Source organism: Bacillus sp. FJAT-29814 (assembly GCF_001510715.1).
Lineage (GTDB): Bacteria > Bacillota > Bacilli > Bacillales > Cytobacillaceae > Neobacillus.
Map to the genome: position 1 here is coordinate 457,930 of NZ_LMTJ01000002.1, position 56,783 is coordinate 514,712.

At 42.3% G+C, this 56,783-nt stretch carries 61 protein-coding genes and 2 other annotated features (2 of these 63 only partly in view); of the genes, 20 read left to right on the forward strand and 41 right to left on the reverse strand.

What is annotated here, in order from left to right; genetic code table 11:
- From AR334_RS06265 to fabG, 9 genes are all read right to left on the reverse strand, one after another.
- A protein-coding gene (locus AR334_RS06265; protein WP_172799165.1) for an APC family permease crosses the window boundary here: on the reverse strand, positions 1 to 623 show its 5' portion. It extends 979 nt beyond the left edge of the window; 623 of the gene's 1,602 nt are visible here — the first part of the coding sequence; its start codon is at positions 621 to 623; its stop codon lies off the left edge, out of view.
- A 4-nt stretch (positions 624 to 627) separates the two neighbouring features.
- Positions 628 to 975, reverse strand: coding sequence for a BMC domain-containing protein (locus tag AR334_RS06270; protein WP_066306947.1), 348 nt, complete (start codon positions 973 to 975; stop codon positions 628 to 630).
- A gap of 123 nt (positions 976 to 1,098) precedes the next feature.
- Positions 1,099 to 1,383 (reverse strand): BMC domain-containing protein, encoded by a 285-nt coding sequence (locus tag AR334_RS06275; protein WP_066306949.1) that lies wholly within the window; start codon positions 1,381 to 1,383, stop codon positions 1,099 to 1,101.
- A 40-nt stretch (positions 1,384 to 1,423) separates the two neighbouring features.
- The gene (locus AR334_RS06280; RefSeq protein WP_066306953.1) at positions 1,424 to 2,947 is read right to left on the reverse strand and encodes an aldehyde dehydrogenase family protein; all 1,524 of its coding nucleotides are present in this window, start codon (positions 2,945 to 2,947) and stop codon (positions 1,424 to 1,426) included.
- Positions 2,948 to 2,976: 29 nt separating this feature from the next.
- The gene (locus AR334_RS06285; protein ID WP_066306956.1) at positions 2,977 to 3,345 is read right to left on the reverse strand and encodes a hypothetical protein; all 369 of its coding nucleotides are present in this window, start codon (positions 3,343 to 3,345) and stop codon (positions 2,977 to 2,979) included.
- Positions 3,346 to 3,370: 25 nt separating this feature from the next.
- The gene (locus AR334_RS06290; protein ID WP_066306961.1) at positions 3,371 to 4,384 is read right to left on the reverse strand and encodes a phosphotransferase enzyme family protein; all 1,014 of its coding nucleotides are present in this window, start codon (positions 4,382 to 4,384) and stop codon (positions 3,371 to 3,373) included.
- Positions 4,385 to 4,403: 19 nt separating this feature from the next.
- Positions 4,404 to 5,669, reverse strand: coding sequence for an aspartate aminotransferase family protein (locus AR334_RS06295; RefSeq protein WP_066306965.1), 1,266 nt, complete (start codon positions 5,667 to 5,669; stop codon positions 4,404 to 4,406).
- A gap of 61 nt (positions 5,670 to 5,730) precedes the next feature.
- Positions 5,731 to 6,507: a DeoR/GlpR family DNA-binding transcription regulator gene (locus AR334_RS06300; RefSeq protein WP_066306967.1), complete on the reverse strand. Its 777-nt coding sequence runs from the start codon at positions 6,505 to 6,507 to the stop codon at positions 5,731 to 5,733.
- Between the two features lie 60 nt (positions 6,508 to 6,567).
- A complete protein-coding gene (fabG, locus tag AR334_RS06305; RefSeq protein WP_066306969.1) occupies positions 6,568 to 7,329 on the reverse strand; it encodes a 3-oxoacyl-ACP reductase FabG in 762 nt (253 codons plus the stop codon).
- Between the two features lie 857 nt (positions 7,330 to 8,186).
- On the opposite strand from fabG, the gene AR334_RS06310 reads away from it, so the two are divergent.
- Positions 8,187 to 8,390, forward strand: coding sequence for a helix-turn-helix transcriptional regulator (locus tag AR334_RS06310; protein WP_066306973.1), 204 nt, complete (start codon positions 8,187 to 8,189; stop codon positions 8,388 to 8,390).
- A gap of 2 nt (positions 8,391 to 8,392) precedes the next feature.
- Positions 8,393 to 8,695 carry a hypothetical protein gene (locus AR334_RS06315; RefSeq protein WP_066306974.1) on the forward strand — a complete coding sequence of 101 codons (303 nt, stop codon included), beginning with the start codon at positions 8,393 to 8,395 and terminating at the stop codon, positions 8,693 to 8,695.
- 64 nt (positions 8,696 to 8,759) lie between these two features.
- Here AR334_RS06315 and AR334_RS06320 read toward each other — a convergent pair whose 3' ends face one another.
- The gene (locus AR334_RS06320; RefSeq protein ID WP_066306975.1) at positions 8,760 to 9,716 is read right to left on the reverse strand and encodes a hypothetical protein; all 957 of its coding nucleotides are present in this window, start codon (positions 9,714 to 9,716) and stop codon (positions 8,760 to 8,762) included.
- A gap of 354 nt (positions 9,717 to 10,070) precedes the next feature.
- Between AR334_RS06320 and AR334_RS06325 the strand changes: the two genes are divergently transcribed.
- Together AR334_RS06325 and AR334_RS06330 are read left to right on the forward strand one after the other, a co-directional pair.
- Complete coding sequence (locus tag AR334_RS06325) at positions 10,071 to 10,277, forward strand: hypothetical protein (RefSeq protein WP_156431192.1); 207 nt, start codon at positions 10,071 to 10,073, stop codon at positions 10,275 to 10,277.
- Between the two features lie 106 nt (positions 10,278 to 10,383).
- The gene (locus AR334_RS06330) at positions 10,384 to 11,871 is read left to right on the forward strand and encodes a carboxylesterase/lipase family protein (RefSeq protein WP_066306980.1); all 1,488 of its coding nucleotides are present in this window, start codon (positions 10,384 to 10,386) and stop codon (positions 11,869 to 11,871) included.
- Positions 11,872 to 12,242: 371 nt separating this feature from the next.
- Here AR334_RS06330 and AR334_RS06335 read toward each other — a convergent pair whose 3' ends face one another.
- On the reverse strand, positions 12,243 to 12,650 hold the full coding sequence (locus tag AR334_RS06335) for a DUF2809 domain-containing protein (protein ID WP_066306983.1): 408 nt from the start codon (positions 12,648 to 12,650) through the stop codon (positions 12,243 to 12,245).
- 78 nt (positions 12,651 to 12,728) lie between these two features.
- On the opposite strand from AR334_RS06335, the gene AR334_RS06340 reads away from it, so the two are divergent.
- The 3 genes from AR334_RS06340 to AR334_RS06350 all read left to right on the forward strand — a co-directional run bounded on the left by AR334_RS06340 (position 12,729) and on the right by AR334_RS06350 (position 15,364).
- Entirely contained in the window at positions 12,729 to 13,310 is a 582-nt protein-coding gene (locus AR334_RS06340) for an HAD-IA family hydrolase (protein WP_253701194.1), read from the forward strand.
- A gap of 763 nt (positions 13,311 to 14,073) precedes the next feature.
- Positions 14,074 to 14,400 (forward strand): metalloregulator ArsR/SmtB family transcription factor, encoded by a 327-nt coding sequence (locus AR334_RS06345; protein ID WP_066306986.1) that lies wholly within the window; start codon positions 14,074 to 14,076, stop codon positions 14,398 to 14,400.
- 97 nt (positions 14,401 to 14,497) lie between these two features.
- On the forward strand, positions 14,498 to 15,364 hold the full coding sequence (locus AR334_RS06350; protein WP_066306988.1) for a permease: 867 nt from the start codon (positions 14,498 to 14,500) through the stop codon (positions 15,362 to 15,364).
- Here the strand turns inward: AR334_RS06350 and AR334_RS06355 are convergent.
- On the reverse strand, positions 15,361 to 15,621 hold the full coding sequence (locus AR334_RS06355) for a hypothetical protein (protein WP_172799166.1): 261 nt from the start codon (positions 15,619 to 15,621) through the stop codon (positions 15,361 to 15,363). The two genes, AR334_RS06350 and AR334_RS06355, sit on opposite strands and share 4 nt — an antisense overlap.
- Before the next feature lie 430 nt (positions 15,622 to 16,051).
- Between AR334_RS06355 and ggt the strand changes: the two genes are divergently transcribed.
- A complete protein-coding gene (gene ggt / locus AR334_RS06360) occupies positions 16,052 to 17,815 on the forward strand; it encodes a gamma-glutamyltransferase (protein WP_066306991.1) in 1,764 nt (587 codons plus the stop codon).
- A gap of 290 nt (positions 17,816 to 18,105) precedes the next feature.
- Here ggt and AR334_RS29415 read toward each other — a convergent pair whose 3' ends face one another.
- The 12 genes from AR334_RS29415 to AR334_RS06415 all read right to left on the reverse strand — a co-directional run bounded on the left by AR334_RS29415 (position 18,106) and on the right by AR334_RS06415 (position 27,343).
- Positions 18,106 to 18,276: a hypothetical protein gene (locus AR334_RS29415; RefSeq protein ID WP_156431193.1), complete on the reverse strand. Its 171-nt coding sequence runs from the start codon at positions 18,274 to 18,276 to the stop codon at positions 18,106 to 18,108.
- 164 nt (positions 18,277 to 18,440) lie between these two features.
- Positions 18,441 to 20,237, reverse strand: a complete 1,797-nt coding sequence (gene arsA, locus AR334_RS06365; RefSeq protein WP_066306993.1) for an arsenical pump-driving ATPase — start codon at positions 20,235 to 20,237, stop codon at positions 18,441 to 18,443.
- Between the two features lie 15 nt (positions 20,238 to 20,252).
- Positions 20,253 to 20,609: an arsenite efflux transporter metallochaperone ArsD gene (gene arsD / locus AR334_RS06370; RefSeq protein WP_066306995.1), complete on the reverse strand. Its 357-nt coding sequence runs from the start codon at positions 20,607 to 20,609 to the stop codon at positions 20,253 to 20,255.
- A 61-nt stretch (positions 20,610 to 20,670) separates the two neighbouring features.
- Complete coding sequence (arsC, locus tag AR334_RS06375) at positions 20,671 to 21,093, reverse strand: arsenate reductase (thioredoxin) (RefSeq protein ID WP_066306997.1); 423 nt, start codon at positions 21,091 to 21,093, stop codon at positions 20,671 to 20,673.
- A 14-nt stretch (positions 21,094 to 21,107) separates the two neighbouring features.
- Entirely contained in the window at positions 21,108 to 22,163 is a 1,056-nt protein-coding gene (arsB, locus tag AR334_RS06380) for an ACR3 family arsenite efflux transporter (protein ID WP_066306999.1), read from the reverse strand.
- A gap of 24 nt (positions 22,164 to 22,187) precedes the next feature.
- Entirely contained in the window at positions 22,188 to 22,535 is a 348-nt protein-coding gene (locus AR334_RS06385; protein ID WP_066307001.1) for a helix-turn-helix transcriptional regulator, read from the reverse strand.
- Between the two features lie 680 nt (positions 22,536 to 23,215).
- Complete coding sequence (locus tag AR334_RS06390; RefSeq protein WP_066307003.1) at positions 23,216 to 23,707, reverse strand: arsinothricin resistance N-acetyltransferase ArsN1 family A; 492 nt, start codon at positions 23,705 to 23,707, stop codon at positions 23,216 to 23,218.
- A 20-nt stretch (positions 23,708 to 23,727) separates the two neighbouring features.
- Positions 23,728 to 24,582 carry a phosphotransferase family protein gene (locus AR334_RS06395; protein ID WP_066307005.1) on the reverse strand — a complete coding sequence of 285 codons (855 nt, stop codon included), beginning with the start codon at positions 24,580 to 24,582 and terminating at the stop codon, positions 23,728 to 23,730.
- A gap of 12 nt (positions 24,583 to 24,594) precedes the next feature.
- Positions 24,595 to 25,158, reverse strand: a complete 564-nt coding sequence (locus AR334_RS06400; protein ID WP_066307007.1) for a histidine phosphatase family protein — start codon at positions 25,156 to 25,158, stop codon at positions 24,595 to 24,597.
- Positions 25,159 to 25,166: 8 nt separating this feature from the next.
- Entirely contained in the window at positions 25,167 to 25,559 is a 393-nt protein-coding gene (locus AR334_RS06405) for a hypothetical protein (protein ID WP_156431207.1), read from the reverse strand.
- Between the two features lie 106 nt (positions 25,560 to 25,665).
- Positions 25,666 to 26,775 (reverse strand): DUF4030 domain-containing protein, encoded by a 1,110-nt coding sequence (locus tag AR334_RS06410; RefSeq protein WP_066307011.1) that lies wholly within the window; start codon positions 26,773 to 26,775, stop codon positions 25,666 to 25,668.
- Complete coding sequence (locus tag AR334_RS06415; protein WP_066307013.1) at positions 26,765 to 27,343, reverse strand: RNA polymerase sigma factor; 579 nt, start codon at positions 27,341 to 27,343, stop codon at positions 26,765 to 26,767. Before AR334_RS06415 ends, AR334_RS06410 begins: the two co-directional genes overlap by 11 nt.
- 194 nt (positions 27,344 to 27,537) lie before the next feature.
- On the opposite strand from AR334_RS06415, the gene AR334_RS06420 reads away from it, so the two are divergent.
- On the forward strand, positions 27,538 to 28,272 hold the full coding sequence (locus AR334_RS06420; protein WP_066307018.1) for a glucose 1-dehydrogenase: 735 nt from the start codon (positions 27,538 to 27,540) through the stop codon (positions 28,270 to 28,272).
- Between the two features lie 95 nt (positions 28,273 to 28,367).
- Positions 28,368 to 28,597: a binding site (T-box leader), on the forward strand.
- Between the two features lie 37 nt (positions 28,598 to 28,634).
- Positions 28,635 to 28,853: a binding site (T-box leader), on the forward strand.
- 50 nt (positions 28,854 to 28,903) lie between these two features.
- On the forward strand, positions 28,904 to 30,115 hold the full coding sequence (thrS, locus tag AR334_RS06425; RefSeq protein ID WP_066307020.1) for a threonine--tRNA ligase: 1,212 nt from the start codon (positions 28,904 to 28,906) through the stop codon (positions 30,113 to 30,115).
- A gap of 133 nt (positions 30,116 to 30,248) precedes the next feature.
- Here thrS and AR334_RS06430 read toward each other — a convergent pair whose 3' ends face one another.
- Genes AR334_RS06430 through AR334_RS06440 form a run of 3 tightly spaced genes read right to left on the reverse strand, consistent with a single transcriptional unit; the run spans position 30,249 to position 33,562 of the window.
- Positions 30,249 to 31,082 carry a radical SAM protein gene (locus tag AR334_RS06430; RefSeq protein ID WP_172799167.1) on the reverse strand — a complete coding sequence of 278 codons (834 nt, stop codon included), beginning with the start codon at positions 31,080 to 31,082 and terminating at the stop codon, positions 30,249 to 30,251.
- Between the two features lie 15 nt (positions 31,083 to 31,097).
- Positions 31,098 to 32,615 (reverse strand): ABC transporter permease/substrate-binding protein, encoded by a 1,518-nt coding sequence (locus AR334_RS06435; RefSeq protein ID WP_066307026.1) that lies wholly within the window; start codon positions 32,613 to 32,615, stop codon positions 31,098 to 31,100.
- The gene (locus tag AR334_RS06440) at positions 32,612 to 33,562 is read right to left on the reverse strand and encodes an ABC transporter ATP-binding protein (protein WP_066307029.1); all 951 of its coding nucleotides are present in this window, start codon (positions 33,560 to 33,562) and stop codon (positions 32,612 to 32,614) included. Before AR334_RS06440 ends, AR334_RS06435 begins: the two co-directional genes overlap by 4 nt.
- A 412-nt stretch (positions 33,563 to 33,974) precedes the next feature.
- On the opposite strand from AR334_RS06440, the gene AR334_RS06445 reads away from it, so the two are divergent.
- A complete protein-coding gene (locus AR334_RS06445; RefSeq protein WP_066307033.1) occupies positions 33,975 to 34,355 on the forward strand; it encodes a YkvA family protein in 381 nt (126 codons plus the stop codon).
- Positions 34,356 to 34,401: 46 nt separating this feature from the next.
- Here the strand turns inward: AR334_RS06445 and AR334_RS06450 are convergent, their stop codons facing one another.
- The 7 genes from AR334_RS06450 to AR334_RS06480 all read right to left on the reverse strand — a co-directional run bounded on the left by AR334_RS06450 (position 34,402) and on the right by AR334_RS06480 (position 42,671).
- Positions 34,402 to 35,343 carry a GGDEF domain-containing protein gene (locus AR334_RS06450; protein ID WP_066307038.1) on the reverse strand — a complete coding sequence of 314 codons (942 nt, stop codon included), beginning with the start codon at positions 35,341 to 35,343 and terminating at the stop codon, positions 34,402 to 34,404.
- A 23-nt stretch (positions 35,344 to 35,366) separates the two neighbouring features.
- Entirely contained in the window at positions 35,367 to 36,140 is a 774-nt protein-coding gene (locus tag AR334_RS06455; protein WP_253701195.1) for an EAL domain-containing protein, read from the reverse strand.
- A gap of 282 nt (positions 36,141 to 36,422) precedes the next feature.
- Positions 36,423 to 37,610, reverse strand: coding sequence for an amidohydrolase (locus AR334_RS06460; protein WP_066307041.1), 1,188 nt, complete (start codon positions 37,608 to 37,610; stop codon positions 36,423 to 36,425).
- 45 nt (positions 37,611 to 37,655) lie between these two features.
- On the reverse strand, positions 37,656 to 39,059 hold the full coding sequence (locus AR334_RS06465) for an MFS transporter (RefSeq protein WP_066307044.1): 1,404 nt from the start codon (positions 39,057 to 39,059) through the stop codon (positions 37,656 to 37,658).
- Positions 39,060 to 39,259: 200 nt separating this feature from the next.
- Complete coding sequence (locus AR334_RS06470; RefSeq protein WP_066307046.1) at positions 39,260 to 41,593, reverse strand: helix-turn-helix domain-containing protein; 2,334 nt, start codon at positions 41,591 to 41,593, stop codon at positions 39,260 to 39,262.
- A 101-nt stretch (positions 41,594 to 41,694) separates the two neighbouring features.
- Entirely contained in the window at positions 41,695 to 42,348 is a 654-nt protein-coding gene (locus AR334_RS06475; protein ID WP_066307048.1) for a permease prefix domain 1-containing protein, read from the reverse strand.
- Positions 42,345 to 42,671 carry a PadR family transcriptional regulator gene (locus AR334_RS06480; RefSeq protein ID WP_066307049.1) on the reverse strand — a complete coding sequence of 109 codons (327 nt, stop codon included), beginning with the start codon at positions 42,669 to 42,671 and terminating at the stop codon, positions 42,345 to 42,347. Before AR334_RS06480 ends, AR334_RS06475 begins: the two co-directional genes overlap by 4 nt.
- A 260-nt stretch (positions 42,672 to 42,931) precedes the next feature.
- On the opposite strand from AR334_RS06480, the gene AR334_RS06485 reads away from it, so the two are divergent.
- Positions 42,932 to 43,537, forward strand: a complete 606-nt coding sequence (locus tag AR334_RS06485) for a TetR/AcrR family transcriptional regulator (RefSeq protein ID WP_066307051.1) — start codon at positions 42,932 to 42,934, stop codon at positions 43,535 to 43,537.
- Entirely contained in the window at positions 43,527 to 44,468 is a 942-nt protein-coding gene (locus AR334_RS06490; RefSeq protein WP_066307055.1) for an SDR family NAD(P)-dependent oxidoreductase, read from the forward strand. Before AR334_RS06485 ends, AR334_RS06490 begins: the two co-directional genes overlap by 11 nt.
- A 54-nt stretch (positions 44,469 to 44,522) precedes the next feature.
- Here the strand turns inward: AR334_RS06490 and AR334_RS06495 are convergent, their stop codons facing one another.
- On the reverse strand, positions 44,523 to 46,763 hold the full coding sequence (locus AR334_RS06495; protein WP_066307057.1) for an excinuclease ABC subunit UvrA: 2,241 nt from the start codon (positions 46,761 to 46,763) through the stop codon (positions 44,523 to 44,525).
- Between the two features lie 77 nt (positions 46,764 to 46,840).
- On the reverse strand, positions 46,841 to 47,077 hold the full coding sequence (locus AR334_RS06500; protein ID WP_066307059.1) for a hypothetical protein: 237 nt from the start codon (positions 47,075 to 47,077) through the stop codon (positions 46,841 to 46,843).
- 707 nt (positions 47,078 to 47,784) lie between these two features.
- On the opposite strand from AR334_RS06500, the gene AR334_RS06505 reads away from it, so the two are divergent.
- A complete protein-coding gene (locus tag AR334_RS06505; protein ID WP_066307062.1) occupies positions 47,785 to 48,294 on the forward strand; it encodes a sigma-70 family RNA polymerase sigma factor in 510 nt (169 codons plus the stop codon).
- Positions 48,291 to 49,322 carry a DUF4179 domain-containing protein gene (locus AR334_RS06510; RefSeq protein WP_066307065.1) on the forward strand — a complete coding sequence of 344 codons (1,032 nt, stop codon included), beginning with the start codon at positions 48,291 to 48,293 and terminating at the stop codon, positions 49,320 to 49,322. The genes AR334_RS06505 and AR334_RS06510 overlap by 4 nt, the downstream gene beginning before the upstream one ends.
- Positions 49,323 to 49,428: 106 nt before the next feature.
- Here AR334_RS06510 and AR334_RS06515 read toward each other — a convergent pair whose 3' ends face one another.
- The gene (locus tag AR334_RS06515) at positions 49,429 to 49,653 is read right to left on the reverse strand and encodes a spore germination protein (RefSeq protein ID WP_066307067.1); all 225 of its coding nucleotides are present in this window, start codon (positions 49,651 to 49,653) and stop codon (positions 49,429 to 49,431) included.
- Between the two features lie 180 nt (positions 49,654 to 49,833).
- Between AR334_RS06515 and AR334_RS06520 the strand changes: the two genes are divergently transcribed.
- Positions 49,834 to 50,799, forward strand: coding sequence for an alpha/beta fold hydrolase (locus AR334_RS06520; RefSeq protein WP_066307069.1), 966 nt, complete (start codon positions 49,834 to 49,836; stop codon positions 50,797 to 50,799).
- A 69-nt stretch (positions 50,800 to 50,868) separates the two neighbouring features.
- On the opposite strand, the gene AR334_RS06525 is transcribed toward AR334_RS06520, so the two are convergent.
- Positions 50,869 to 51,462 (reverse strand): DedA family protein, encoded by a 594-nt coding sequence (locus tag AR334_RS06525; protein ID WP_253701196.1) that lies wholly within the window; start codon positions 51,460 to 51,462, stop codon positions 50,869 to 50,871.
- Positions 51,463 to 51,751: 289 nt separating this feature from the next.
- Here AR334_RS06525 and AR334_RS06530 point away from each other — a divergent pair, with 289 nt between their 5' ends.
- Positions 51,752 to 53,044: a hemolysin family protein gene (locus AR334_RS06530; RefSeq protein WP_066307071.1), complete on the forward strand. Its 1,293-nt coding sequence runs from the start codon at positions 51,752 to 51,754 to the stop codon at positions 53,042 to 53,044.
- A 66-nt stretch (positions 53,045 to 53,110) separates the two neighbouring features.
- On the opposite strand, the gene AR334_RS06535 is transcribed toward AR334_RS06530, so the two are convergent.
- Positions 53,111 to 53,704 (reverse strand): YdeI family protein, encoded by a 594-nt coding sequence (locus tag AR334_RS06535; protein WP_066307073.1) that lies wholly within the window; start codon positions 53,702 to 53,704, stop codon positions 53,111 to 53,113.
- A 19-nt stretch (positions 53,705 to 53,723) separates the two neighbouring features.
- Entirely contained in the window at positions 53,724 to 54,269 is a 546-nt protein-coding gene (locus AR334_RS06540; RefSeq protein WP_066307076.1) for a hypothetical protein, read from the reverse strand.
- 182 nt (positions 54,270 to 54,451) lie between these two features.
- On the opposite strand from AR334_RS06540, the gene AR334_RS06545 reads away from it, so the two are divergent.
- From AR334_RS06545 to AR334_RS06555, 3 genes are all read left to right on the forward strand, one after another.
- Positions 54,452 to 54,886, forward strand: a complete 435-nt coding sequence (locus tag AR334_RS06545) for a CBS domain-containing protein (RefSeq protein ID WP_066307078.1) — start codon at positions 54,452 to 54,454, stop codon at positions 54,884 to 54,886.
- Positions 54,887 to 55,160: 274 nt separating this feature from the next.
- Positions 55,161 to 55,787 carry a metal-dependent hydrolase gene (locus AR334_RS06550; protein ID WP_066307081.1) on the forward strand — a complete coding sequence of 209 codons (627 nt, stop codon included), beginning with the start codon at positions 55,161 to 55,163 and terminating at the stop codon, positions 55,785 to 55,787.
- A gap of 73 nt (positions 55,788 to 55,860) precedes the next feature.
- Complete coding sequence (locus AR334_RS06555; RefSeq protein WP_066307082.1) at positions 55,861 to 56,328, forward strand: DUF3291 domain-containing protein; 468 nt, start codon at positions 55,861 to 55,863, stop codon at positions 56,326 to 56,328.
- A gap of 39 nt (positions 56,329 to 56,367) precedes the next feature.
- On the opposite strand, the gene AR334_RS06560 is transcribed toward AR334_RS06555, so the two are convergent.
- Positions 56,368 to 56,783: the 3' portion of an SRPBCC domain-containing protein gene (locus AR334_RS06560; RefSeq protein WP_066307085.1), read on the reverse strand. It continues 121 nt past the right edge of the window; only the last 416 of its 537 coding nucleotides appear in the window; the start codon falls outside the window, past its right edge; its stop codon occupies positions 56,368 to 56,370.

Consider the following 56,783-nt stretch of genomic DNA (forward strand, 5'->3'; position numbering starts at 1 on the left):
GCGAACGTTCCCTGCCCGGTAATCAGATTGGCGACAATAAAGACAACAGCGCCTACCAAAGTGGCTGTCAGCGTTAAATAAGCCAATCTTACCATCCACTTTGTTCCCTTATAATAGATAAAATAGATGAACGCAAGGAAAGCCGTACCAATAATCGCATGCATGGTATTGCTATTGAAAAACTCAGCCAGCCCAAGCCACGATGGGTCATTTCCATTAATCAGAGCGATAGAATAAAAGAACTCGACGATGGACCATTTAATGATCCAGTTTAATAGAATCCCCGTCCACGAGATGGAAGTAAATGTAATCATGAAACTTGCCATCAGCCCCAACGACGGATGCAGGATCCGGCTTATATAGATATACTCACCGCCCGAGCGAGGCATCGAGACCGATAATAACCAATAAAGTCCGGCAATAATAAACATCTGTGCCACAGTCAAAATCGCCCAAACCATATGGGCTCCCGGATACAGAAACGGTGCCCACATAATATAAACGAGGGCAAACATCAACCCCGGGTTGGCTGCCGAGTAAATCATCGTATCAAGCGGACTAATCTGCCGGGCAATTCCACCGGTTGATTTCTGTTCAAACAATGCGAGACCAGCTTTTGACATTTTTTCACCCTTCCCCTTTATCATTTTCTTGATCTTCCACCTTTGATTCATCAATCGTCTTTTCCTGTTTTCCCTTACCCGGATCATATTGGAATAAGCAGGCAAGCTCGCCATCGGGATGCGGGATGACATTGAAGGCAATCAGGGCCCCTTTGTTTCGGGCTGCCTCTGCACCTGCTTCCACTGCAGCCTTTACCGCACTGACATCCCCCTCCACCAAAACCGTCACAAGGGCGGGATCCACCATCGACTGCTTGACCAGGTGAACATGGGCGGTTTTGACCATGACATCCAATGCTTCGATGGAGGTCGCGAGCCCCCTTGTTTCAATCATTCCTAACGCTTGGGCCACCCATCTCACCTACCCGTTTCTTCATCGTCCTTCGCTTCCAACCGCTTCAGCACTTCCTCGACAATGCGCTCGATATTTTGTTCCATCCTTGTATGACCCTCGCTTTTTCACCCCCGAAGGTTATTATCCTTCCAATTTCGGCAAAACCAATTGCAGTTCATTATGCGGTCTAGGAATCACATGGACAGAAAGCAGCTCCCCAACCCGCTGGGCCGCATCACTGCCCGCTTCTGTCGCGGCTTTCACCGCCCCCACATCACCTGTCACCAATACTGTCACGATTCCGCCGCCGACATGAACCTTCCCGACTAGATTGACGTTTGCCGCTTTTACCATTGCATCGGCAGCCTCCAAGGAAGCTACCAAACCTCTCGTTTCAATCATGCCTAGTGCTCCATTTACCGCCATAAATCATTCCTCCTAAATTTTTTAAAAAAATTGGCCCAGTTTACGTAGTTTGGTATTTTTCGATGACACTTTTGACCAATGCGGTAATCATTTCGGGATCGACATTCATTTCGCTTCCTTCCACTTTCTGTAACACCTGTTCCACGATTTGGTCCATACTTTCGTCAGACTCTTGATGGGATGGTGCAGCATAAGCTGGTTTTGGGATGGCAACGTCCTTGATTCCATACGCAATCCGCTTAATATTAAGCAAATGCCTGGCGGTAATGTTGTCGGCAGTAATGTTCCCGCCGTATGAGCCGCAGCCTAATGTCAGCGAGGGTGTCAAACCGGTGGTCGCACCCGCTGCCCCAATTGATGCCAGCGTATTCACCAGAATACGCGAAACGGGCATTTCCAATCCGAAGGCCTGGGCGACTTCCTCGTCATTGGTATGGAGCGAAAGGGAATGTCCCCTGCCGCCAATGTTTAACAGTTCCTGGCAGAGCCGCCTTGCCTCGTCAAGGTCCCTTGCCGTATACAAAGCAAAAATCGGGGAAAGTTTTTCAATCGAGAACGGAATGTCCTTGCCAATCAAGCTTTCTTCAGCAATCAATAATCTCGTTCCCGCAGGAACCGCAATCCCCGCCATTCCTGCAATTTCCTCAGCCGATTTTCCGACAATCGCCGGATTCAATTTACCCCTGATCGGGGATATGACATTTTCAAGCAATCCCTTTTCGGTTTCATTTAAAAAGTAACTGCCGGTGTTTTTCAATTCCCGAATCGCCATTTCCTTTACGTTTTTATGGACGACGATGGCCTGCTCGGTCGCGCAAATCGTCCCATTATCAAACGTCTTGCTGTCCACAATCATTTTGACCGCTTTTCTTACATCAGCAGATCGGTCGATATAGACAGGGACATTGCCCGGTCCAACTCCGTAGGCAGGTTTCCCGGAACTGTACGCCGCGCGAACAAGCCCGCCGCCGCCAGTGGCCAGGATTAATTGAATGTCCTGATGGTGCATCAGTTCTGTGGTTGCCGCCATCGTCGGCTTGCTGATCCAGCCAATCAACCCTTCCGGCGCGCCTGCTTCAACAGCCGCATCACGGCAAACCCTCAGTGCCTCGATTGTGCATTTCACCGCCGAAGGATGGGGGCTTACCACAATGGCATTTTGAGATTTTAACGATATAAGCGCTTTAAAAAATGCAGTGGAAGTGGGGTTTGTCGTTGGGATAATCCCGGCAATGACCCCAAACGGATAGGCAATTTCAGTGATTTTATTTTTTGGGTCCGCCCTAATAATGCCGACAGTTTTTTCATCCTTGATTGATTCATAGACGCCCATGGAGCCAAGGTCGTTTTTGATCTTTTTATGTTCGACGACACCCATGCCCGTTTCTTCCACTGCCATTCTCGCCAATCTTTCCGAAGCCTGATTGGCGGCCTCCGCCATTTGTTTGACAATGGTGTCGACCTGTTCCTGGCTATACGTCTGAAATACTGCTTGAGCTTCCTTAGCCAGCCGTACGGCCTCCCGCATATCCTGTATTGATTTCAAATCGTCATCCAATTGCAAAATAGGGACCCTCCTTTCTGATTTTTGAATTACCTTTTCGCTGCTGTCTTTCCCGCCAAACTCCCCCAGGTTCGAAGTTCCTCTTCCGTAAGCGGAGGATAGGCCGAGGGCTCCTCATCATCAGGGTGCTCGAGCCTGCCAAATCGAAAGGAAGCGGAAAGTTCCTTCCAAATTTTGATTTCCACCTCTGAGAGCGGTTTCAAATGAGAGGCTGTTTGCTGATTACTTGAGCCTCCGATTGCAAACGATATTTCCCGCCATTTTTTAAAATCTGTTTCCGTAAGCGGAGGGTACTCCGGCCCTTCATGGTCAATAGGCGCGCTGACGACCGGGTCCGAATATTCTTTAAGCTTTAAAATAACTAATCTGGTAATCTCCTCTACCAAATTGGCATCCATACTTTCACCACCTGTAGAAAGCGCTTTAAATTTTTCCGTCCCGCAAGTATTTTTCCACCAATGCATCAGTGTCTTCGGTAAATCCGCCCCCTAGCTCGCGTGTTGTTTCGTTGTCACGGCTGCCAACCCAGGCAACCAGCTGAAGCCGCCGCATCAGAATAAAGGTTGGGATATCCTGTTCCTCTTCCTCGGAGAGCGGGCGGACGCTTCGATACCCTTTTAACCAAGATTCAACAAGCTTTGGGACATAGGGCTTGTGTTCAATAAAGCTTAGCGACGTCGCCAAATCATATAAATACCAGCCAAAACCGCAATCATCAAAATCGATCACCTTGATTTGGCCCTGGTCCACTAAAAGGTTGGCGAGCCGTAAATCCGAGTGAATCAGCCCGTAGCGGTCCGGTGCTTTTCCGAACCGCTCCAGCCGTTGCCTAATTTTCTCCGAAGCTTTCGTAAATAAGGCCTTCCGCTCAGGAGTAATCGCCAGTCCATCCTCCCATCGGCCCCACTTCGGCGATTGCCCCAGAATCGTATCATAATCCCATGTCAGCCGTTTAAATTTCCTTAACTCTTCCCAATTTAAGATACTATGGTTATGCAATTGGGCGGTGATGGCGCCCAGCATTTCAAATTGGCTGATGAGTTCATGTTCGTGATCCTCGTTTGGCGCCTCCCCCTCCAAAAAGCTGAACAGCGTGCAATGATAGGCCATATTTTCATGGTTGACGACTTGAATATAGTCTCCATTTCCGCCCGTGATTGGCAAGGAGACGTGAATGGATGAATGCCGGTTAATCGATTTGATCCATTCCAGTTCGCTTTCCACCGCTGTTTTCGTATGGTATCCTGGGCGGCCTACCCGGAGGATATATTTTTCGCCGGTTTCTGTATTCGTTACAAGATAGGTAGCATTTTCGGAGTAGTTTAATAGTTTGATGGTTGACTGCGATAAAAAAGGATAGGAAGGAATGGCGGCAGATGCAATAGCGTTAAACTTTTCCAATGATTCCTGTAAAGGGTCAATAGAGGAGCTGCTCATTTTCAAAACTCCTTTCGAATCATGAACTATAGCTATAAACCATTTTCGCTGCCTGTTTTATACTAAGCTCGCATTTTTCCAGTAATTCATCACAATAGTCTTTATCACAGAGCAAGCCGGGCTTGAATTGCAGGACGCGATTGTCCAGCATGGAATAGATCGCCCAAACCCCATTTTTATAAAGCTCCTGCATCACATAAATCGCACCTTTTGGGTGATTGAATTCGAGCCCCATGACCACTCCCAACTGACGGATGCCGACGAAAAAGTCAGGATGCTGCTTCCTAATGGTTTCGAGCCCAGTCCTTAGATAGCGGGCGACAAAATCGACGTTTTGCTGCACCTCCTTACGCTGTGAGATTTCGAGCACCTTCATGGCCACAATACAGCCCAATTCCGAACCCCCGAAGGTAGAAATATGGGCAAAACCGTCCTCATTCATCCAATTGCCTGCCTGTTTACTGACAACGGTTGCCGCAATCGGATAAATGCCGCCGCTAAAGCCTTTGGAGGTCACAAGAATATCGGGCTCAACCCCGTAGTGTTCAATGCCCCAAAGCTTGCCGGTCCGCATTAATCCTGTCTGCACCTCATCGGCGATATACAGTGTTCCATATGTCTCACAAAGCCGCTTAACACTCGTAAGGTAGCCCTTTTCAGGAAGCGGGAATCCATAGGTGGCAGGGATTGTTTCAATAATGACGCAGGCAACATCCTCATTTCTTAATGCCCGTTCCATCGCATCCAAATCATTGAACGGCACATGAATAAACTCCGACGGGGCACCTTCACTTAAAAACGGGCGTGAATAACGTTCATTTCCTAATGAAACCGCTAGTCCCGTGTGGCCATGATACCCATTGATAATTGAGACGATTTTTTTCCGTTTCGTGGCATAGCGGGCACATTTCAAGGCAACATCAATGGCTTCACTGCCGCCGGCAGATAAAATGGAATAATGCAGGCTGTCCGGCGAACAGCCAGCAAGTTTTTCCGCTAGTCGGGCCCGGGTCATCGCCGGAAAGTGATGGTTGCCAATATCGAACTCATCGAGGGACTCTTTTAACGTGGCAATAATTTCGGGATTCCGGTGGCCGAGATTGTAGGTCCCCCCATTTAAATGGACATCCATAAGCTTTTTGCCTTCCATATCATAAAAGTAATAACCCTCGCGTTTTCCCATGACCAAATCGATGCCGTCTTTCTGCCATTGACTCGTTTTCCCGGGATTCCACCATTGCATGGAACGGTCAAGGACTTGCTTCTTATTGCCAAATTCGATCATATGATTTCTCCTCATTTCTCTAAAACATATTGACATGAGCGCTTCTTGGTTAGGATCCGCCCTAAATTTCATCGGCGACAATCAGTTTGATTCCCCGTTCGGACAAGGTTGTTTTCCATTCCTCAGGACAGAGATGGTCGGTGATAATTTTCGAAGCCTCGGTAAGCGCGCACATATGGGCAAAGGTCGCCTTGCCGAATTTGGAATGGTCGGCAAGCACAATGACCTCCTCCGCCCTGTCCATCATTTTGCGCGAAATGCTGGAGCCACTGATATCATAATCGGTAATTCCATTCTCAACGGAAATTCCACCGGCGCAAATAAAGACTTTGTCAGCCCGCAGCATTTCCAGCATCCGTTCGGAAAGCGGTCCGCTAGTATACTTTTGATTCCTTTCAATTTCACCGCCGATAAAAATAACTCGGCCCTTAAAAACATCCATCGCCCCCAGCATGACCGGAACAGAATGAGTAATCAGCGTAATATCATATTTATCTGCCAAATAAGGGACCATGTCCAACGGAGTGGTCCCGTTACCAATCATAATAATGTCCCCATCTTTGACAAGTGCGGTAGCCGCTTTGCAAATCGCCTGTTTTTCTTTTTGATTGATCATGGTTTTTTCATCAAAGGGAAGTTCCCAGCTATGAATCTTTGTTTTGACAGCCCCGCCATATACCTTTTTGACGTATCCTTCCTTTTCAAGCCGGTCCAAGTCACGGCGAATCGTTTCATCGGACACTTGCAGCAGGCTGGCCATCATCCGAACCTGGACCTTCTCTTCCTTTTCCAAAGATTCCATAATGACTGCTTTGCGTTCTTCATAGGATAAAGACATATATGGTACCACCTACTAAACTTAAAATCGGAACCCTTTTTGCTGGTTTATTTCAAGGGTTTAGTTTTCAGGCAGGATTTGCCCTCCATCGACGATGATCGTTTGGCCGGTAATAAAGCCTGCTTCCTTTGAAGCCAAAAAGAGGGCAGCATAGCCGATGTCTTCGACTCTGCCAAGCTTTTTCATTGGAATCGCCGAGGCCATTTCCTCAAGATAATCCTCGCCCAAGCCCTCAAGACCTTCTGTCAGGACATTTCCTGGCAACACCGCATTCACGGTAATGCCGTCTCCCGCTAATTCCAATGACGCTGTCCGCATGAACCCTAATTGAGCGGCTTTGCTGGCAGCGTAATGGGACCAGCCCGGATAGCCGGTAACAGGGCCGGTAATCGATGAGGTGATCACAATCCTGCCGTATTCCGCTTGCTTGAGGTATGGTATACATGCTTGCACAGAGTGGAATGTCCCTTTCGCGTTCGTGTTCATGACCGTATCCCAATCCTCATTGGTCATCGTTTCAAGGTTGGCGGATGGAAAAATGCCGGCATTGGCGCAAAGAACATCGATACTTCCGAATTTCTCATGCACTTCCCTTGCCACATCCTTCATCGAATCGCGGTCCTGAACGTCCCCTTTAATCGCAATCACTGTACCGCCGCCATTGCCATTGAGCTCGGCCGCACAAGCTTCGGCAGCTTCCAAATTCCTCGCCACTACCGCAACATTTGCACCATGCTTGGCAAAAACCCGGGCAATTCCTTTTCCAATTCCCATGCTGCCCCCCGTAACGATTGCCGTCTTCCCTTGCAACGAACCAAACATTCAATCCTCTCCCCCTCAGATTATTGGGCTTTTCCAAAAAGCAACAAACCACCAATCTCGATGTTGAACGAAGTTGTGGAATGTACTGTGAGATGTTGTGGATTTCAAAAGATAGTAAAAATGTATGTTGTCTTGGGACAGAATATTCTGTTATTTTTGCCAAAAACCTGGCTTCAGGGGATGGGGGTAGTTCATTGGGATGGGAAACGATTGGCGACTCTGTTCTCCTTGCCCTAGTAGCTCTCAGTAGCCAATAGCTTTTATTGGCAACCTAGTTCACTTCCGGACTACCGGTTCGGTAGCCAATAGCTTTGATTGGCTACCCGGTTCTCTGCGCGACTACTGGTTCGGTGGCCAATAGCCTTGATTGGCTACCCAGTTCTCTTCACGACTACCTGTTCGGTAGCCAATAGCCTTGATTGGCTACCTAGTTCTCTTCGCGACTACTGGTTCGGTAGCCAATAGCCTTGATTGGCTACCCAGTTTCTCTTCACGACTACCTGTTCGGTAGCCAATAGCTTTGATTGGCTACCCAGTTCTCTTCGCGACTACTGGTTCAGTAGCCAATAGCCTTGATTGGCTACCCAGTTCTCTTCGCGACTACTAGTTCGGTAACCAATAGCCCTGATTGGCTACCCAGTTCTCTTCACGACGAAGGGTTCGGTAGCCAATAGCCTTGATTGGCTACTCAGTTCTCTTGGAAACTATGTTTTCGGTAATCAATAGGACTGATAATGTACTATTATTTTGCAAATTGTCCTTACTAGCCATTTTTTGTAAAGTTACCTTGACATTTCCATTAGATGTAAAGTAAACTTTACGTAAAGCTAACTTTACATGCAAGAGGGGGGCGTGAGATGAAACATCGAATAAAAGAGTTAAGAGCATCGTTTGGTTTAACACAAGAGCAGTTGTCCGAACAAATTGGCGTTTCGAGACAAACCATCATTTCTATTGAAAATGGCCGGTATAATCCGTCTTTGGAACTTGCGTTTAAAATTGCAATGGTATTTCGCTGTAAGATTGAAGACGTATTTATTTTTGAAAAAGGAAGTGAATAAATATGGGTTTAGATCAGATGTTTGGCTTGCTTGGTTTATTACTTGGAGGTTTAGGCGGGGCATTCGGATGGTGGTGGGGGCGCAGACAGGCTGCCCGTAAGCGAGGGCTCGACGAACGATATAACATCATCTCAACAAAATCACTTGCAGCCTCCTGGAAAATAACATTAGTGGCTATTTACATTCTATTTATTTTATTAAATTTCGGTATGAAACTGACTGCAGCTCCCGTATTAGGGATTCTATTATTGATTCATATGGCGGGCTGGACATTTTCGATCATCTATTATAATTTAAAAATATAATAAAACAGGGCAGCCAAACATCCCAATTGGCTACCCGTTTTCCAATATAATTGATTGCTTATGTCTATGACGAGCACCCGTTGCCGCAGCTTGAGCATGAAGAGCAGCTGCTGCCGCCATGATCGCCTCCGCCTCCGCCCGAATTCGAATCATCCGATGAGGCAGAACCGCAAAAAACAGCGCTCGAACAGCCGCTTGTATATTTCGCTGCTTCAGCAAAAGCATAAACTTTTGCGTATTGCCAATATTCATCAAAATAATAATACGAGAAGAACACCATCATAAACGACAGGGCCGTCATATCGCCATATCTCCGTTGTTTCAAAAAGGAACCTCTCGGATTGGCCCGGTACATTTTTTCTGAAACGCCTAACTGCTCCTTCATCCGGCAAATCAAGTACTCCAACAATTCCCGATTACCATCAGTCTGCCGGAAATAGGTTTTAATCAATTCTTCATCAGACTTTTCCTTAAAATCTTTTAATACTTCACTCGCAAGCGGATATTTGAAAAAGTCCCCCCAGGTGTTCCAGCTAAACTGGGTCACTTCAAACAGCTGCGAAAACACCCAGTCAAAAAAGGCACGTTCCTGTGGCGCCGGCTCGGGGGTTGTGTTCGGGGTATGATGCAGCATTTTCCCTAAAAATTTTTCAGAAAAGCGCTCATAATTCCTCGTAAACAGAATCATCTCATGCCAAATTTCATCAACTGAATCACTGAACATCGGTGCTTTCTTTAACAGGTTGGCCATGATGAAATATCGCTTTAATTCAAACAAAAGCCATTCAAATTCGTCCTCGCTCCGTTTCGGGTAATCCTCAAGGTAGCGCATTTTAACCATCCGGATATAGTCATCGCTTAACGCTGAGTTTAACTGATCGATTAGAGGCTTTAGCGGGACGTTACTTAGGACACCTAGGTTTGCCGGGATGTTCTCTTTTTTTAGTTTTGGACGATTTTTTGCGATTAAAATAACACCAATGATAATTCCTGCTACGATCAAAATAATAGCCGCTGTCATGTAAAAATCCCCCCTCAAGATGCACCTTTTTGAAAACTTTTCCTTTTTTAAAAAAATTATAATACAACAAAATAATAATTTTAGTACTTTTACGGAAAATTGACCCAAACTTTACAAAATAGGCGGTTATGAAAATAACGACTTCAAAAAATGTTTCCAGTTGTCATAAACATTTAACCGACGATTCACACTTACTTCATTAATCGGTAACAATTAACGGGTATAGTATTAAGCAGAGGGGATAGCATGTGTGGCTATCATGGTACATGGCGAAGGTGGAGCCAGTACTGCAACACCGGAACCACAGAAGAAGTATACTTAAAACCTTTGAGTCCACTTGAATTGGACACTTTGATGGAACTGGGAAAGGCCGCTGAAAAAGTTCAGCGGCCTTTTGAAATTCCTTTTCAAAAAGTCCCTAAACAAAATGAATTTCCTCTTTCTTTAACGCTTCTTGAACCATTTGCAATTCTAATTGCACTTTTTCCACTTCCACAACTATCTGGGACGATTCTTTTTCCTAGGCAATTTCCCCGAATCATTGATATCGGCTCTTTTTAGTTCCAAAATATTTGTAATTAAAAGGAAAATACCTACTTCTTCTCGAATATCAATTAATAGCAACAAATGGGGTTCAAACTGAAAGTATTGGGAGAGGAGAAAATCAATGACCAAAACAATTGTTGAAACTGTTTACGGTAAACTGCAAGGGGAACAGGTTGATGGAGTGTTTGCATGGAAAGGGGTTCCATTTGCAAAGCCTCCAGTTGGATCACTTCGATTTCGCGCCCCAGAACGGCCGGATGCTTGGGAAGACGTCCGTGATGCCACCCAATTTTCACCAGTTGCACCGCAGACACAGCGGGAAATCATGGAGTTTTTCGGGAATGATGTCTCGAATGTTAGTGAGGATTGCCTGTATTTAAATGTATGGTCACCTGGCGCTGATGATAAAAAACGGCCTGTTATGGTTTGGATTCACGGCGGCGCCTTTGTTTCCGGTTCGGGATCCAGCCATTGGTATGACGGCGCTTCGTTTGCCGCCCAGGGTGATGTTGTCGTTGTAACGATTAACTATCGTCTGGGAGTATTGGGCTTTCTTCACCTTGCCGAAATTGGCGGTGAAGAATATGCGACATCCGGGAATTGCGGCATTCTTGACCAAGTGGCAGCATTGCACTGGGTTCAGGACAACATCGCGGCGTTTGGCGGCGACCCAAACAATGTCACCATTTTTGGAGAATCCGCTGGGGCCATGAGTGTTGGAGTATTACTCGGATTCCCATCCGCACAAGGCCTTTTCCAAAAAGCAATTTTACAAAGCGGCGCGGCGGCAAATGCGCATTCTTCCGAGACTGCGACAAAAGTGGCTAGTCATCTATTAGCCGCGTTACAGGTGGAACCTACGAATCTCGCAAAACTGGAGGAAATGCCGGTTGAGCAATTATTGAAAGCCGCTGACCTCCTGCCGGCGATGAGCTTGGGGCCAGTTGTGGATGGTGTTTCATTGCCAAAGCATCCACATGAGGCGATTGCTGGCGGTTCGGCGAAGGATGTCGCGATTTTGATTGGCACAAACAAGGATGAGTTTAATATATTTACAGTGTTTGACCCTGAGTGGAAGGATGCGGATGACGCGAAGGCCAAGGCACTTTTTGAAAAAACATTCGGACCTTTAGTGCCGCTTTTATCCAATCAATTCCGTGGTCCGTTGAATCAGGAACTTTTCAATAAACTATTAACGATTCATATCTTTACCTATCCGGCACAAAAACTCGCGGAGCTGCAGGTAAATCAAGGCGCACCGGTTTGGATGTATCGGTTTGATTGGGAAACGCCTGTATTTGACGGTGCCCTAAAAGCTACCCATGCGTTGGAGATTCCATTTGTTTGGAACACGCTAGATACGCCAAATACGGAAAATTTCACCGGTTCTTCTCCGGAACGGAAATTAGTCTCGGTCCAAATGCATCAGGCATGGATTAACTTCGTGAGCAACGGCAATCCAAACACGGAAGACCTCCCGTTATGGCCAAAGTATGATCTAAACTTCCGCCCAACGATGATTTTTAACCTAGAGAGCGAAGTGGTCAACGACCCGAACCGTGAAGAGCGGTTAAAATGGGAGCAGGCGGCCATGGTGATGAAGGCTTAAAATGTTCGGCATTTGATAAAAGGTCTAGCCTGGCAGGCTAGACCTTTTTCTTAATCTTCTATGCTACGAGATTCTTGATTTTTACTTCTTCTCAGTCGCATATAGGCCTTCTATTCGACCCAACTCTTGCTTCCTGATCCCCCTCGGTCGCATATGCGCCTTCTATTCGACTCAACTCCTGCTTCCCGCTTCTTCTCGGTTGCATATACGCCTCCTATTCGACCCAACTCTTGCTTCCTGATCCCCCTCGGTCGCATATACACCTTCTATTCGACTCAACTCTTACTTCCTGCACCTCCTCCGGTCGCATATGCGCCTTCTATTCGACCGAACTCTTACTTCCTGATCCCCCTCGGTCGCATATGCGCCTTCTATTCGACCCAACTTCTCCTTTCTTTTCCTTCTCGGTCGAATAGAGCCATCTTATCCAAGAAACTCCCTATCAAAATGCCTACAGTGTACCGATACAAGTCCACAACAAGAAATCCTTTTCCCAATACTAATGCGCCAAGCACAGTGCCCCTAATCTGGTTAATCCAGTCGGCTTGATATAACTGGCTGAATTCAATGGCGAAACTAAATACTAGGCTGAGCCCTATGGCAGTGAGTATACTTTTTCGAGCAAGCAAGAAGCGAAATCCAAAATAGACCATCATCGCCCACAATGCGTCCCCGGCGTTTTCTGCGATAAAGTTCGGCAGGAACTGGCCGTATTTTCGGGAGGCAAGCCCTAATAACATGACAATAAAAATTGTAATAAAATATTTTATTCTTTTCATCGGAATCACTCTTTTTCTATCATCTTCCTTTTTAAATTACCATATGTTACGCTGTTTAAATAAAAATTTTAAGAAAGAGTGATTTTTATTAACATCTTATGGGACTTCGATGGAACACTTTATGATACATATCCTGCATTGGTGGAAGGCTTCGTTCAATTATCCCAACAAGATCTTGACCGGGGTGAGGTTTTACAATGGCTGAAAAAAGATTCGAAAACGGCCTTCAAACATTATGGCATTGATGAAAGCCGCAGGGGTGAGTACCAAACATATTTTAATTATCACTCAAAAAAAATCAGCAGGCCGTTCGATCATGTTGAGGATGCTTTGGCAGCTGTCGAGAACAATGTGATCGTGACCCATCGCGACAAGGAATCGACGATTTATCTGCTTGAAAAATATCATTTGAAAAAGTATTTTAAGGAAATTGTTTCGGTTGAAGAACAAGGCTTCACCAGAAAGCCTCATCGTTCTTCTTATGAACATGTTCTTAGACGTCATCACATCGACTTGGTTGTGGGTGACCGGGAATTGGATTTAATTCCTGCAAGGGAACTAAACATCAAAACGGTTGCCTATCAAAATCCGAATCTTGAAGCAGATTTCCACATTGAAAGCTATGCAGACTTTATTCCTAGGGTTCTAAATCGGCTGTAATCAAAAAAAGATGAGTCTAAGGCTCATCTTCAGGCTGTCGGGATAACGCGTCAGAGTGAATATTTCAGTCGAACGCGTCATGGGACTAGCATTCATGACGCGTCAGAGGCAAAAAATCAGTCCAACGCGTTATGGGACTAGCATTCATGACGCGTCAGTGGCAAAAAATCAGTTCAACGCGTCATGGAACTGCCCTCCATGACGCGTCAGTGGCAAAAAATCAGTCCAACGCGTCATGGGACTTCCCTCCATAACGCGTCAGAGGGAAAAATCCAGCCGAACACGTCATGGGACTTCCCTCCATGACGTGTCAAAGGGAAAAATCCAGCCCAACGCGTCATGGGACTTCCCCTCATGACGTGTTAGCGTACCATATGGTGATAACAGACTACTGTTAGCAGCAAGAAGATTGTTGATCGCAGCAAGATTCCTCTAGTGAATTTTCTACCTCCTTAATTTCAACACTACAGCAATCGGAACTCTCTTTACCAAACAACTTTTTAAAAAAATTCATCTTTTCCATCTCCTTCTATTTTTGGATTGATTAAATCAAGTTTTTTTGATTTAATCCATATAAATCAACTTTTCTTGATTTAACACTCTTAGTATATTAGCAATTTTTACTAATTACAACCACTTTATCAAAAAAATTTGTTTAATTAAAATATAATCAAATTTTCTTGATAAAGGAATTGACACATGAAAATATTGGATATAAGATAAACATATCAAGATTATTTGATTTAAAAAGCAGGTGAAACGAATGCAAGAAGAAATTCCATTAACAGACATATCATTGGATTCGACATTCGAAAAGTATGAGTTAAAATTTAAAGCGATTGCTGATAAAAAGAGACTGCAAATCATGAATATTTTAACTCAAAAAGGAGCCATGTGCGTATGCGATCTCGCGCCCTTGGTTGATATGGCGCAATCAAAATTGTCTTACCATTTAAAGATTTTATTGGATGCAAACATCATTACAAAAGAAACACGGGGAACCTGGAGTTATTACGAACTGAATCAGAAAGAGCTCAATCATTTGTTGTCCCCGGAGCTTTGCTGTTTATTCAAGCCGACATGCTGCTAAATTTTTTTGATAATACATCAATTTTTTTTGATTAATACATCAAGATATTTTGATTAACACATCAAGATATTTTGATTTAAAAGGAGAAATATATATCATGTGGTTAGATGCCCTTAAAAGTTTTCTTTATATTGCTCTGGAATTAACGGTCCTTTTCATCGCCATTTCGTTCGTAATTAGCCTTCTCCAAGGCTATATTCCGTATGAGAAGATAGAAAAAAAGCTCACAGGCAGAAATAAATTCATCGCCGCATTTGCAGCCATTGTTTTTGCTTTTATTACTCCCTTTTGTTCCTGTTCAACCATCCCGGTAGTTGTCAACATGCTGAAGAAAAAGATGCCGTTTGGAATTGTCATGATATTTTTGTTTGCCTCTCCTGTTCTTGACCCCACGATTTTAACGATTATGGCCGTTGCTCTTGGCTGGAAGGTGGCTGTACTCTATACCATTTTGACGACCATTTTTTCAATCATTATCGGCTTTACTCTTGAAAAATTAGGCTTTGAGAAGTCCGTAAAAAATGTCGTGATGTCTGGTTACGAGGAACAACATAAGAAATTCAATGTGAAGTTGGCGATAAAAGAAACGTTGCACTTAATGAAAAGCGTTTACCCGTATTTAATTTTCGGTGCAGCAATCGGGGCTGTCATTCACGGCTTGGTTCCAACAGAATGGATTTCCAGCGTGTTTGGCCGCGACCATTGGTGGTTAATACCTGTCGCTGCTATTATTGGAATTCCACTATATATTCGCTTATCCAGTATGATTCCCATCTCGCAAATCCTGATTGCAAAAGGAATGGCGCTGGGGCCTGTCATGGCGATGATGATCAGTTCTGCCGGTGCGAGTTTGCCGGAGATTATCCTTTTGAAATCCATCTTCAAAAAACAACTCGTTGTTACATTCGTTCTATCAGTCGTTACCATGTCGACAGTATCGGGATTTATTTTTTACCTGATTTAATAGAAAATAAAAAAGGAAGTTAGTGTATAAATCACTAAACTCCCGCGAGTGTTGAAAAATAAACTGGTATAAGTGATGGTCTGACCATTCTGAGGATGTTTCGCATTTTCATAGGCAGTTTGAAAATCCGATGCTTCGTTGGCATTGGTAAAATATGTTTCTATCAGATATTCATTTTCTCCTACCCGGCCAAGCAGCTCGTCAACGTCTTGATCGCTTAGCAAGATTCTTGTCGAGGAGGATATGGTAGAATTCATTATCGAATCCAGTATGTATTCTTTAATGACAAACTCCTTGGTCACTCCGTCGGTGATAAAGTGACATGATCACCGACCTCCATCGCATACATGTCTCTGAAAATGACGGGCATGCCGATTTCCCCTTCATGGTTGATTACTTTTTATGAGCAGAATCCAGGAGTAAATCCTTCGTTTTATTTTTTCTTTACCAAACCAATGTCAAGCCGGCTGTTTACTATTATCAAAGGACTGACTCACTTTTATTAAAATTAGACTAGGACTTTGTTCATAATTAAGAACAAATTATCCTTAAAATATGTTACTTTAGTAACGCTTGATATAGGTAGTAATAACCAAAATTAGGAAATCATAGATGTAATCTTCTAATTTTTCTGTAAAGTCAGATAAAATAGAATTGTTAGTATTCTACATAATAGGAGGGAAATGGATGCGGAGGATTTTGAAGGCAGGTACGGCGATTTTATTTAGTGGTCTCCTAATTGCAGGGTCACTGCCCTTTAACGCTCATGCTAAAGGGAAAGATGTTGATTATGGGAAATACAGCCAAGTAGCAACAGGAAAGGATGGAATGGTGGCTACTGCCCATCCGCTGGCATCGGAAATCGGTGCAGAAGTACTCAGAACAGGCGGAAATGCGGTTGATGCAGCAGTGGCCATTCAGTTTGCTCTAAACGTTGTTGAGCCGATGATGTCCGGTATTGGCGGCGGCGGCTTTATGATGTATTACGATGCAAAAACGAAAGAAACAACTATCATCAACAGCCGGGAACGCGCCCCCCAGGGAGCAACACCTGACATGTTCTTGGATGAGAACGGAAAAGCAATTCCATTTGCAGACCGCGTAAGAAGCGGTAAGTCGGTTGGAGTCCCTGGGACATTAAAGGGACTCGAAACCGCTTTGGAAAAATGGGGCACCCGCCCTATGCAGCAATTGATTGGCCCGGCCATTAAGCTGGCTGATCAAGGATTCCCGATTGAGTCGGTACTTGCCGACGCTATTGCTGATAACGAAGAGAAGCTTTCCGCGACAGCAGCAAAAGACGTCTTTCTTCCAAATGGGCAGCCATTAAAAGAAGGCGACCTGCTTGTCCAAAAAGATTTGGCTAAAGCATTTAAGTTAATTCGTGCCAAAGGGGCAGATGCCCTTTTTAATGGTCAAATTGGCGAAGCTATGGCAAATGAGGTCCAGCAGTTTGGCGGTTCGATGACAGTAGCAGATTTGGATAAATATAATGTTACAATTGATAAGCCAATTTGGGGCGATTACCAGGGTTATCAGATTGCTAGCATGCCTCCTCCAAGCTCTGGTGGGGTGTTCTTGCTGCAAATGCTGAAAATCTTGGATGATTACAAGCTTTCCAAATATGATGTAAGGTCATGGGAAAAATATCATCTCCTGGCTGAAACTATGCATCTTGCCTATGCAGACCGCGCTGCCTTTGCAGGGGATCCTGAATTTGTTAACGTTCCGTTAAAAGGGCTGCTTCATCCTGAATATATCAAAGAACGTCAGGCTCTAATCAGCCTTAACAGCATGAATAAGTCTCCAAAAGCTGGAGACCCTTGGAAATACGAAATGGCTTCAGCCAATTACAAAATCACTTCACAGCCTGACGATAAGAAAGAGGGCCAGACAACCCATTTTACGGTCGCTGACAGATGGGGCAATGTCGTTTCCTACACCACGACAATTGAACAAGTTTTTGGCTCTGGAATCATGGTGCCTGGGTACGGGATTATGTTAAACAATGAATTGACAGATTTTGATGCAGTTCCTGGCGGAGCCAATGAAGTGCAGCCAAATAAACGTCCATTGAGCAGCATGACACCGACAATCGTCTTTAGTGATGACAAGCCTATTTTAACAGTGGGATCGCCAGGCGGCACAACAATTATTACTTCTGTTTTACAGACGATTCTACATGCAATCGAGTACGACATGGAGCTAAAGGAAGCGGTCGAGGAGCCAAGAATCTATACGAATAGCACCACTTCTTATAGAATCGAATCCGGAGTTTCCGCCGATGTAATAAGCAAACTGAACAGCATGGGACACCGATTCGGCAGCCCGACAACAATTGGAAACGTACAAAGCATTTTTATTGATCATGAAAACGGCACCTTTAAAGGAGTAGCCGACTCCAGCAGAAATGGCGCTGCAATCGGTATCAATTTTAAAGGGAATCGGTAATCTTCAAAATAAAAAAAAAGGGGCAGTCTCTAGATACCTTTCCTGGGGCTGCACCTTTTTTTATCACATTTTTCTTTTTGAGATCTTTTTTATGGCTCGCTGCTGTTGTAGGAATAGCCCTTCATCTAAAGAAAAAAGGGATAGATGGAGGGCTATTTAACTGCATAATATATTTTTTTAAAAGAAATCTTCAAGAATTGATAAAAGGATTTTAATTTCTAAGACGTAAAGTTAGGTTTCTCAACAATCTGAGGAAGTTAGTGTATAAAACAACTAACTTCCCTTTTTATTTAGCAACAATTACTCTCATTTCCCAATAACACAAGCCCATTGGCCTCTTGATTGAAATCCATTGTTAGGTTTTCCGTATATGGCTCTACATCGGGATCGATTGCGACCATTACTTCATTAATCGTTACGACTATATCCTTTTCATCCGGCTCATCCAGAGCCAGTCCCATTTTTGGCTGTCCTCAGCCAAAGCCCGCAAAATAGATACGAATGTTTTTGGCATCATGTTCTTGAAGCAATTGCTTCAGGACATCACGAGCCTGATCTGTAATATTCATCTCCCCATCACCCCTCAAAAAATTCACTTCATTCATCATACCGTTTTTTAATAAAATTACAACCTATTTGCAGCCAGTGCTCTATGATGTGCAAATTTTTCCAGCTGTTCAAACCCGGTGATTTCTTCACTCATCAGTGGAACGATTGCACATTTTTCAGCAAGGTCAGCTGTCACCTGTTGAATCCAAGCCTCTTCGGCCTGTGCCCTTCCTTTGAGGACAGGATCTTTTGTTTCGGCAGCGTAAAAGCTTTGATTAATAACCCACCATTCCGTGGAAATATCGGCCCGCTTTAAATCGGCTTGCAACCGGCTTGCCTCTAATACCGGAGTGGCTTCCGCCAATGTGACGATGACCACGCCGGTTTCCTTCCGATTCCGTAAGCGCGGCAGCAGCATCTGGACGCTCTCGGGGATTTCTCCGGTGGACCGAGCGAGTTCTTTATGGTAAGACTGGGCGGCATCCAAAAGCAGCAATGTGTGCCCTGTCGGCGCCGTATCAACGACGACGATTTCATCCTGAGCCCTAGCCACAACCTCCGCAAACGCCCGAAAAACGGCAATCTCTTCCGTACATGGCGATTTTAAATCCTCTTCGATATACGCAATCGCATCTTCATCAAGCTCATCGCTTACCTTGGACAATACTTCCTGTCTGTAAGCCTCAACTTCCTCTGCTGGATTGATCCGGCTAATCGTCAATTGCTCATTTAATTTGCTATTTTGAAAAATAAACTCTAAATGGGCGGCCGGGTCGGTAGTGGTTAAATGTACTTTATGGCCTTTTTCCACCAAGCCAACTGCGATCGCAGATGCAATCGTGGTCTTGCCAACTCCACCTTTCCCCATTGTAAAAATTAATCTTGTGTTATTTTTCGAAAAGTCTTCCATTACTTGATTTAAGCCTGGCAGTGAGATTGGCTCGCCTCTGGGTTCTGATTGCTTCGCAGGTAGTGTGTAATGTTTAAATAAATAACGCAGGTTTTGAATGCCTGTTAAAGAATACGACACAAATGGCAGCGAATACGTGACAACCTGTTTTAAATCTTTGGGCATCCCCTTGATTGCCTTGCGTTGTCTTTCATATAACGCCGCGGAAATTTTATCGTCAGGTAAATAAGATTGTAATAATCCATTCATAATCAAAACTTGGTTTGAGATGCCAATATCCTTTAACTCTTTAGATGCACGGCTGGCTTCGAGCAAGGAGGACTCATCCGGCCTAGAAACAAGAATAAGAGTCGTTTTTTCCCGATTAGAAAGTGCATCCATGGCAATAGCATAGATTTGTTTCTTTTCGGACACCCCCGATAAAGGCCCCAAACAAGAGGCGCCATGGGTGTTGTCTTCTAAAAAGCCGCTCCAGGCCGTCGGCAACTGCAACAGGCGAAGCGTATGCCCTGTCGGAGCCGTATCAAAGATAATATGCTCGTATTTTTCATACACCTTTGGGTCGGAAAGCAAATTGGTGAATTGATCAAAAGCGGCGATTTCAACGGTGCAGGCCCCCGATAACTGTTCCTCCATGTTGGCCACAACAGCATCTGGAAGTTTCCCGCGGTAAGGTCCGATGATGTTCTCGCGGTATGCTCTAGCGGCTTCCTCCGGGTCAAGATTACAGGCATAAAGATTGGGCACATTTGCAATCGCCATCGGACTATTTGTCAGCCCAACTTCCAATACGTCCTGCAAATTAGAGGCGGGGTCGGTACTGACCAACAACACCTTTTTGCCCTCTTCCGCTAAAGCCACGGCAGTCGCACAGGCTGTCGAAGTCTTACCAACGCCGCCCTTGCCTGTAAAAAATAAAAATTTGGTCGCCACAATCATCTTCGGATCGAAAGCTTGAAACATGATTTTCACTTCTCTCTATTTTAAATCGATTTTCAGTCCGACCTTTTGCTTTTTCGAAAGCTCGTCCACTTCTACCCCAAACCATGCCGCAAATTCTTCGTTGGTTGGGTAAATGCCAATTTTGCCGATTTTCCCATCAACGATCGTAACCGGCAATGCATCTGGCCCCTGTTCATGAAGAACCTGGTTTACTTCCTTGTTATCAACAAATCTTCCAGGTTCGGTTGCCAGATTATAGCGTGTAATGTCAAAGTCCTTTTTTTCCAATAAAAAGATGGCCGTTGCCACTCTGGTTAATTCAGGGTCGACACTCGGACCGCAAACACCTGTAGGGCAGCATAATGCCGGGTCAAAGATTTGTACTTTGGTCATTAAATTCCCCTCCAAAACATAGGTAGGAAGACCAAGAGTTCAGCCTCTTGGCCTTTCCATTTTACTCCCCCGTATCGGCAAAACGCTTTATGCGGTCGCCGATTTCATCACGGACACGTTGAAAGAATGCCCATTTTTCTTCGTCTGTTCCTTGAGCTTTCGCCGGGTCATCAAATCCCCAGTGAACCCGTTTAACCTTTGATGGCGTGATTGGACACTTATCAGCAGCATCTCCACAAAGAGTGACAACTAAATCAGCATTGTTCAAATACTCAGGATCAATAATATCCGAAGTATGGGTTGAAATATCAATACCTGCTTCTTTCATCGCTTTTACCGCATTTGGGTTTAGCCCGTGCGCTTCAATCCCGGCACTGCGCACTTCCCACTCGTCACCTAAATGCTTTTTGGCCCACCCTTCAGCCATTTGGCTTCGGCAAGAGTTTCCTGTACATAAAAAATAAATCGTCTTTTTGTTCTCCATGTTGAATTCCACCTTTAGGCTGCAGATTCTTTAAAATATTTTCGTTTAAACCATAACGCTACGTTGACCAATGCAATCATGACCGGAACCTCTACAAGTGGCCCAATAACGGCCGCAAAAGCTGCGCCGGAATGAATCCCGAATACGCCGACCGCCACCGCAATCGCTAATTCAAAGTTATTGCTCCCCGCCGTAAACGCAAGGGTTGTCGTGACTGGATAATTCGCGCCAATTTTCTTTCCCATGAAAAAGGATACGAAGAACATTAATATAAAGTAGATTAATAACGGAATGGCAATTCTGATGACGTCTAATGGCAGACTGACGATCGTGTCGCCTTTCAATGAAAACATGATGATAATCGTAAATAAAAGCGCAATTAAGGTAATTGGACTGATTTTCGGGATAAAAACTTTTTCATACCACTGTCTGCCTTTAATTTTTACAAAAATAAAACGTGTCAGCATCCCCGCGATAAATGGGATCCCCAAATAGATGAATACCGATTTGGCCACTTCAAGCATCGTAATATTGACAACTGCCCCTTCGAGCCCGATCCATTCCGGAATAATGGTCACAAACACATACGCATAAACGGAAAAGAACAGCATCTGAAAGATGGAGTTAAATGCGACCAGTCCCGCGGCATACTCTGTATCTCCTTTGGCAAGATCATTCCATACAATCACCATCGCAATACAACGGGCCAAGCCAATCATGATGAGACCAACCATATACTCCGGTTTATCCGGAAGGAAGATGACCGCCAGCAAAAACATTAGGATAGGGCCGATAATCCAGTTTTGAACCAGCGAAAGGACCAACACCTTTACATCTTTAAAGACCCGGCCGATTTCCTCATAGCGCACTTTTGCCAGTGGCGGGTACATCATTAGGATCAACCCAATCGCCAATGGAATGGACGTAGTCCCAACCTGCAGCTCATTCATCCCTTCGACAAATCCCGGAAAAATAAAGCCCAGGCCAATGCCGACTGCCATTGCGATAAAGATCCATAGCGTTAAGTAGCGATCCAAGAAGGATAATCGTTTTTTATCTGTAGTACTCAATTTTTCTCACTTCCACTTTCAAAATTAACAACCGCAACGAAGGGTCGGATTTGCTCTATCAATCAAGTTGATTTGATCTGTCTGTTCCGGTACATGTTCCAATATATCTTCAATAAGTCCATACAGCTCGCTTTGTTGATTCAAGGAATAGTATATCCACTGGCCCCTTCTATCCTCTTTCACCAATCCTGCGTCTTTTAACTTTCTTAAATGCTGGCTGATCGATGGCTGACTCATGTCAAACACTTCAAGAAATTCACAGACACAGCACTCACGCTGCTTTAAAATACCGATGATGGTCAGGCGGGTTTTATCCCCCAACAGTTTTAAAACGGCAGCAGCGCGATCTAATTCAACAATAGTTTTAGACAACAACCATACCTCCTTTTAATCGAAATATAACTATATGCTTATATGTTAATTTAAATCATTATGGAATTCAAGAACGATGCATGTAAAGTTATTGTAAAAAATGGTCTGGACTGGGCTTTCATGACGCGGCAGAGCGAAAATTCCCGACCAACGCGTCATGGCAATGGCTTTCATGACGTGGCAGACCAAAAATTCTCGACCAACGCGTCATGGGGATGGCTTTCATGACGCGACAGAGCAAAAATTCCTGGCCAACGCGTCATCGGACTGACTTCCATGACGTGCTAGAGCGAAAAATCCTGATCAACGCGTTATGGGACTGACTTCCACGACGCGGCAGAGCGAAAATTCCCCGCCAACGCGTCATGGGACAAGCTTTCATGACGCGACAGAGCAAAAATTCCTGGCCAACGCGTCATCGGACTGACTTCCATGACGCGCTAGAGCGAAAAATCCTGATCAACGCGTCATCGGACTGACTTCCATGACGCGTCAAGAGGGAAAATTCAGTAGAACGCGTCATGGGACTGGCTTTCATGACACGTCCAAGCAATAAATCCCGACCAACGTGTCATGGGACTGAATTTCATAACGTTACTGAGATCATTTGGTGATAAAAGAATTGCCGAGAAAATACCCTTTCTCGACAATCTGATTGAGAACCGTAGGCAATCAATCTATTACAATAATTTTTCCATTGCCATGACATCAACAAATTTGCCATCCAATATCCCCTGATTTTGAAAAATCCCTACCTCGCGAAAACCCGTTTTTTTATATAATCCTTGTCCCAGTTGATTGAATGGAAATGTGAACAAAACCATTTTATGAAAGTTGTTTACTCTAGCGATGGATTCAAGTTCAGCGAGCAGTTTGTTCCCTACCCCTTTTCCCCTGAAATCCCTTGAGATATAGACTGAAATATCGGCAACCCCATCATAGGCACAACGATTATTGTACTGATTTAAGGAAGCCCAGCCGATAATTTTCCCATCCTTTTCCGCGACAATAACCTGAAAACGGCCAGAATGCTTTTCAAACCATTCTTTCATGTAAAGGTAATCCTTTTCTTCCGTTTCTAATGTGGCAATTCGATCGTGAATTCCTTGATTGTAGATTTCACGTATTGCCCCAAGGTCGTCCGCTTTTGCTTCCCTAATGAGGACGTTCATAAAAGATCTCTCCTCTGATACTAAAATAGGTCCGTTTCAACGGTCCATCTTAACCGTCTGATCCATTCTTGCTGTACTTCTTTTGGAGCATGTTGAACCTTATACAACACCTTCCAAACCTTATATACACTATAAGCTTTTAACGATTGTGAGGATATATGGATAGAGCTATGCTGTTTGTATTCTTCCATAAACAAGGGATTCAGAACTTCGGCATATTCAGGGTAATGCAGTTTGGTAAACCAACAGACCCAAGCAATATCGGTTAACGGGTTGGCCCATTCTGCCCACTCCCAATCCAAGATTGTCAGAATATTAGAGTCAGTGTATAAAACATTATGAACCCCGTAATCACCGTGGGTGAGGACCCATTCCTCCTGCGAATCGTTTATGCGCAGCAGGATATCCTTAGAGGTACCAATAAGATCTCCGGGGACAAAATCCAAATCAAGGTTCAATTCAGCAAAATCGGAAGCCTTTATCCCCACAGCTTCTTTATATTTCTTGGAATGGATGTTTTTTGAAAGAGATGTTCCCAAGCTTTTATATAATTCTTTTGCTCTCTCCAGTTCCATGCTATCTAAAATCGATTGTCCACTCCGGCCGTTCCGGTACTCCATTACAATGATTTGAAAGCGATCGGTATTTATGACGTCGTAGATTTTGGGCGTTACCCCTGTGTCCCGCATCAATTTCAAGCAATTGATATCATTTTCAATGTCCTTGTTAAGAGAATGGGCCAGCTTAATCACCAATGGGGGATGTGATTCCGATGTTAGTAGGAAAGTTTCATTGGTGTATCCCCCGGTTAATCTCTCAAGCTTAAAATCACCGTACTTTTCCTCTAAATGTTTTTTAATGAATTTTTCGTTCAAAAAATATCCCCCTTAGTATTCAAGCCAAAACGTTGTTGAATCCCAATGCTTAGCACTCATTTTTCTATTTCCTATCCAACCATACTTTTTGAGTTCCCTGGCAATCATTCTATTAAAAAATCCATGGCCGACCAAAACGACCGATTGATGTTCCTCTGCCCTTTCAACCAAGAACTTTGCGGCTGCTTCCGCCCTTCTTTTTGCCTCTTTTACTGACTCGCATCCATTGGAATAACCCATAAACCATAGGCATCGCAAAATCACCGCCCACATACTCGCATGTAACCTTAAGCCCCCAATTTGGGCAAAAGGCATTTCCGTTTCACGAAATAGTGAGTTTGAAATGACGGTTACGTTAGGTTTTAAATACTCCGCAGATTCCAGCGACCGTTTCAGATCACTTGTAATGACAATAGCAGCAGCCTTTATTTTTTCAAGAGTTTCTTGTGGATAGGATGTTTCTTCAGATACTCCCTTTGAATCATATTGTTCAACCCATTTTTTAAACTCGTGGCTAGTCATAGACTTATTCTCAGTCCACAATGATTGACCGTGTCTTATTAACGTAATTTCCATCCTATCTCCTAATTTCGAACCAGCTTTTCAATATAATCATAATCTATGTTTTTATCTGTGGAGGTATAGAAAAATCCTTTGTATCTTATCGTATCTGATGAGTTAATCGTCAATTCCTTAATAGGTTTGCCCTTAAGATCAAAAATGGTTGTACGAAAGCTATATCCCATATACATAAAAGAAGGCTTGCCCTTCTTAAAGGTTACTCCATTCAGGTTATGGATAATGTAATTGATGTCCTTCCTGTCGGTAATCTCCACCTGATATCCTGTGTTCCCATCAAACACCTTAATCTTGGAAACGTCAGATGGGGTGATGTTCACCAGTTTATGAGGTATGAAGGTGAACGAAAACAGCAATAGTAACACGCATGGAATGGTTATGATGAGCATCCAAATCATTTTTTTCAAAAAAACACCCCCATTTTCAATATTACAATAATCAAGATACTAATTGCTCTTTTTAATATAAAGACCCTTCAGCATAAAGTGCAGAAGGGCCAGAAATCTAATTTTTTATTGTCCGCAACGTCTTTTTATCTCTACTTAAAATAACAATCTCATATATGTCGGTTTGAACGGCAGTTTTGGCTTCCTCTGTTTGCAAGAATTCCTTGATGGTCTGTTCGGCCTTTGCCGCCACTTCCTCCTGCTCCGCGTCAGTAGACGAGACTGTGGTCCGGACTTCGATATAGAAGCGCTCTTTATTATTGGAATAACCGGTTCCGCTCACTTTAAATTCGGTTCTGGCAGTCAGCCCTTCTGTCATGGTTAGGTACAAGGGCACTAATCGGCCTTCTCGTTCCTGCAAATTAGGGTCAATCAGGTAAAATTTAATTTTATATTCTTTGATCTGCTCCTGTTGCAATCTTGTTAAAATATCACTCTTAATCTGATCCAATCTTGTCTCGGTTTTGGGAATATATTCAATGTTGATTCTTCTATCACTGCTGACTCCAATCCCGTTCGGCTCGTATCCATACTTTTGCAGAACTTCCCCGACAATCGCCGTCACCTTATTAGCCTCTGCGTCAAACTCTTTATCAGCTTTCTCGTAAATCTCAGCTGCCCTTTTGGCAGCGTCGGGGTCGTGGAATACCCTTACTTTATAGGCATCGTTGTTTCTTTTCTTCAAGATATCCTTAATCAGTTCTTCCGCTGGCGTTTTTACTTCGTTATAATACTCAGCCGTGCCCTCAAACCCAACAGTTACTTCTTTTTCAGGAATGCTTACCCCTAACTGGCCATATTGATATTGCTTTTGATCCAAGGCCTCTTTTACTTCTTCAAAAAGCGGCTTGGACTCAAATAGGCCGCCTAAATAAGGAATAGTGGAGACAATTTGGGCCATGGCTGGTGAGACAAAGGCCGATCCTACGAAGAGGCCGAACGCCGCGGCGACAGAAACCGTAACAGCAGCCACCAGTTTCCACACAGCTTTACGCCCCTTCAGCCCATGACGAAAGGTGTTCCAATCTTTTTCGGTTTGTTCCTTGATTTCCTTATCAATCTCGCCATTGGCGTATCGATCTGGCAGGTCAGCAATAAATTTTTCAAGAGTGTCAGGTACCTGCAAATGTTCCAATGATGAGAGGTTCACTTCTTTTTTAGATCCCATTCGTCTTTACCTCCTGATAAAATTTTTTTGAGTTACCCATTATTTCCGCAAGCTTTTGCCTTCCTCGTTTAATCCGCGTTTTGACGGTGTTGATGTTTTCATTAAGGATAAGCGAAATTTCTTTCAGGGATAAATCTTCATAATAATGAAGATACAATGGCAAACTCTGGTCTCTTTTCAACTTCTGAAGATGGGCCAGCATTTCCTGTTTTGTTTCATTTTGAATCGCTGTTTGCTGTGCCGATTGGTTAACGATTTTGCCCTGTGCTTCCGTGCTGTCATCGAAGTCTATATGAATAACACGATGGTTTTTTCGATAGATGTCGATGGAGCGTGAATAGACGAGACTGTAGAACCACGCCTTAAAATTCATCAGCTCCTTCTGTTTCATTATGCTGATATACGCCCCTTCAAGGGCATTCTGGAGTGCATCCTCGGCATGTTCTTTTGATTTTAAAATGAGAAAGGCTGTTTTATAGGCTGAGGGCAGAAGATTCCGAACTAGTAGGCCAAAGGCTTCCTTATCCCCTTCCCTAATTTTTCGCATCAGTTCCTGTTCATTGTTCAAAGATGGGACCTCCCCTTGCAAACGTTTCATATGGTAAACGAAATGGAAGCAGCTTTTGGTTTCACTTTTTATAAAAAAGGTTGTGTTGCCCTTCGATTTACATTTGTAGTATAAATACCTTGCATATATGAAATAGTTACTTGCAACGATAAAGGAAGAAAGACCGATTAGCAATGTAATAGGAGGAGTTATGAATGGCTCGTTTAGAAGGTAAGGTCGCAATTATTACTGGTGCTGCTCAAGGTATGGGTGCATCACATGCAAGGCTCTTTATTGCCGAAGGTGCAAAAGTTGTATTAACAGATTTGAATGAAGAAAAAGGAACGGCTTTAGCCACTGAATTAGGTGAAAATGCTTTATTTGTAAAACAAAATGTGACAAGTGTAGAAGATTGGGCAACAGTGGTTGCTAAGGCTGAAGAAAAATTCGGATCAGTGAGCGTATTAGTAAACAATGCTGGAATTACAATGGCAAAATCCATTTTAGAAACATCTCTTGAAGATTACCGTCGTATCGTGGATATCAATCAAATTTCTGTTTTTCTAGGAATGAAAACGGTTATTCCCTCTATGCAAAAAGCTGGCGGCGGTTCCATTGTCAATGTTTCTTCCATCAATGGGATTGTTGGTGGTGCTATCGGATATACCGATACAAAATTCGCTGTTCGCGGCATGACAAAAGCAGCGGCAATGGAATGTTCCCACTATGGCATCCGTGTCAACTCGGTACACCCTGGCGTGATCGCAACCCCTATGGTCGTCCAAGAAGATACAAAGGCAGCTGTAGAGGAATTTTCAAAGCATATTCCTTTAAAACGAGTAGCGCAGCCCGAAGAAGTATCAAACCTTGTTCTTTACTTATCTTCTGATGAATCAAGCTACTCAACAGGATCTGAATTTATCGTTGATGGTGGATTAACGGCAATGTAGATTTTGGAGGATGCCCTTAATTTTTCAAACAAAAAATGATTGACATATTTCACCATTCCTATTAAAATCATCAACAACCACATATTGTCAATTTAAATCAAGCGATGATAAGGACATGAATCATTCTTAAGTTTTCTTTCCAGAGAACAGGGCCATTGGCTGAAAGCCTTGAAGAAAAAGAGAATGGTTTACCACCTTAGAGCTATTATAGGGAAATTTAAGTATCTATAATCGGGTAATCCGTTATCTTTTTTGAGCATAAAGCAGGCTAAGATAGCATGTTTTATGGAATTAGGGTGGCACCACGACCGCACTCGTCCCTTTTGTTGGGATGGGTGCGTTTTTTATTTTCACAATTTTATAGTCAAGCGATGATAAGGACATGAATCATTCTTAAGTTTTCTTTCCAGAGAACAGGGCCATTGGCTGAAAGCCCTGTAGAAAAAAGAATGGTTTACCACCTTGGAGCTATTATAGGGAATCTTAGTATCTATAATCGGTAAATCCGTTATCTTTTTTGAGCATAAAACAGGCTTGTTTTATGGAATCAGGGTGGAACCACGGCCGCACTCGTCCCTATTGTTAGGGAGAGTGCGGTCTTTTTTTATAAAAAAAATAGGAGGAATGAAAAATGGTAAATCAATTGGAGGCAGAAAAAAGAAATCATCGAAAATTAGGTCAGGAGCTGGAATTATTTACTTCCATGGAGGAAGCACCGGGAATGCCGTTCTTCCTGCCAAATGGAATGGTAGTTCGAAATGAGCTTGAAAATCTATGGAGACAAAAGCACAAAAAGGCTGGTTATAAGGAAATAAAAACACCGATTATGATGAAACAGGAGCTTTGGGAGCAATCCGGCCATTGGGATCATTATCACGAGAATATGTATTTCTCGAATGTGGATGAGCAAAATTATGCGATTAAGCCAATGAGCTGCCCTGGCGCTGTGCTCATTTTCAACAGCAAACGGCGAAGCTATCGGGAATTGCCAATCCGTTATGCAGAGCTTGGATTAGTCCACCGACATGAACTGTCTGGTTCTTTAAATAGGCTTTTGCGGGTCCGCGCCTTTACTCAAGATGACGCCCATATATTTGCCCGGATTGACCAGATTGAGTCGGAAGTTGCCAAAGTCCTTGAGTTGGTGGATGAGTTTTACTCCCTGTTTGGATTTAATTATAAGGTCGAACTGTCCACTCGTCCGGAGGAATACATGGGTTCACCGGAAATGTGGGATCAAGCGGAAGCTGCGCTGGAATCTGTGTTACAGAGCAAAAGGGTTGATTATCAGCTGAATCCTGGGGACGGAGCGTTTTATGGCCCGAAAATTGACTTTCATATTTTGGATTCACTCGGCAGAAGCTGGCAATGTGGCACTGTTCAATTGGATTTTCAAATGCCGCAAAAGTTTAACTGCGGTTATGTAGGCGAGGATAACAACCTTCATGTTCCCGTCATGATTCATCGGGCCATCTATGGCTCGATTGAGCGGTTTATGGCAATTTTAATTGAGCATTTTGCTGGTGAATTCCCGCTTTGGCTGGCACCCGTTCAGGCAAAAATCATCCCGATTTCCGATGCGCAGGCAGATTATGCGGAGTACGTGGTGTCGCAACTGGAAGCCGCAGGATTACGTGTGGAAGTTGATGACCGGAATGAGAAGATGGGCTTGAAGATCAGGGAAGCTGAAAAACAAAAGGTACCTTATATGCTGGTCGTTGGTGATAAAGAAGTCGAGAACCATTCCCTGGCATTAAGGAAGCGAAAAGAGGGGAATATTGGTGTACTGAGCATTGAGGAAACAATTGAACGGTTCTTGAAGGAAATAAACCTAGATAATTAACAAGGAAGCTCGAAGGAAAAATGGAATATTCGTGGCATTTGTTGTTTCTTGAGGGGTTTGGAGTTATGAACCTCCCATAACGACCGGGGCGTTGGTTTTTTCATGCCTTCGGTCGTTATGAGCCTCCCTAAGGTTATTTGGGAAAGGCCTCATCACAAGAAACCCCAATCATCTCACTACGAAAGTATTTACTAAAATATTTTTTTACTCGATCATGAATGTCCTCACTGTACCATTCTGATAACCCATGCTCCTTAAATAATTCCGGCATCCCCAATCTCGCTGAACGCCGTCCCCCTTGACCATCGCCAATAAGTAGCGTATCAATCCAAACCCGATCCACGATTCCATCCAACAGTTTCGGAAAGTCCGGGGTAAATGGGAGCACAGGTGAAATGGAAGCCTGGGTGGGGATACCTGCATCATGAATTTCCTTCAAGGCTTTTAAACGAAGTTTAATCCCGGGTGCGTAAGGGGCAAAAATTTGCTTGATGTCTTCCCGATCGGTTTCAACCGTCATCGATACAACGAGATCACATTTTTCCTTTATTTTTACTAACAAATCAACATCCCTAGTGACGAGCGGGCTCCGGGTCTGCATCTGAAGGAAATCAGGCGGATTCTCTACCATCTCCTCCAAAATCGCCCGGGTAATTCCAGCATTCCGTTCCATTGGCTGGTAAGGGTCTGTAGCGGATGACATAAAGATAATTACTGGCTTATTCCTCTTGCGAAGTCTGATGATTTCCTTCCGGTAATTTTCGGCTGCGTTCGTCTTGAGGTCTAGCCATTCTCCCCAAGGGATTCCTTTGAAACGTTGGAGGGGCATTTCCCTTACATAGCAATAACTACAGGAGAAGCCGCAGCCGCTGTATGGATTCAGGGAATGGGTAAAGCCGACGTCCAGATATCCCTTTGCTTCTGTAAGGATTTTCTTGGCTTGTGTTTCTTTTACTTCCATTCCCATCTCCACCCTTCCTCATTACTTTAGTAAATCATTTTTTTCTAAAAATTCCTTCGCCACACTGTTAGCCTTTTTCTTCTCAACCGCAACCTCGTAATTCATTTTTCTCATTTCATCATCGGTAATTTTGTCAGAAAGTTTATTCAAAATATCTTTTAACTCTGGATATTTTTCTATTGTCTCTTTCTTTAATAAAGGTGCGCCTTGATACGGAGGAAATAAATTTTTGTCATCCTCTAATACAACGAGATTATATCTTTCAAGTTCACTATCCGTTGAATAGGCATCTACTAAATCAATATCGCCTCTTTTTACGGCCGCATACCTTAATTCCGGCTGCATAATGGTAACTTTGGAGAATTGAATTCCATAAAGCTTTTGGATCCCGAGGTATCCATCTTCACGCTCAGGAAATTCCGGCGTGAATCCAGCCTTTATCGCGCCTTCTATTGGTTTCAAGTCAGAAATCGTCTGCAAGTTATACTGCTGTGCTAGTGACGCTGGAACTGCTAATGCATAAGTATTATTAAAATTCATCGGCTTAAGCAGAACTAAATCTAATTTGGTTAACAGGCCATCCTTGGCTTGTTCATAGACTTCTTTTCGATCCGTGCTGTTTGGTTGTTCTTTTAACAAATCTGCGATGACCGTCCCGGTGAATTCAGGATAAATATCGATACTGCCTGAGGTTAAAGCATTATAGACAAAGGTGGTTCCGCCCATATTTGGTTTCACCTCAACACTCAGGGAAGAATTCTCTTCAATTAAAAGCTTGTACATGTTCATCAAGATTTCCGGTTCAGCCCCCAATTTTCCGCCGATGATAATGTCTGCTCTTTTTGGCTGCATAACCGAAGAAACAGTGATGACCAAGAAAGCTGCGATGATGACAGAAACCATGGAGACCATCGATTTCTTAAATGTCATCTTCTCCATCTGCCGGAGTAAAAAATCGAAAAATAACGCTAACAGGGCTGCTGGAATCGCCCCTAACAGGATCAGGTCCGAATCATTCCGGCTGATTCCGACTGTGATCAAATCACCTAATCCGCCGGCTCCTATCAAGGCTGCGATTGTCGCCGTACCGATAATCAGCACCATTGCGGTTCGAATCCCAGCCATAATAACAGGCATGGCAAGGGGAAGCTCTACCTTAAATAACAATCTGCGGTTATTCATGCCAAGCCCTTTTGCCGCTTCAATCAAATTGGGGTCCACTTCTTTGATTCCAGTATAGATGTTTCTTAAAATTGGAAGCAACGCATAAATGACCAAGGCGATAATCGATGGAACAGTGCCGATTCCGACAAGTGGTATGAGCAGCCCCAACAACGCCAATGACGGAATCGTTTGAAACACAGCGGCAATTCCAATGACAATCTCTGCCGCTTTCTTTTTTCGGGTTAAATAGATTCCAAGGGGAATCGCGATAATTAAAGCAAAAAACAGGGCAATGAAGGAGATTTCGATATGCTCGATTAAACCCTTTAGCAAATCTCCCTTTCTTGCTAAAAAGGTTTGGAATAAATCGTTCATTCTACTGCACCTTCTTTCAGGCTACTCGACAGTTGCTGAATCAACGTCTGCCTAGTTACATAACCGATGATTTCCCCGTCCTTGTCTATGCCGACTTGGTCCTGCTCCGATAATGCTTCAAGGGTTTGCTGCAATGAACTGGTCACTGGGATCACTGGGATATTCTCTGCTTCTTTATTGACACCAGATAGAACTTTTTCCAGATCAAAATGAAAATCTCTTTGATTGTTCGTTCCAATAAATTCTCTGACGAAATCATTGATGGGATGATAGATTAATTCATCACGGGTCCCAACTTGCACGATTTCTCCATCTTTCATAATACAAATCCGGTCGCCTAACTTTAGCGCTTCCTGCATATCATGAGTAACGAAAACGATGGTTTTCTTTATCGTTTTTTGAAGGTTCAAGATATCATCCTGGAGCTTTTCTCTGCTGATCGGATCAAGCGCACTAAATGGCTCATCCATCAGAATGATTTCTGGATCAGCCGCCAAGGCTCTCACAACCCCGATTCGTTGCTGCTGGCCTCCGGATAACTCACTGGGTTTTCTGTGTTTATACGTTTGGGGCTCTAATCCCACCATTTCCAAGAGCTCGTCCACTCTTTCGCCGATTTTCTCTTTGCCCCACCTTTTCATTTCCGGAACAACGGCGATATTCTCTTCTATGGTCATATGCGGAAAAAGAGCAATTTGCTGAAGCACATACCCGATATTCCAGCGCAGTTCATGAATATCATAGTCGCTGATTTTTTTCCCATTTATTAAAATGGTGCCCTCAGAAATATCGATTAACCGATTGATCATTTTTAGGGTAGTGGTTTTTCCGCTGCCGCTCGGTCCAATCAGAACGAAAAATTCTCCTTTATAGATAGTAAGATTTAATTGCTTAACAGCAGTCGTTCCATCATCAAACTGTTTTGATACATTTTCAAAGTGAATCATTTGTTTACTCCTTATTTTTTTGGCGCTAATTTAAAGGATTCTTGGTATTTCTATTATTTCCTTTAAAAAATTTCATAAGTTTTGTATATTGGAACCTTTCTAAAGGACACTATACTATTGAAACCCGCCCAAGTTGTCTAATATAACACGGCTATAAGACACTTTTCTAGTTTAACCTCCTCAAACTGTCTAATAGACCGCCTCTAAAAGACACTTTACCATTCAATCAAGACCAAACTGTCTAATAGACACCTTCTATAAGACACTTTACCAGCAATCAAGACCAAACTGTCTAATAGACACCTTCTATAAGACACTTTTAGATGTAATGGAAGAATGGGGAGTAGGTTATCAAGACGTATAAGTAAATTTATATTAAAATAAAGAAAAAACGATAGCGGGCGGGGAGAACATGGAAAGGTTGAAGAAATGGGCAAGGAAACTTAAAAAACAACTTTTTGTTCTATATTTCGCTTATAAAGATAAACGAGTATCCTGGTACGCGAAAGTGGTTGCCGCCTGCGTTGTCGCTTATGCCTTCAGTCCGATCGACCTGATTCCGGACTTTATACCCGTACTCGGTTATCTAGACGATCTTATTTTAGTTCCATTAGGAATTATGCTGGCTTTAAAGATGATACCAGCTGAAGTGATCAAAGACTGCGAAGTTAAAGCAAACGATAGGATGAAATACGGAAAACCGAAAAACTGGATTGTTGGCTCGTTGATTATTATTCTATGGATTTTCTTTGTTTTATGGCTTGTCTTAAACGGGTATAAGTTCATTAGTTAAAGAGGGTGGAGTTTATGCTTTATCCTTCCACCCTATCAATTTTCTACTAAATATTTATTGTATAACAACTTCCTCTAACACCTTTACAAATTCTTTTAACTGAGGCGGCATATTCGACTAGTTCTTCTACATCCTTAAATGTTTGGTTCTGATTGGTCACAATGGCGATCGATAATGAAACAAGCGGAATTTTTTCTATGATACCCTGCCGATTTTCTGCTATGACATATTGTTGTGACAGGTGGGGGGAACTATAAAACTCTTTTACCATCTTTTCAAATTTTTTTATGAGGGATTCGCAATCAGGTAGGATATCATGATGATCAATAATAGCAATAAAATCGTCCCCGCCTATATGCCCTAAAAAGGATCCTTTATTTGTATAATACCTTTTCAGGAGTTCTGCAGTAGATTGAAGCAGTGCATCCCCCTTTTTGAAACCATAGGTATCGTTATAGGCTTTGAAATGATCCAAATCAAAATATAAAATGCTAAACCTTTCATGGCGGATGATTTCTTTTAATTTTTCTTCAATGCTGTGATTGCCCGGTAATCGAGTGAGAGGATTTAAAAAGCTGGCGAATTCCACTTGAACCTCTACTAACTTCATTAGCAATTTTTCAATACTAACAACGCCGATATATTTATTTTCTTTTGTTACAATGACATAGTCATACCGATTCTGTTCTTCCCTTTCCATTGCTAACTTGCATACCTCTGTTACCGATTGAAAATAATCAACCATGAGAGAATCTGTACTGACAAGCAATTCAATCGATTTCCCCATATAGAGATGGTAACCGTACTGGGTTCCAATTTTTTGATAAAAATATGTTTTTGAAATAAGGGAAACTGGGACTTCATTTTTTATCACAACTACTCCTTGTATTCTTGTATTTTCATTAAATAGTTTATCTACGGTACTATTTAATTCATTTAGAGAAACACAAGGAACTTGCTCTACAATATCACCCACATATGCAACCATCGTTTTCATCCTTTTTCTGACTATTAACTTACTGAAAGGCTTCGTGATCGTGAATACTCCGGTATTCTCCCTGGTTTTACTTCCTCTTTTGGTTTACCTAAAGCGTATCCTTGTCCAAAGTCTACACCTTGTTCACTAATAAAAGCCAGTTCTTCGATTCTTTCGATTCCTTCTGCAATTATTTGAGAAGAAGACTGTTTGGCATATTCAATGATTAATTTGACCAGCTGCTGTTGCTCTCTATTTTTGTCAATATTTTGAATGAGTGACCGATCTAGTTTAATAAATTCAGGCTTTAAATAAATTAATGTTTTTAAGCTATTGTATCCGGAGCCTACATCATCAACGGCAATTCGGAACCCTTGTGAGCGATAATTGGAAAGAACTTTTTCAAACAGTTCAAAATCTGTGACTGCGCTTTTCTCGGTCAATTCAAAAACAACCTGTTTCGGGTCAATTCCGAGCTCTGATAACAGCCGACGGGTTTCGCCACTATGATAATTAGAGTCAAGCAACACATGAGGGTGAATATTAATGAAAATCAATGGGCTTCTCTCGAGAACGTTCTCTTTATTTCTATCAATGAAACGTTTCAATGCGAGATTTCGGCAAAAGCATTCAAATAAAAACACTTGATTCGTTTGTCCAACAAAATCGTAAAACGTTTCTGTATTTGAAAATAAGGTTGTTTTACCAGGACGATTCAATATTTCATATCCGACTGTTTCTCCTGATTTCAAGTTAAGAATAGGCTGAAAAAAGGTATCCAATGTGTGATGTTTTATTATTTTTTGCAATTCCTTCAAACTTCTATAATAAACCAGATCCTTCTTTCTTCTGTTATTTAAATACATCAGAAAAGAATAAAAATGACTAGTCTTTATGTGGGAAAATAGTTTCGGATGATCCATTTTGCACCTACTTTTAGATTAGATACTTTAATTTTACTTATATATTGTTAATAAATTGTAAAGTTGTTTGTGAGTTTATGTAAACTTCTTGGAGGAAAAACGCGGGCTTAGGTGGGAAATGCACATAAAAAAACCCCCGCATTTAAGTTAATGCAGGGGGTTAACTGGTTAATCTTTATTAAAATATCCGCAAACAACTTGGCCAACCGCTTTTGCAGCGACTAAAAGGGCATCTTCATCGATATCAAATTTTGGATGGTGATTAAAGTATGGTTTTTCTACCCCTTTTGGCGTACAGCAAATGTAAAAGAAGCATGCTGGGAATCTTTTTGCATAGTGCGCAAAATCCTCTGATGGAGACATTTTAGGGAATTCCTTCACTTCTGTAATATCTCGATCATTGGCATTTTGCAAAAATCCAGCTACCCTTTCGGTCAGTTCAGGGTTGTTATACAATGGCGGATAATCCGGTGTATACGTAAGTTCACAGGTTACATTGAATTCTTGTTCAATGCCCTTGGCGATACGGCGAATTTCTTGTTCAATCAATTCCCGTGTCTCATCTGTCATCGCCCGAACATCGCCTTCTAGTTCGACACTATCTTTAATCACATTGAACGTACCTTTTCCGTCAAACGAACCGATGGTAATAACCCCCATATCAAATGGGTTTAGACGGCGGCTGACGACCGTTTGAACCGCTGTTACAAAATGAGCACCAGCGACGATGGCATCATTTGCCAAGTGGGGCGAAGAACCGTGTCCGCCTGTGCCTTGAACTTTTAATTTAAAGTAGGCACGGCCTGGGAATACGTAGCCGCTGTTGTAGCCGACAACACCTGATGGTCCAAGCGGCAGTAAATGAATCCCGAAAATATCGTCTAAATCATCCAGTAAACCGGATTGAAGCATTCCAATCGCGCCACCCGGCGGCACTTCTTCAGCAGGCTGATGGATAATTTTAATTTTTCCTGGAATTTCATCCTTTAGCTGGATCAGGCAGTCCGCCAGAACCAGTAGATAGGCAGTATGTCCATCATGACCGCAGGCATGCATAACACCTGGATTTTTTGACTTGAATGGCACATCCGTTTCTTCCGTAATCGGAAGCGCATCGAAATCAGCACGAAGGCCGATGGTTTTGCCCGGCTTGCCGCCTTCAATCGTCACGATAATCCCATGGCCGCCACCGACTTTGGTATCCACTTTGACATCTTTGCCTTGGTAAAACGCTTCAATATACTTGCTTGTGTTTTCTTCTTCAAATGAAAGTTCAGGGTTTTCATGAAGATAGCGACGGATCCCAATGATTTCGTCTTTCCGTTCTTCTAACATTTTCATTAATTGTTCTTTCATTTCGAATGACCTCCATCCAAATTGACCTTTGGCTTCTGGAATATATTAGCTGGCTTTTTTCGTTAAGACCGCTTTTTGTTCTTTTCCTGCGTTTTTTGGAACCATGAAAATAATGGAAATCAGTGCCAATACACCGAAGATGACATTGACAATAATCCCTGATGTTGCTGCGACTTCAGTACTGCCGACGGCGGCAATTCCGGCATACACGGCTGCTGAAATGGCCACACCGAACGCTCCGCCAAGTGAGCTTGCCATTTTGTAAACCCCCGCAGCTGCTCCCACCTTATCAGAAGGCGCGTTGGATACAGATGTATCTGTAGATGGAGTTGCGTAAATGCCAAGTCCTAAACCAAACAATGCAAACCCAATGAATACAGCAACGGTATAGGCAAAGCCCGGCAAAAAGGTTAGACCCATCATTGCTACACCAACCGTCGTGATCACCGTACCCCAAACCATTGGAGATTTAGCGCCAGATTTTTGAAGAATTTTCTCCCCAACGCGAATCATTGCCAGTACGGCAACTAAGTAACCAATCGACAGCATCCCTGATTGAAAAGCGGTAAATCCACGTGCAACTTGAACATACGTATTGGCAACCACTAATGTACCAGCTACGGCATTTAATAAGAAGTTAGAGTAGGTTGCCCCTGCATATGGTTTATTTTTAAATAATGAAAAATCGATAAGAGCAATCGCATTATTTTTTTCAACTTTCACAAAAGTAATGATTCCGACAATTGTAATAGCAAGACAGATTAAAGTAAGTGTGCTTGTCCAGCCCCAGTCTGCTCCACGAGTAATGAACAGATTCAACGCCAGCATTGTTACGACCAAAATACCTAAACCCTTAACGTCAAACTTAAAAGCACCTTTTGAGTTTGCTTTGCTTTCCGGTGTATCCTTAATCAGCCACATACCGAGAAGTGCAAAAATAATCGAAAAGATGAAAATCCATCTCCAGCCCATATAGGTGGCAATCGCACCGCCAGCGAATGAACAAACGCCAGAACCGCCCCATGATCCAATTGACCAGTAGCTCAGGGCGCGCTGACGCTCGGCTCCTTCAAAATACTCTTTCATCAACGCGATCGTTGCCGGCATAATACATGCCGCAGAAAGTCCTTGAATGATACGGCCAATTATTAATAATGCCGCCCCTTGTGCTAGTACAAGCATCAATGACCCAATAATGCTCAATACGAGCCCAATATACGTAATTTTTTTACGTCCCACTTTATCAGCCAATCCGCCAGCACCGACGATAAACATACCCGAAAATAATGAGGTTAAACTGATTGCAATATTAAGGGTTCCAAGTGAAACACCTAAGTCCGATTGCACGGCCGGAACGATGTTGACCATGGCTTGCGCAAACAACCAGAATGTAATAACGCCAAATACAATACCTGTAATTAATTTATTTGTCCCTTTATATGTTTCCATTTCCGTTACCTCCTAGATTGCAACATGTAATTTGCTATCTACTTTTTTTAACAACGCCCGCGGTATGTATTAATTATAAAAAACGACCCCTTTAAAAAGGAGTCGTTTTTTAACCACTTCAGCTGACTAGGAAGGTAATATTATTTACTCAGAAACTTTTAGGGCAAAAATTTACCGTGTTTTTTTTACCATTGTCATTCTTATTTAAATTCTTTCCTCAATTCAAAAAAGTGAATGGCATTAATGGTTAAATAGGAATAAAATGACCAATCCCCGTCAATTTTTTCATCAAATACGTTTAGTAATGGTTGGCTGGAATGAGTGATGTAGTCAATAATCTCCTTGTCCAAGCCAAATTTGCTGTTATTTTCCCACCAATTCTTATACAAGGCACCGTTGTCTTTGTCAAAAACATACTTCCGCACTTGATATTCCCCATTAGGGATCCCTTTAATCGTGACGCGTACTTCTTTCACCAATTTTTGTAAAAATGATTCTTCTATTGAAAAGTACGGATTGACTATATTGTTATTCATTAATACAATCTGGTAACCAGTCTCATTTTCCATCATGATATGATACGCACCTTTTGAAACGACTTTTCCTTGCAGCCTGTTAAAAAAGGACATCGCATAGAAGGCTGGGCGTTTGCCATTAAAATAATGAAACAGCTCCATTCCTTCAAGGGGAATATTTCTTCCCTCTACATTTCTTTCATGAATTTCGGTATTGATCCAAAAACCAAGCGACTCGACTTCTTCCGCCACAGCAAGCGCATCATGCAAGATTAACGATCCGCGGAAAAACGTCCCGTTCGTATAACGGGTATTTCCGGAAAAAGAACTCCAGTTCATTAAATGAATCGGTTTTTCGATCGAATGGCTTTTTAAGTAGTGGGTCAATTTATGCGTTTTTTCCTTAATAAAATCTTTTGCCAATACATAATTTTCATCGATGTCGTATTTGTAATCCACAATTTCATTTGGGCTTGCCTGAAACGCAATGAAATCAATGTGCTCCGGTTGTTTTAAAATCCATTTATGCGCTTCATCCGTGGCTCCTGTTTGAAAAGAAAATGGCAAAAATACTCCCATCCTTATAGAAGGAACTAGTTTTTTCATCAATTGGTATAATGCTGCATAAAATTGTTCTACTTGACTGCTTTCTAAAGCATCTTCATCCGTCAGGTAGATAAAATACCAGGAGCCAACATAATGTTCACCGAACATTTGCACACAGTGTCTGATAAAATGCTCGAGTACTTGAAAGTATGACTCATGATCAGTTTTTCTATATGTAATTTGGATAAATAAAGATAGGTTATGTGTCTTTAAAAAATCGATGACATCATCCGAGTTATAATAAGGAGAGGTTGTCGGAATCAATTCATCCGTTTCTACAGCCGGAGATATCGTCCTTCCCCTTAGTAATTTATTGATACTGATATATTTTATATTTAATCCTTTTTTCGCTAATAGCACTTGCTTGCGTATATTTTCTCGTTGTAATTCCCTCAATTCGCCAATCGTTAATATATTGTCTGGATGAGTAAATTTTTTACGAGGTGCAGAAGCTAAATCAATTGTTAGTTCTTCGAAATAGGTCTCTGTATTACTATAGGTTGCCGGATGGTCTTCCTCTGAAAGGAGTTCACCTAATTTCAACATCAGTTCAGGAGAATTCAGGAAGGCGCCTCTATCCTCCAACTGGTAATACTTAACCAAATTCACTTGTTCTTTTGCGTGCTTTTCCCGAAACGTATGGGGTGTCTCCCCATACACCTCTTTGAATAATGTGGAAAATGATTTGGTATTGGGAAAGCCATTTTTCATGGAAATATAGGTAATCGAATCCTTGGTATATTGCAAATCCTTCACACTGTGCTCCAAGCGGACATTCATGACATAACGGCTAAAACCAATTCCAAATTGCTGTTTGAAATACCGCGAAAAATAGCTGGGCGAAAGATAAAAATGTTTCGCGACATCCTCTAAGGTGATCGGCTCGTCAAAATGCTGATTGACATAGGAAATCATCTCCTGCGATCGCTGGTCATTCGAATCGATGTGATTCCATTCCGGTCTGGTTCCCTTAAATCGCTGAATCAAGGTAAGCAAAATTTTGCATGTTAAGATATGTACCTCAAGCTGACTGCCTTCCTCCTTTCTGCAATAGGCAAGCAGCAGTTCAGAGAGGAATTTGCGCATCTGGGCCATAATTGTTTCTTTCCCGCGGTCCATTTGCTGGGAATATAAATGAAAATGATAGTGACGATATTCCTTATAATAGTCAGAAATAAACGAATCTGGAATCCCTAATGATAACACGGTGTTATTTTTGACAGCCTTCACTTGATACAATTCATTTCGGTTGATTACAAGCAAATCATTTTCTTTTAAGTGAAAAAATCCATAATCGGTTTCAACGATAATTTCACCGTCGAGTACCAGGAGAATTTTGATTCCCTGGTAAATCCGCGATGATAAAAATTCTATATTTTGCAATAGCAATTGGAAACTCCCTGCATGATCCATTTGTTACCACTCTTTCTCATCTTTCATCATACATATAGGATAACCTTAATCTCAATTCATTACTAACAGGCCGCTGAAAGGTCAGTGGCCTGCATACATGGTTAAATGGTCGTTTTCCGGTTTAAAGCTTGTTTTTGTCTTGGAAAAATGAAAGTAAACAGCTGCCTTGCAATTAAATACAGCACAGTTGCCAGGGGAATGGCATATAAATCAATCCAAAAGCCTTCCTGATACTGGTCCGGATTTTTCATGAGGGTGAAGGTCTGGAAAACGGCAATCACAAGGGCAGGCGGTAAAAAGACAAGCCATGGATTGGCCAGCCATCTCCAGTTGACCAGGTCTAGTATCGCTTCATAAATCCCTTCAATTCCTGCCCCTATAAAAAAGAGGATCCCAAATAACATAAGAACACTTTCCAAAGGAACAGGATTGTCAAATTCCGGGTGATAATATTCTGACAATGAATAGGAGATGAAAGCTAGGCCCGCCGTAACAAAGACAACATTCCATAGGAATCGTGCCAGTTTATAAAACGGGAAAATCGCCTTTTTCATTTCCCAATTGATTTTATCTTCATGGCCGAAGGCCCTGATTGCCTGCCGGATGGCTTCATCTTCCGGGAGCCCTTTAATCATCAGCTCCTTCACATGCTCCTCCAAGTGAACGGAAAGCTCTTCCTGAAAATCCCCTCTCTCCTCATCGGACATCGGCAAATCGGCGACGATCTTTTCTATATACTGTTCCAATTTTTTCATGAAAGCCCCTCCAGCGTTTTGTCGATTAATTGATCAATTTGTTTCCAGCTGCGAAGCTTATCGGCCAGCAACTTACGACCGGTATCCGTGATGGTATAGTACTTTCGTCTGCTCCCGTCCAGCCCCTCCTGCCAATAGGACTCCACACATTCCTTTGTTTCCAATCGCTTTAGGGCCGGGTAAAGGGTACCCTCATTCATATGGTAGGCATCATCGCTCAGCGCCCGCAGTTTCTTGGTCATTTCGTACCCATAACAATCCTGTTCCACCAACAAAGACAGCAATAATATCTCAATACTTCCTTTTAATAGCTCCCTATCCATATGGATTCCTCCAGTTTTTTCTAGTACCATTGTATAACAAGGTACATTGTTAGGCAATGTATACGATGAAAAAATTATAGATGCTTGCAAAAGTACAGAAGTCTAGAATCAGCAAACTAACCTCCCTTGCATGAAATGGGTCTATTATTGTCGGAAGTTTTTTCCTGAAAATGGTTGCAAATGATAAAAATGTGGATATAATAATTGATATATAACACACGATATGTATCAACTGAATTCTATTACTAAAGGAGTACAATATGGCACCTAAGTCAAAGTTCAATAAAGACCAAATCATTGAAGTTGCGTTTGAAATCGCCAGAACAGAAGGGATTGGTGGCATTACGATCCGAAAGGTGGCTGATAAGCTGGGGAGCTCCATCGCTCCAATCTATGTAAATTTTAAAGATGTTGATGAATTGATTCAGGAAGTGGTTAATAAGACCTTTGAAGTGAACAGACAACTGATAAAGGAGCAAAATACAGGCTATCCGTTTCGTGACATAGGAGCCGCCAGTCTCAAATTTGCCAAGGAGTATAGCGCCCTGTTTCGCGACCTTGTAATCAAGCAAAATGATTACATCAATAATCTGGAGCAGGATGAGGATATGCTTGTAGAAATGATGAAACAAGATCCTACTCTCGAGAGCTTTTCCGATGAAGAACTCAGAACCATCTTATTAAAAATGAGAATTTTTCAGATAGGTCTTTCCATTATGGTGGCAAATGAATTGCTTCCGGACGATTTTGACGAGGGAAAAATGATGCATATGCTAGGCAGCACCGCCAGTGATATCATTACCGCAGCCCATATGCGGAAAGGAAAAAATGCGAGTAAAGAACAGGAGGATCAAAATGAACGATAGGATTGTGATTATTACAGGTGCAAATTCGGGGATTGGAAAAGCAGCCGCACTAAAATTTGCGGCTGAAGGCTATCGAGTGGTCATGGCCTGCCGTAATATAAAGATTAGTGCACCCGTACAAAAAGAAATCATAGAAATGACCAAAAATACAAATGTAGATTTGATGGAGATTGATGTTTCTTCTTTTGACTCTATTTGTACATTTTCCACAGCATTTAAGGCGAAATATCCGCACCTAGACATCCTCATCAATAACGCCGCCTATTTAAATCACGGAGAGAAAGAGTATAAGCTAAGTCCCGAGCATATCGAATTATCGTTCGCTACAAACACTTTCGGCCCTTTTTTGTTGACCCTATTATTGGCTGACCATCTCGAAAAATCTCAAGACCCGAGAGTCCTCAATGCTTGCACGACAAATATTAAAAATTTCTTTGACCCAAAAAGGAAAATTGAGTTCGATAATTTACGCGGGGAATTGCGCGAGACAAGGCCTTACAGCGTATATAAAATGTACGGTGACTCGAAAATGGCGCTGCTGATGCTAACCTTTAAACAGGCCGAAGAATTTAAAAGCAGAGGAATCAAAGTCAATGCGATTCAAATAAATCGTGTAAAACTATCAAAAGAGACGATTCAAAAGATGCACTCGATTTGGAGGGTGTTTGCTCGGTTACAAAATCTCACGAATCCGCAGCCATCAGGCATGGCTAATAACTATTTTCACATTTGCACCTCGGATGAATTTAAAAATCTAACTGGCCAGCTGATTAACCATAAAAGAGAGATTATTGAGCCATCAACGGCCGAAACGGGCTTGGCACAATTAAAAAATATATTCGGTAACAAGACATACCCTAGCTATGCGACAAATCCTCAAAACGTTGAACAAGTATGGAAGTTGAGTACCACGCTCACCGAAAACTTCTAATTTTCCCATAAAGCACGGGGGCACTTGCCCCCCTGCTTTATGTAACATACCCGCTTACATATATTTCGCTGTAACTGACCTTTCACATTCCATGATCCCCGCTGGAGGCCCTTGGTACAAAATTTCACCGCCGCCAGTCCCTCCATCTGGGCCCAAATCGATCATCCAATCACTAGCGCGAATCACGTCCAGGTGATGTTCAATGACAACGACCGTATTGCCTTTCTCCACCAGCTTATCAATAATGCTCAAAATATTGGAGACATCTGACATGTGCAATCCGGTGGTCGGTTCATCCAGAATATAGATGTTCCCCTTCTTATTCAATTCCTTTGCCAGCTTCAACCGCTGACATTCACCACCGGATAACGTGTTCAATGGTTGTCCTAATGACAGATACCCAAGTCCGACTGTCTCCAGGCTTTTCAGCTTGCTTCGGATATCTTTTGCTTCAAAAAATTCCACGGCTTCCGCGATCGTCATTTCCATGATATCTACTATATTTTTTCCTTTATATAAGTAATGGAGCACATCCTGTTTATACCGTCTGCCCAGGCATTCGCTGCATTCCACTTCCATTTCATCCATGAAGGACAAATTGAGTTTCACCGTTCCCGTTCCCCCGCATGTTTCACAGCCTCCAATCGAATTATAGCTAAATAACCCGCTGTCAACACCGTTTGCATCGGAAAAAGCTTTCCGTATGGAATTCATAATGCCAGTAAAAGTCGCCGGATTGGAACGGATATTGGCGTGCACCGCACTTTGGTCAATGGTGATGGCCTCCGGAAAATCCTTGGCAAAAACTTCATTCACCAAGGTGCTTTTCCCAGATCCCGCTACTCCTGTAACAGCCGTAAACACCCCTATTGGCACACGAAGACTGATGTTTTTTAAATTATGTAAACTGCTTTTTCGGCTTTCAAGAAACTCGGAAACCGGCCTTGGTTTTGGATTGATTTCTGTCTTTCGGTTTAAGTAGTTGGCTGTAAGGGTATCAGAAGACAAAAATTCCTGGTGACTGCCGCTAAACATAATTTCCCCTCCGCCTGACCCCGCAAATGGCCCGACATCAACAATATAATCGGCGATTTGAATGACGTCTGGGTCATGCTCTACCACTAAAACGGTATTTCCCTTATCACGCAGTTTGACAAGCAATTCATTTAACCGGTACACATCACGCGGGTGAAGACCAGTGCTTGGCTCATCAAATATATACATTAACCCCGTTAAGGTACTAGACAAATATTTCACCATCTTGACCCGTTGGGATTCACCGCCTGACAAAGTAGGGGTTTCCCTTGTCAAGGTCATATAGCTCAAGCCAATCTCACAAAGATTTTTCAAGCGTTCCATAATGCCGTCCACAATTGGTTTCGAGTTTTTATCAGCAATCTGCGGAAGCACCTCAATTAAGTCGTCCAACTGCATGGATGTAAGGTCATGTATCGAATAACCGTTAATTTTGGAAGACAATACTTTCTCATTGTACCGTGTCCCGCCGCAGGCCGGGCATGTGCCAGTGGTTGCATAATTCTTCAGTTTCTTCTCGGTTTCTTTCGTTGTCTCTTTGTCCCTTTTCACATTCTGGCGCATAAATTTTACAGCCAATCCTTCGTAAGTTGTATTTAAATCGTTATTCATGTAACTTACGACTACTTTTTGCGGTTCTGCGTAGACCAGCTTTTCAAATTCTTCTGGTGTATAATCTTTTATTTTTTTATCTTTATCAAAGAAACCAGATTCGGCGTAAGCTTTCCACTGCCATGAACCCGGTGCAAAGCCTGGAAGCAAAATGGCTCCTTCATTTAACGATTTCTCCATATCCAGGGCAGCATTTATGTTTAACGTAATCGTTCTGCCAATCCCCTCACACTGCGGGCACATGCCGGCAGGATCATTGAAAGAATAGGCATTTCCGTATCCGAGATGGGGTTCGGCAAACCGCGAAAACAACAGCCGCAGCAAGGGATTAATGTCTGTAACCGTTCCAAGTGTAGACCGGGCATTTCCGCCAAGCCGCTTTTGATCCACTACAACAGCGGTAGACAGATTTCTGATTTCATCTGCTTCCGGCCTGCTGTACCGCGGCAGAAACAGACGGGTAAAACTGCTGTAAGTTTCGTTTAATTGGCGTCCTGCTTCTTGGGCGATGGAATCGAATACAATCGAGGACTTTCCTGATCCGGACACACCGGTAAAAATCGTGATTTTCCCTTTTGGAATTTGTAAATTGATATTCTTCAAATTGTTTTCCCTGGCGTTGATCAGTTCTATGTATTCCTGAATCATCCTATCCACTCCTTGGCAGTTGCTTGATTTTGCGACTTTATTAAAGCCAGAACTTAGATTAAAAAAACTTGGTGTAATTAACCAAGTTTTTGTTGATGCTTGTAGAAATAAATTTTTTCTGCAATAAAACTAATAATCAGACCATAAATGAATGGTAACATTGAACCGGACTTAACATAGAAACCATTTGCATGATCCGTATATTCGAATTGCCACATAAGCAGTGGAATGGTAAACATGTGTCCAATGAAATATAGTAGCGTCGTTGTCAGTACAAATGACCCAAAAGCGACTCCGAAACGATTTCGTTTCATTACATCACACTCCTACGTTATTCATTATAGCCGTTTTTCCAAAAATTTCATCTACCCTTTCTCTTTTTTCTTTCAGAAATAACTAATAAAATTAGGAAAATTCCAGCGAATAGGTAGGCAGATACATCTCCAAGTAGCCAAATACGGTATGTCATAACTAGGCATGGATAAAAAGAGCAATACACCAGAGACAATTGCCAATAAAAAGGCTACATAGATATTGGTTATTTTCATTTGAATTCCTTTCTCTAAAATCAATTAGACGATGGGTATCTTCCCCTTGGTTTTTTCCACTATTTCCCAATGCTTGCATTATAGCAAAGTTAGAAAAAAATCAAAATAGTTTAGGTCTATTGACCTGTTTTGTGCGGGATTTCTGAAGAAACTCCGGCTGCGGACAGTTTTACTGGTTTCGGTGGCGGTTTTGTCCGCAGGACCGGTTCTTGCGGACAGTTTCACTGTTTTCGGTGGTGGCTTTGTCCGCAGGACCACTTCTTGCGGACAGTTTTACTAGTTTTAAAGTCAGTTTTGTCCTCCTGACGCTTTTATTTTCAAAATTCCTACCAAAAAAAGGGCCAAAGTAAATTAAAATAAATCATAGATAAAATCTTTCGTAAAAACTCTGACAAATTTTTATTTAAAAATTTCGGCCAAATAAAGCGATGCTGCGTCAAATAGTTTAGAAAAACACAAAAGGGGGGAAACCGATGAAATCGCGGTCAAACGATGAAGTTTTGAGCGAGGAGCTTTTCATAGCCTCATTCGAAAAAATTAAAGATTCTATCTACAGAGCGGCATATTTCTATACAAAGAATCAAGCAGATGCCTTGGATATTGTCCAGGAAGTGGCCTACCGGGCGTTTAGAAACCGAAAATCCTTGAAGGAATTGAGTTATTTTAAAACGTGGATTATTAAAATTACGATCAACACCTCGATTGATTTGCTAAGAAAACGGAAAAAGGTCGTCGAATTAACCTTTAAGGATGAAATGCCCAACCAGCAGAAAGAAGAGAACTACAACAGCTTGTTCTTAAAGGAGCTGCTGAATGCTTTAGATGAAGAGGAAAAGAAACTAATTTATTTAAAGTATTACCTGGAGTATACCTTTCAGGAGATTTCGGACATTACGGATGCACCGGTCAGTACCATCAAGTCGAAGATTTACCGGGCCTTGGAGAAAATTCGAATGAATCATCGATTGGAGGAATTATCATGAACCCAATTAAAAACGAACTTGACAATATTTCGGTTCCAAAGGACGTGATGGAGAGGATGTACATGGGTATTCAACAGGCAAAGCAAGGAGAGCAGGAACCTTCCCCGAATCACCGTGCCAAAAGTAGAAAGAAGAAAATCATAGCAACAATAGCAAGCCTTGCTGCGGTCGGAGGTCTGTTTTTCGCATCAGCCTTTGTCTCTCCAGCAATGGCCGAGGTCGCATCTAAAATCCCATTCTTGAAGGATCTTTTTATCAACGATATTGAATTAACAGACTCCAAGCCTGTCGTGGCCACGCTAAGGGAAGAAGCAATGAACCTCGGGATAACCGTCCAAGGGATGGGGATGGGCTGGGAACTGGCCGGCGATGACCCGGATGCATTGGTCATCATCCTGGACGATAAAGATTATAACAAAACAGCAAAAACCCAAGTGGAAAACCTTGTGAGAGATGTCCTTGATAAGAAAGGATACTATGCAAAGGCCCTCCAAGTGATACCACAGAGTGAAGATTTATATAAATCAATGATGAGAATTAATGTACTCATGAATCAACAGGCAAAAGAAATCCAACAGGAACTCAAGAATAAGGGTTATGGAGTCGATTTCGTTAGTATGAATCGTGAGCCCGGTGAAATCTTCGTGATCCTTCCGGAAACCGAAACACGAGTAGACGAGATTCGGGCAATCATTCAAAGTTACCAAAAAGCCAATTATAATGAATTTTTCTTAGATATCAGAACAGTGAACCTAAACCAGATGGACCCGGAAACAAAACTAAAACGTGACCTGTATACCATTTTCGAAAAACTGGTTGCCAAGAAAGAATATAAGGTCGAATATTTTAAATACACAACAGAAGGTCAACTGACCATCACAATCAAAGCATCCATCGACACGTATGATAGTGAAAATGTAAAAATGGCTGATAGGATTAGAAATGATGTAAGGTCGATTTTGGACAAAGAATATCAACAGCCTTATAAAATTGAGATATTGGGAATTAATGATGAAAAGATAGATTGACCTGTTTTCCATTTTCTATTCAGGAAAACTTGAAAATGCAGCAGCATTTAAACTAGGATTTGTAAAAGGCTCAGTTCAAAACATTGAACTGAGCCTTTCCGTAGGTCTAGGACTCTTGGGCCGTATTTGCATTTGAAACATTAATTTTGCCACTGTTACTATTTGTGAATGAGTTTATAGAGCCATCACCAAATGCGAAATTCCCACCGATGATGGTATTGTTAGAGGTATGGCTGTTTTGATAGGTTGGGCCATAATTAATATTTGCATTATTAAAAAGTGCTTGTACCTTAATTTGCCTTAAATTGATGAAGAAGGCCAATTCAATCACCGTCCTTACTTCAGTTTATTTTAAAAAAAGGCTGATGATTGTCCACATGCCTAGCTACTGCTTACACATTCACAACTCTGGTAGTTTCATAACTCATTACAACTCAAACTATGCAAAAATACAAAAATGGAATATATTGTATTCATAATAATTTAACATAGTAGAAATGAGCGTGTCGAGATGGAGTTACAAGCAAGAGCCCTGCCGAAACAGAAAAAACGAATAAAAGCGCTGCAGCTGACTGGTATTCTTATTGTAGTGTTTTTTGCCTCGATCATCTTTATTTACCATTCTATTTTATGCTATGCTCCTTATCCGCCAGTGGGAAAAATGGTTGACGCCGGGGATTATCAGCTTCATATGTATGCGGTCGGAGAAAAAAACAATCTTCCTACGATTCTATTGGAATCTGGCTCTGGCACCCCCTCATCTGTTTCAGATTGGCGTTATATTCAGCCTGAGCTTGCGAAAATAACTAGAGTGATTACCTATGACCGGGCCGGCTATGGCTGGAGTGAGTCCGCTTCCAATGACCGGACCAGCGAGCAAATCGTTGAAGATCTTCATAAAATGCTGGAGGTTTCCGGTGAAACGGGACCTTTTCTACTCGTCGGGCATTCCTTTGGCGGTTTCAACATGCAATTATTTGCCCATCGGTATCCTGACCAAGTTGCCGGACTTGTTTTAGTAGACTCATCCCTTGTAGGAAAAAGTCCGAAGGTATCAGATTCAGGGTTGTTTTTACAAGGGTCGTTAAGGGCTTTGGGTGTGATGAGAGTAATGGGCAATCTAGGGATGCTTCCGGTCCCAGAGGCAGTCATGTCCGATAAACGGTCAAAGGAATTTTTGTATCGTAGTTTTTATAATACGGACCAAAGAAGTGAACTTTTGTTTATGGCTTCAGCTGATGAAGAGCAGCTGAAGGTGGTTCAAAAGGAAGGATTGGGAGATCTTCCTGTGATGATTCTCTCCTCAAGGGCGGAAGAAACGGAGCACAAAGACTGGCAGAAGGCCCAGGATGCGTTACTTCAGTTATCAACAGACAGCAAAAGAAAAATCGTGGAGGACTCCGGCCACTACATTCACCATGACCAGCCGAGGATTGTTTTGGAGAGCATAATGGAAATCATCGAAAAGGTAAATTAACTTCCTTTTAATAGAAAAAGAGCCTGATTTGAAAAGTTTCAACCTCAAATCAGGCTCTTCCCTATTATACTAGCTCTGTACGTTTACCTTTCTTCTTTTTACAATCAACCAGATAATAAACAGAGCGATGGGAATCAATAAAAAGTTGGCATATTGGCTAAATAATTCGCCAGCTGTTTCCCATTGTGGCCCTAGAATATAGCCTAAATACACGTAGCAGGCTGTAACTGGCAGCATCGCTACATACGTGTAAATGATAAATTTCCAAACACTCATTTTAGCGATTCCGCAGGGAATGGATATAGCCGTCCGTACCCCAGGGATAAACCGCCCGATAAAAGCGACAGCTCCCCCATGTTTTTCAAAAAATCGATCCGATTTTTCCATATGCTCTTCTTTGATAAAAAAGTACTTTCCAAATTTCAGGATGGCGACCCTGCCTCCATAACGTCCTAAGGAATACAGTGTCAGCGGCCCCAAAACCCCGCCAATCGAACCTGCAAAAATCGCTCCATATAAATTCATTTCTCCTTGATAGACCCAATAACCGGCCAGTGGCAAGACAAGCTCGGCCGGAACAAATTCAAATGTTAATGCTAGCATAATGCCAAAATAAGATAGTTCTTTAAACGATTCCACCATTTCTAGGATTAGAGTTTCCACAAGTTACCTCCACCATTATTGTTTTAACATCTGGCAAGATTTTGTTCAAAATAACCCACAAGCTAAGATTATACCATACAAGTTAGACGCGACCCCATTAACAAGTTATGGATAGTGAATATTTTTTAAATTATGAAACCTAATTTTATTTATATCGTACTAATGGCTAATGGTTTTATAATCAATCTGGGCACAATTTAAAGTAGAAAGTGTAACATGCGAGAAAACCATGGAAGAATTTTGTCTATTATACTAGGAGGTGTAGGTCTTACCAACGTAAGACTAATGATTGACAACAGTTAACTTATTATTGATTGTATTATTAATTGCATTAACTGCATTTTTCGTGGCGACCGAATTCGCCATCGTCAAAGTTCGTGTATCACGGATTGACCAACTCATCGCTGAAGGAAAAAAAGGAGCACTTTCCGCTAAAAAGGTCGTCACCCATTTAGATGAATATTTGTCAGCGTGCCAATTAGGGATTACGATCACGGCATTAGGTTTAGGTTGGTTAGGCGAGCCAACGGTAGAAAAATTGTTGCACCCCTTATTCGAGTATCTTCAATTAAATGAATCGATTACACATATCCTATCATTCGGTATTGCGTTTGCTTTGGTTACTTTTTTACATGTGGTAGTTGGTGAGCTTGCGCCGAAAACGGCAGCCATTCAAAAAGCAGAAGAGGTTACGCTTTTATTCGCAGTGCCAATCATTTGGTTTTATAAATTGATGTACCCGTTTATCTGGTTTTTGAATGGTTCAGCGCGTGTTCTTGTAGGATTATTCGGTTTAAAACCTGCTTCGGAACATGAAGTGGCCCACTCTGAGGAAGAATTGCGGATCCTATTATCTGAGAGCTATAAGAGCGGGGAAATTAACAAGAATGAGTTAAAATACATGAACAACATCTTTGAATTTGATGAAAGAATCGCCAAAGAAATCATGGTCCCCCGAACGGAAATTGTGACCATTTCGATTAACGCTTCCTATAAGGATACCATTCAAACAATTAAAAGTGAGCATTATACCCGATACCCCGTCGCTGATGGAGATAAAGACAATATTCGCGGTTTTATCAATGTGAAAGAGTTTCTGACGGCACTGCAAGATACAAATATTGACGAGGACTTTCAATTGGAGAAATTCATTAATCCGATTATTCGGGTCATTGAGACAGTCCCTATCCACGATTTGTTAGTAAAAATGCAAAAGGAACGCACCCATATTGCCATTTTAATGGATGAATACGGAGGCACCTCCGGTTTAGTGACAGTTGAAGATATTCTCGAAGAAATTGTTGGTGAAATTAGAGATGAATTTGATGAGGATGAAGTGCCTGCTATTCGTAAGCTAGGGGAGAATCACTTTATTCTTGATTCAAAATTGCTCATCGAGGACGTTAACGATTTATTAGGCATTGATTTATCTCATGAAGAGGTCGACACAATTGGCGGCTGGTTCTTAGCCAATACCATCGATGAGGAGAATGATTCGGTGATGGAAATGGAAGGATATAAGTTCAAGATCCAAAGTAAAGACGGGCATCAACTTCATTATTTGGAAGTAAAAAAAGTCTAGGAGTATTGCTTAGGTCCGGTGAGCCCGTTCTAGGAGGCAGCCGGACCTTTTTGTTTGACTTCTCATCTAATCATTTAAACCTTTTCCATCGAGAATTTGCTGCATATATTTTTCGATCCGTGATTCTCGGGTTTTGGATTGTTTTGGCTGGGAAAAATAAAGTATGTATGCCCTTTGCCGTCCTGGCGTCAATGCCTCAAACGCAGTTTTCAAGGCAGGAATTTCATCAAATTTTGTTTGAAGTTCATTAGGAATTTTGTATTCTGCAGTCGTTTTAAGGCTCACTTCCAAACCGGCTTTTTCCACTTCAATCGCTTCATAAATATAATCTTTTATGATGGGCTCCATCCCAGCTATTTCTTGAACATCGGTGAACCGAATCTGGCGCTGCGCCTGGGAATTCTCCCCGGGTCTGCTTAGAATGTCTTTAGGATCCTTTAACAAAGCCCCCTTGAAAAACATGAGCGCACAGTATTCTTTAAATCCCTGGATGACGACGATGTTCTTGCTCTCAGCCGTATAACAAGGCAGCCTCCACTTCAATTCTTCAGTCAAATCACAGCCAAGGGCGATAGTTCTTAACCTCTTAAATTCTTCCTGCCACTTTTTCGCTGTACTTAAAAATTCATCCACCTTCGGATTGGTTCTGCTATTTGTCATCAAAGAACCCCTCTTCCAATCAATCATCAAGGGGAATCACTTCCGCGATAAAAAGAGAATCCCCTGAAAAGATACAATACATATCAGTAATACCATTATCCAGCTTGGTATCTCGAATGACAATGCCTTCGTACCCCTTTTTCATAAGGTGGTTTCGGAATGCCGTATTGGCTCCTTCCTTATTCAGAAGTGTCGCTTTGTCCTTCCAGGTGGGATTCCTGTTTCCGGCCGCAAAGTAATCGCAATAGTTGTCTCGTTCTTTCATAAATAAATCGAAGGAATCCTCAGATATATATTCCTTTAAGTTTGGTTCATCCATATAGACTTTGTAGACAAAGCCCCTGACTGGCCTTTCGATCTGTACCACTTTCGGCTCCCCGTCCTCCCAAAACTCCGTATTGGACTTTTGGATCACCGTCTCCGTTCCGATGGCAAAAGGCTTCGCTGAATCGACATCAGACGTAAACCAAAAGCCAATCGTATCGATCCCGTAAGGTAAGTTTTGGACAACTGCTTCTTTAGGAAAGTGGTCGAATTTATTAATGGAACCATGATAAATAATCATAGGCAAACCCTCCATTTTTAGTTTGCCCTAATTGAACCGGGAACTTTCAAAGCTAAGTACGTTTATAGCAATACCTACAAGGAAGACAACCTTGCGAAAATGTTATTGAAGAAAATACCATTAATTAATATCGCCAATGTTCCCTATCCTAATAAAGGAAAAAATTTTTAGGAGGAAGTATTATGGCACAATTAAGAGATATTATGACATCAAATGTTGTAACCGTTAACGAAAATCAGACCGTACAGGAAGCGGCAGCGTTAATGAGCGAGTATAATATCGGGGCGATCCCAGTAGTAAATAACAGCAGACAGATAGTTGGAATTGTAACGGATCGTGATATTACCCTTCGTACGACAGCACAAGGAGAAGATCCACAAACACCTGTATCTCAAGTCATGACTGCACAGAAAATCGTACAAGGTACCCCTGATATGGATGTTCATCAGGCAGCAGATTTGATGGCACAGCAGCAAATTCGCCGGTTGCCGGTAGTCGAAAATGGACAAATAGTCGGAATGGTTGCTCTAGGCGATTTAGCCGTACAAGATATATATGCAAACGAGGCAGAACAGGCGTTACAAAGCATTTCAACCCCTTCCGCACCTCAGCAATGACTTTAAAAATTGTTTAGAGTTTTTTTGGACACAAAAAAGATGAAAATATGCAAATAATGATGGTAAGCTGACTTGTTTGATACAGGTCAGCTTTTTCTTATTCTTTACAAACGGGCAGAGACTTTGCTATTTGAGAAGAACGTGAGTTTGAGAAAATGACGAATATGGAATTGCATAAGGGTCTAAAGCCTCTAAACAGAACAAATGTTTTGGTGTAAAATGGTTACGTCTAGTTTGTTTTTACTATATTTATATTTTAAAAGGTGGATTTAAATTGAATGGTACATCACATGCAGCAATAGGATCAGCAGCAGGATTTATGGTGGCTCAAACGTATGAAACATCTCCGTCTGTGACACTCTTGTTAGTCGGATTAGGTGCCGTCTCAGGATTAATCCCTGATTTGGACATTGACGGGAAGCTTCGCGGAAAAATTACTTTGTCTCATAAGGTGATTCGGCTATCTGCCCTAATCATTGGAATAATGATGATTTTCTATAGTTTCTTAGAAAAAACGGCGATGGAAAGATGGATGGGTGCCGGAATAGGATGTTTGATTCTAGTAGTGGCCTCCCTCATTAAGCAAAAACACATGTTAACGATTAAGGGAATAGCTGTACTGGCGGGAGGATTCTCGTTAGAGGAACTTTGGTTAATTCTACTGGGAGTTTTCATAGTCATTGCTTCATTTACTTCGCATCGAAGCTATACCCACTCTATCTTGGGCATTGTTTTCTTTGGGGTTATTGCCTTCCATTTGGAGGCTTCACTTGGAATAGAAGGTGTTTTTTATACCTGTCTTATCGGCTACATCAGTCACCTTGTGGCGGATTTAAAAATACTGCCATTTAACAAACGTGGGGTTAAGCTGTTCTTACCGCTGTCTTCAAAAGAAATATAACTTTGCACTAAAACGAATTTGGTCAGTCTTTCTTGAATATATGTTTGGTAAAAAGCATAAATGGGGAGATCTAATGGCTGTTGTTGCGATCTACACTATTGGCAGGCTTAAATATCCAAATGACCATCCTAACACTCGTGAGTTTTTCGAAGTGGGATACAAAGTAATGCGGCAGGCTGAATTATCAGGGCATCTTATTAGGGAGTTTTCAGCTGATGGAGTGCCATACCCTGAGGTTGCGAGAAAAGGGGCTGGTGAGCCTGTTCTTACATTAACGGTTTGGGATAGCCTACAATCTTTATACCGTTTTACCTATTCAGGCAGGCATAAGCAAGCCATAAGAGACAGGAACAAGTGGATTGAACTTCATCAAGAAAAACACCCTTCATATGTGGTTTGGTGGGCAGAGAATGTGAAGGTTGTTTCCTGGGAAGAGGCTTTCAAGAGGTACAACTATTATATTCAGCATGGAACGACTCCTTTTGCTTTTGACTTTAAAAGTGCATTTGATGAAGATGGGAAGACGTTCTTGGTTAAATAGCTGACAAAGCCCCCCTTAACTAGTGAAGGGGGGCTATTGTTATTTCCACACCGGAAAATTCTTATTTATTTGGCTAAGATATCCTTCTAGACGGTCCCATGTTTCGGCTATACCTTGTTCCATACCCATATCCATAACGGTCTTGAGAGCCTCCGCGGAAATATATTCTCCCCGGTTAATTAATTTTGTCTTACCGTCCATATCGATAAATTCCAAGGTGACTTCGGTTGAAGGCAATTTGTCATCAATATTTCCCTCTGCATCGGAGAAATAATCTGTAAAGAGAATTAACTCAGATACGACAATAGCCTTGTAGATTCCTTTTCCCCAAGATTCCATACCATAAAATTTCCCTTGATTCGGATCCACACATTTCATGCAATAGTGCCAAACACCACCTGGTCTGAAGTCGACATGACATACCGGAAGTTCCCAACCCTTTGGTCCCCACCAAT

What these genes read in the sequence shown, in the direction of transcription:
- AR334_RS06535 (WP_066307073.1), bottom strand. Translation starts at nt 53,704, where the DNA reads ATGACAAATAGCAGAACCAATCCGAAGGTGGATGAATTTTTAAGTACA.
- AR334_RS06480 (WP_066307049.1), bottom strand. Translation starts at nt 42,671, where the DNA reads ATGGATAGGGAGCTATTAAAAGGAAGTATTGAGATATTATTGCTGTCT.
- arsA (WP_066306993.1), bottom strand. Translation starts at nt 20,237, where the DNA reads ATGTTTCAAGCTTTCGATCCGAAGATGATTGTGGCGACCAAATTTTTA.
- AR334_RS06295 (WP_066306965.1), bottom strand. Translation starts at nt 5,669, where the DNA reads ATGATCGAATTTGGCAATAAGAAGCAAGTCCTTGACCGTTCCATGCAA.
- AR334_RS06420 (WP_066307018.1), top strand. Translation starts at nt 27,538, where the DNA reads ATGGCTCGTTTAGAAGGTAAGGTCGCAATTATTACTGGTGCTGCTCAA.
- AR334_RS06310 (WP_066306973.1), top strand. Translation starts at nt 8,187, where the DNA reads ATGAAACATCGAATAAAAGAGTTAAGAGCATCGTTTGGTTTAACACAA.
- AR334_RS06460 (WP_066307041.1), bottom strand. Translation starts at nt 37,610, where the DNA reads ATGAAAGAACAATTAATGAAAATGTTAGAAGAACGGAAAGACGAAATC.
- AR334_RS06335 (WP_066306983.1), bottom strand. Translation starts at nt 12,650, where the DNA reads ATGAAAAGAATAAAATATTTTATTACAATTTTTATTGTCATGTTATTA.
- AR334_RS06400 (WP_066307007.1), bottom strand. Translation starts at nt 25,158, where the DNA reads ATGGAAATTACGTTAATAAGACACGGTCAATCATTGTGGACTGAGAAT.
- AR334_RS06435 (WP_066307026.1), bottom strand. Translation starts at nt 32,615, where the DNA reads ATGAACGATTTATTCCAAACCTTTTTAGCAAGAAAGGGAGATTTGCTA.
- AR334_RS06355 (WP_172799166.1), bottom strand. Translation starts at nt 15,621, where the DNA reads ATGAATTCTACCATATCCTCCTCGACAAGAATCTTGCTAAGCGATCAA.
- AR334_RS06450 (WP_066307038.1), bottom strand. Translation starts at nt 35,343, where the DNA reads ATGGTTGCATATGTGGGTGATATTGTAGAGCAAGTTCCTTGTGTTTCT.
- AR334_RS06315 (WP_066306974.1), top strand. Translation starts at nt 8,393, where the DNA reads ATGGGTTTAGATCAGATGTTTGGCTTGCTTGGTTTATTACTTGGAGGT.
- AR334_RS06465 (WP_066307044.1), bottom strand. Translation starts at nt 39,059, where the DNA reads ATGGAAACATATAAAGGGACAAATAAATTAATTACAGGTATTGTATTT.
- AR334_RS06475 (WP_066307048.1), bottom strand. Translation starts at nt 42,348, where the DNA reads ATGAAAAAATTGGAACAGTATATAGAAAAGATCGTCGCCGATTTGCCG.
- AR334_RS06430 (WP_172799167.1), bottom strand. Translation starts at nt 31,082, where the DNA reads ATGGGAATGGAAGTAAAAGAAACACAAGCCAAGAAAATCCTTACAGAA.
- AR334_RS06510 (WP_066307065.1), top strand. Translation starts at nt 48,291, where the DNA reads ATGAACCCAATTAAAAACGAACTTGACAATATTTCGGTTCCAAAGGAC.
- AR334_RS29415 (WP_156431193.1), bottom strand. Translation starts at nt 18,276, where the DNA reads ATGGGACTGGCTCTGGATGAGCCGGATGAAAAGGATATAGTCGTAACG.
- AR334_RS06495 (WP_066307057.1), bottom strand. Translation starts at nt 46,763, where the DNA reads ATGATTCAGGAATACATAGAACTGATCAACGCCAGGGAAAACAATTTG.
- AR334_RS06390 (WP_066307003.1), bottom strand. Translation starts at nt 23,707, where the DNA reads ATGAACGTCCTCATTAGGGAAGCAAAAGCGGACGACCTTGGGGCAATA.
- thrS (WP_066307020.1), top strand. Translation starts at nt 28,904, where the DNA reads ATGGTAAATCAATTGGAGGCAGAAAAAAGAAATCATCGAAAATTAGGT.
- AR334_RS06300 (WP_066306967.1), bottom strand. Translation starts at nt 6,507, where the DNA reads ATGTCTTTATCCTATGAAGAACGCAAAGCAGTCATTATGGAATCTTTG.
- AR334_RS06330 (WP_066306980.1), top strand. Translation starts at nt 10,384, where the DNA reads ATGACCAAAACAATTGTTGAAACTGTTTACGGTAAACTGCAAGGGGAA.
- AR334_RS06470 (WP_066307046.1), bottom strand. Translation starts at nt 41,593, where the DNA reads ATGGATCATGCAGGGAGTTTCCAATTGCTATTGCAAAATATAGAATTT.
- AR334_RS06345 (WP_066306986.1), top strand. Translation starts at nt 14,074, where the DNA reads ATGCAAGAAGAAATTCCATTAACAGACATATCATTGGATTCGACATTC.
- AR334_RS06290 (WP_066306961.1), bottom strand. Translation starts at nt 4,384, where the DNA reads ATGAGCAGCTCCTCTATTGACCCTTTACAGGAATCATTGGAAAAGTTT.
- AR334_RS06500 (WP_066307059.1), bottom strand. Translation starts at nt 47,077, where the DNA reads ATGAAACGAAATCGTTTCGGAGTCGCTTTTGGGTCATTTGTACTGACA.
- AR334_RS06485 (WP_066307051.1), top strand. Translation starts at nt 42,932, where the DNA reads ATGGCACCTAAGTCAAAGTTCAATAAAGACCAAATCATTGAAGTTGCG.
- fabG (WP_066306969.1), bottom strand. Translation starts at nt 7,329, where the DNA reads ATGTTTGGTTCGTTGCAAGGGAAGACGGCAATCGTTACGGGGGGCAGC.
- AR334_RS06285 (WP_066306956.1), bottom strand. Translation starts at nt 3,345, where the DNA reads ATGGATGCCAATTTGGTAGAGGAGATTACCAGATTAGTTATTTTAAAG.
- AR334_RS06520 (WP_066307069.1), top strand. Translation starts at nt 49,834, where the DNA reads ATGGAGTTACAAGCAAGAGCCCTGCCGAAACAGAAAAAACGAATAAAA.
- AR334_RS06540 (WP_066307076.1), bottom strand. Translation starts at nt 54,269, where the DNA reads ATGATTATTTATCATGGTTCCATTAATAAATTCGACCACTTTCCTAAA.
- AR334_RS06555 (WP_066307082.1), top strand. Translation starts at nt 55,861, where the DNA reads ATGGCTGTTGTTGCGATCTACACTATTGGCAGGCTTAAATATCCAAAT.
- ggt (WP_066306991.1), top strand. Translation starts at nt 16,052, where the DNA reads ATGCGGAGGATTTTGAAGGCAGGTACGGCGATTTTATTTAGTGGTCTC.
- AR334_RS06320 (WP_066306975.1), bottom strand. Translation starts at nt 9,716, where the DNA reads ATGACAGCGGCTATTATTTTGATCGTAGCAGGAATTATCATTGGTGTT.
- AR334_RS06405 (WP_156431207.1), bottom strand. Translation starts at nt 25,559, where the DNA reads ATGATTTGGATGCTCATCATAACCATTCCATGCGTGTTACTATTGCTG.
- arsC (WP_066306997.1), bottom strand. Translation starts at nt 21,093, where the DNA reads ATGGAGAACAAAAAGACGATTTATTTTTTATGTACAGGAAACTCTTGC.
- AR334_RS06545 (WP_066307078.1), top strand. Translation starts at nt 54,452, where the DNA reads ATGGCACAATTAAGAGATATTATGACATCAAATGTTGTAACCGTTAAC.
- AR334_RS06505 (WP_066307062.1), top strand. Translation starts at nt 47,785, where the DNA reads ATGAAATCGCGGTCAAACGATGAAGTTTTGAGCGAGGAGCTTTTCATA.
- AR334_RS06275 (WP_066306949.1), bottom strand. Translation starts at nt 1,383, where the DNA reads ATGGCGGTAAATGGAGCACTAGGCATGATTGAAACGAGAGGTTTGGTA.
- AR334_RS06410 (WP_066307011.1), bottom strand. Translation starts at nt 26,775, where the DNA reads ATGGGATCTAAAAAAGAAGTGAACCTCTCATCATTGGAACATTTGCAG.
- AR334_RS06325 (WP_156431192.1), top strand. Translation starts at nt 10,071, where the DNA reads ATGGAACTGGGAAAGGCCGCTGAAAAAGTTCAGCGGCCTTTTGAAATT.
- AR334_RS06350 (WP_066306988.1), top strand. Translation starts at nt 14,498, where the DNA reads ATGTGGTTAGATGCCCTTAAAAGTTTTCTTTATATTGCTCTGGAATTA.
- AR334_RS06445 (WP_066307033.1), top strand. Translation starts at nt 33,975, where the DNA reads ATGGAAAGGTTGAAGAAATGGGCAAGGAAACTTAAAAAACAACTTTTT.
- arsD (WP_066306995.1), bottom strand. Translation starts at nt 20,609, where the DNA reads ATGACCAAAGTACAAATCTTTGACCCGGCATTATGCTGCCCTACAGGT.
- AR334_RS06440 (WP_066307029.1), bottom strand. Translation starts at nt 33,562, where the DNA reads ATGATTCACTTTGAAAATGTATCAAAACAGTTTGATGATGGAACGACT.
- AR334_RS06490 (WP_066307055.1), top strand. Translation starts at nt 43,527, where the DNA reads ATGAACGATAGGATTGTGATTATTACAGGTGCAAATTCGGGGATTGGA.